The organism is Hyphomonas sp. J20-32, from assembly GCF_055808555.1.
Genome location: NZ_CM147873.1, coordinates 3203845 through 3258347, shown reverse-complemented (window position 1 = coordinate 3258347; position 54503 = coordinate 3203845). Strand labels below are relative to the sequence as shown.

Sequence of the window (54503 nt, the reverse complement as noted above, 5' to 3'; positions counted from 1 at the left end):
CAGGAGCGCGCCGGAATAGAGGCGCACCAGTAGTGCGATCAGGCCCGACACGATCATCGCATCCGATTCAGCGCGCACCATCAGGCGACCGTCTTCGACATGCGTAACCATCCAGACCTGTGACGCGCATCCGCGCACACGCGTTTCCTCGGTTTTCTCGTCGCCTGACAGGGGCGGGTTGGCCTTTCCCAGATCGATGATGTGCGCATAGCGCGCCTCCCAATCGTCAAGCCAGGAAAACTCTTCACGTATGTTGTCAGCTGCCGTTTCGATGCTCATCCGCCTGAAATGGGGCATCGCCGCGCAAAAGAAAACCCCCGGCGCCGCAACCGGCCACCGGGGGTCTGTTTCAGGACGGGGCCATTGGCCTACTGGTAGACGCCGCCAATACACTTGCCGACGTCAGACAGGGCGTGCTCACCGATGCAGAACGGCACTTCATATTGCTGGTTGGCGGCGGCAACGCACTGCTGGAGGTTCAGGTTGGCCATGTTCAGGCAGCCCTTGGTCTCACGTTCGGCCATCGCGGAATTGATCTGGCTTGAGTTCTTCTCGGTGCTGGCACCCAGAACGCGATAGGCGGCCAGCGTCGCAATCTGGTCTGCAATCGGCTCCTTGCCGAACTTCACCCGCTTGCGGTTGCCCGTCAGGCCGGATGTCATGGCGGCCGGGAAACGGATCGCGCTGGCGGCGCCGGAGACATTGTCCCAAAGCGATGGGGCACCGGAACTGCCTGCCTGGACGAGAACGGCGTCGATATCCTTGGCGTTCATGGCGGACAGCAATCCGAGCTTGGCGGGAATGCCGGTCGCCTGGCTGGAATTCAGCTTCTTTGCCTTGTTGCCGGAATTGCCGATCTTGGCTTTTGCCCAGCCGGACGCTTGCAGCGAATAGGCTTGTTCCTTCACATAGGCTGCGGCGCTGTTCAGGCGGCGGCTGTCGGCTTCGGTGGCCGTCAGGGCTGCGCTCACGGCATTGTCGCCGCCGTGCAGGGTGCGGGCGTAACGCACGTCATTGCGCATGCCGTTTTCGAACACTTCGCGTCCATAGAAGCTTTCAATGTCGCGAACGGCGGCGCGGTATTCCGGGTTTTGCGATGCGATAAGCGCGGAATAGGCGATCCAGCCCTTGGACAGCTGGTCCGGATTGTGACCGCCCAGCGAGTTGAGCGCATGGTCGATATCGCCTGCCGAAGTCAGCGGCTTTTCCTTCACGTCGGTCACATCGGACTGGTACGTGGCGTAGACAGCGGCCGTGTCCGAAATCGGATCTGTGCCCTGGGCATTTACTCCAGCAGCCAGCCCGAGCCCGACAATTGCTGCCCCAATCATTCTGATGGATTTCATGGTCTCAATCTCCCTCACGCGACACGCGATAGTCTTGCCCCATCTTCCCCACTTGGGGAACCTCACCTTGCCTGTCGAGAACATTACAAATACAGCAAACGATGGGTACGGGGGCGAGAATGCCTAAGGAATATCTATGGGATGTTAATATGTCCCCCCGCATGATGCAAAAGCGATTACAGTTCGTTAATCTAACGTGGCTGGCCCTGATTGCGGCCGCTGCGCTGATTGCTGCGCTCCGGGGAATCGGAATTGCAGCCCTTGCGAGCGGCGCCGTGATTGCCATTCTGCCTGCCGTCGTCGGCCTGGTGTTCTTTCGTGAAGAGAAGGACTTCTCTTCCTATGCTGCTCCGCTTCTGGTCATCTTCTGGACCCTGTTGGCCGTACTCGGGGTCGCGCTGACCGGCGGGGCGACTTCGCCTTTGACAATCCTTTTCGTGCTGGCGCCGCTAGTGGCTTTGAACCTCGAAGACACGGACATGGCCGCCGAAGCAGCGATCTTCGGCGTTGTCGCCTATTTCGCCGTTCTGGTGATGGGTCGCTTCGAACTCCTCCCTCCGGGAGCGGAAAACTACTTGCCGCTGACGGTCGCTGTCGCCTTTGGCGGTCTCGTGCTCGCCGGCCTGCTGGTCTGGGTGCTTGTGCAAGACCGGTACGGCGCACGCGCACCCATTGTCGAGGAAAGCGTACAGGCCGACGCCGTGCCCGCCACGCCGGCATGCGTCCTGCCTGCATCGTCCGGTCTTCTGTTGCTCGACATTGCGCCGGAAGGCCGCATTCGGAGCCTTTCGGGCGACACGCTCGGGTTGGGTGCCGCCAAAACGGGCGCCCCGCTGGCGGACCTGTTCGAGCCGGACGCAGACCTGTCCGGCCTGCGCCCCGAAACCGGTCTGGTGCAGGGTGAGGTCAAGCTGGCCGATGGGCGTCTGGCTGCCTTTTCCGCCGAAGCCGGTGTCACTGGTACACAGCTCCTGCTGCACGATATCAGCGCGTCGCAGCGCCAGGCAGCGGAAACCTCTGCAGCGCTTGAGGCTGCAGCCGCCCAGTTGCAGGATCGCACGGCCTTCTTTGCATCGCTGGGTCACGACCTGAAAACACCACTCAATGCCATCCTCGGTTATGCCGACATGATGCGGGCCCAGATACGCGGGCCTCTGCCGGAGGCCTATGCCGACTATCCCGGCATCATTCACGAAAGCGGGCAGGACCTGCTCCTGCTCGTCGAAGACATTCTTGACCTTGCCAAGGCGAATGCCGACCGCCAGCGCCTTGAACCGGAACCCGTCGATCTTGTTGCGTCAGCCCAGTCGATTGTCCGCCAGCTCGACAACCAGGCCGAACGCGCCGGCGTGAAGCTCAGGATCAAATCGGACAACGAGGTCTGGGCCGAGGCCGATGCGCGTGCCGTGCGCCAGATATGGCAGAACCTCGTTTCAAACGCGATAAAGTATTCCGACCGCGGCGGCACAGTCACGCTGGACGCATACGAAGCAGGAGGGGCTGCGGTGCTCAGCGTTATCGACAAGGGCGCAGGCATGTCCGAGGAAGACCTCAAGCGCGTGACCGAGCCCTTCGCGCAGGGCGGCAATTCACGCGGGCGCGCTGGCACAGGCCTCGGCCTGGCAGTGGTCAGAAGCTTTGCCGAGCTCCATGGCGGCCAGTTGAACCTGCAGTCCCGGCCCGGCAAGGGTACACGCGCCGAAGTGACCCTGCCGCTCGCAGACATGACCGATGTGACGCCGCTCGAAGACGCTGCTGAATAGCCGGCAAGCGGCTTGCCGCTCCCTCGAAAACAAGCAAGAGTCGCCTTCATGGTTCGCCTGCCGTCCAAATTATGGGTTGAGGCCCTCATTCGCCGCGCCGAGGTCGCAGGCGCGGCAGCGTTCGTGGTTCAGAAGGGCGACGCGTCGCGTGGTGACACATTGATCAAGGTAGCGCGCCTTGATGGCACGGCGGCGGCCTATACGCCCAGTACCAATCTCGAAGGCGAGCGCGTCTTTCGCGACCTGACAATCCAGGGCGTCGGTCCGGATGAGGCAAGCGTCGATGCGTATGTCAAACGCGCGCGCCAGCGTGACAGCGACCTTTGGGTGGTCGAGATCGAAGACAAGCAGGGGCGCCATTTCCTCACGGAAGACATTGAAACCGACTAGGCTGGCCTGAGGCGAATTCAGCCAGAGCGCGAGCGGGTAAACCGCCTGTTAACCCGTCCAAGGCAGCCTTCGGGTGAATCCATTGCCTGGGGACGCTGGCATGCTTTTCTTGCTCAACGATACGATCGCCGAGATAGACATCCCGGAGATTCATCTTTCCAAACGCTGGAAAAGCCTTGGCTGCGGAGATCCATATGGCATGCGAGCGCGTGATGCTTTAGACTTCGTCACCCGTGTTGTCGCTGATCATGTGCGCGAAAACGTACCGATCGACGAGGTCTTGATTCAGGATCTCGGTTCACTGATCATCGCAAAAACCGGTGCGAATGCCGCGCTTTTCCCGGCCCTTGGCGACACTGTCGCTGAACCGCGCCTCACTATTCTGCCCGAAGCCATCCTTCGTTCGCTGAAGAACCGCGCGGAAAAAGACGGCACGCTGCCTGACATTGCCGAGATCTGGCCACTCGCTGCCTGAGGCAGCCTAGTCGACCTGGAGAGGCCTTGTCTTGACGACCTTGCGCCCATCTGGCCCTTGCAACACGTAACGCACCGTATACGTGCCCGGCTTGTCCGGTGCCTTCAGCGACAGAACTTGTCCTTCCTTTGCATATGCAAATGAAAGCTCGCCGCTGGCGCTCGTGTGGCCTTCCGCAACGACGTCGATATAGTCGTTGGCGTAGCCGGGCCCCGTCCAGTTGACGGCGAACGGCTCACCGGCATTGACGCTCTCGGGAGTCTCCAGCGTCACGTCGGCCTTGGTCACGGTGATCGGTTTCACAGCCTTCACGGTCCGCCCGGTCGATGACACGAATACATAGCGCAGGTCGTAGGCGCCTGGCTCGCTTGGCAGCCGGATCGAAAGGGGATTGTCTGTTCGCACGTATGCGTGGGATTTCTCGCCGCTGGTACGGTCGAAGCCACGCCGAACAATGTCGATATAGTCGCCATCATTCCCCGGGCCTGTCCAGTTCACGCTGATCGTCTCGCCGATCACGCCGCTGGTCTTGGCCGGCGCGACGGCAAATATCCTGTCACCCAGCACCAGCGGAACGGATTTCAGCACAGTTCGGCCATCGGATGACTGCAGGACATAGCGCACGTCATATTCGCCCGCCTCGCCTGGCAGGTTCAGGACCAGTGGATTGCCGCCTTTCGTGTAGGCGAAAGATTTTTCGCCGCTCGTACGCTTATAGCCTCTGGGAACGATGTCGATATAATCGCCAGGCGCCCCTGGACCCGACCAGTCGACAGTCAGTATTTCCCCAAGAACGGCCGACGGATTGAATGCCAGGTCGACCTTTGTTTCAGTAACTTCTAGCGGCAGTATACGGATTACATTTTTCCCGTCGCTGGCCAATGCGACATAGCGCAGGTCATACGCGCCTGGCTTTCCCGGTGCGCGCAGGACAAGCGTGTCCTGGCCCTTGACGTAGGCATGGGCTTGTTCGTCGTTCGTCCGTGTATCGCCGCGTGGCACGATGTCGACATAATCGCCGTCATTGCCGGGGCCACGCCACGCAACCCTCAGCTTGTCACCAATACCAACGGCAGGATCGGCGATCAGGGCGACTTGTGCGTCTGTTACTTCAATCGGCCGGGTTGCGAGCACCGTTCGGCCCTGCGGAGCTGCCCAGACATAGCGCAGCAGGTACGCACCGGGCGTCCCGGGTGCACGCAGGGGGACATCGCCTTCCTGCTTTGTGTAGCCAAAAGAGATCTCGCCACTTGTGAGGTCATGACCCGCAGGCACGAGATCGACATAGTCGGACTCGGTACCCGGACCTACCCAGGCCACGTTGAAATCTGACCCGATCTCGACGGAGACGGGTCCGTCGATCGAGGCAGTCGCCGTATCTGTAGCCGCCTCTGGCGGCCCGGACTCGATGGCATCCGAAACCGATTCCAGCGCTTCGGACAATTCCTCCGCATTCGATGCTTCGATGTATTTTCCGCCTGTCTCCTCGGCGATGCAGGCAACCTGCCGCCCCTCGTCAACGCTCAGGCCCAAGCCAACAACGTAAACGGTGAAATCGATGCCGCGCGCTTCCAGCGCCGCAGCGGCCGCACACGGGTCGGCATCGCATGTCTCGATCCCGTCTGTCACAAGGATAACGGTTGCGGGTGTTTCCTGGATATCGAGGGCTTCGGCAGCCGTCTCCACGGCGGCTGTCAGGGGAGTCTTGCCGGTCGGGACCAGTTTTTCCACGGAATCCGCCAGCGGCTCGTTTGCGCCCGGCCTACGTATCAGTTCGATATCATTGCAGTCGGCTTCGCGGCGATGGCCATAAGCAATGAGACCAGCCGCGCTGAGTTCCGCTCCGCTGGTCACCAATGTCTGCATGGCGGTGCTGGCAATGTCACGCTTCGAGCGTCCATCAATCTGGCCCCACATGGAGCCGGACGAGTCCATCACGATCATCACTTGCATCGGACCCTTCAGCATTTCGGCCGAAGCACTCGCCGGATCGGCAGGTGCCGCAGGCTCGTCCGTGTCTTCTGTTATTGTCGGCGGCACTTCCGGTGTCGGCAGTTTGGGCTGGCCGCAGGCGCTGGCCAAAAGGGCGACCGCCGCGCAGCCAGAGGACAGAATGCGTGAATGTAACATGACAAGCGTACCCTTATTCACGCGTGTTTGCCGCCGCATGCAGCATAGCAAGACAATCCTTGGGCGCGAACCCGCTTTCCACCCCTTCAATACCGCCATTAAATCGGCTAGGGGCTGGCGGCTGAAACCAAATTTGTCCGGAATCCCAATGTCTCATGTTCAGGAAGCCGCCCGGCGGCGTACCTTCGCCATTATCTCGCACCCGGATGCCGGTAAGACGACGCTCACCGAGAACATCCTTCTCGCGGGTGGTGCCATCCGTGCGGCGGGGGAGGTCGCGGCGCGCGGCCAGCAGCGGCGTACGCGTTCCGACTGGATGAAGATCGAGCGTGATCGCGGAATCTCGGTCTCGGCTTCGGTGATGACATTTGAATACAGCGACCTGGTCTTCAACCTGCTCGACACGCCGGGCCACGAAGACTTTTCCGAGGACACCTATCGCACGCTGACGGCGGCAGATTGCGCTGTGATGGTGCTTGACGCTGCCAAGGGTATCGAACCGCAGACGCTCAAATTGTTTGAGGTCTGTCGCATGCGAGACATTCCGATCGTCACGTTCATCAACAAGATGGACCGCGAGGCCCTCGAGCCGATCGAACTGCTTGATGAAGTTCAGGACAAGCTCCAGCTCGACACGGCGCCGCTCTATTGGCCTGCCGCATCCGGCCAGCGCTTTGCCGGGATGAAGGATCTCACGACGGGGGAGTTCTGCCAGTTCGACAGGCGCCCCGGAGAGCCGCCTCATATCGGCCCGGCTAGCCGAATTCCCGGCAGCGACGAGGCGCTCATCGGCAAGCTGGATGATCATGTGTATGCGGAACTTGTCGAAGGCGTCGAGATGGTCACAGGCCTTCTCCCGGCATTCGACGAGGAAGCCTTCAAGGCGGGAAACATGACGCCGGTTGTGTTTGGTTCGGCGCTACGTCATTTCGGTGTGGCCGAACTGCTCAACACGCTGCGCGACTATGCACCGCCGCCGCGCGTCCAGAAAGCGGAACGCAAGGGCGCTCCCATAGAGGTCAAACCGTCCGATCCGGATGTTTCCGGCTTCGTGTTCAAGATTCAGGCGAACATGGACCCCAACCACCGCGACCGCGTCGCTTTCCTTCGGCTTTGCTCAGGTGAGTTCAAGCGCGGCATGCGCCTGAAGAGCGCAAGCGGCAAGCAACTGAACATCCACAACCCCCTCATGTTCCTCGCGCAGGATCGGGAGATTGCGGAGACGGCTTATGCGGGCGATGTGATCGGCGTGCCCAACCATGGCCAGCTGCGCGTTGGCGACAGCCTGTCGGAAAGCGGTGAGATCCAGTTCGCGGGCATTCCGAACTTTGCGCCGGAGCTTCTTCGCCGCGCGCGTGTGAAAGACCCGATGAAAGCCAAGCACCTGCGCAAGGCACTCGAAAGCCTTGCCGAAGAAGGCGTCACGCAATTGTTCAAGCCCGCGATCGGTTCCGACATGATCGTTGGTGCGGTTGGCCAGCTGCAGTTCGAAGTGATGACCGAACGCGTCGCGGCGGAATACAATCTTGAGGTTGTTTTCGAGCAGGCGCCGTATAATGTCGCCCGCTGGCTGGCGTGTGACGATCCGGTCAAGCTTGAGGAATTCATGGAACGGAACAAGTCGGCCTCGGGAACCGATCTTGATGGCGCGCCGGTCTATCTGGCCAAGAACGCCTGGGATGTCGGCTACGCGCAGGAAAAGAACCCGGCGATCCGTTTCACGGCAACGAAGGAACGCTCGCTCTAGTTTTCGGGTTCAGTCTTGGTCAGGTCTGTCGGTCCATCGATGTCGACTTTCTCGATCTCGACCGTGATGGCCTTGATGTGGTCTGCGTCAAACTCCGTTTCATCACCGAGAAGCTCTTCGGCGGGATCGGCGGCAACCGGCATGAATATCGCCTCATGGCGCGGCGAGAAACCGGATACGGCCATCGGATTGCGCTCGATCCGGCCGCCGCTGCGCTTAAGCTCGCACCACGCGGCAGCGTCTCCTGCGGCAGACACGAAGCTCCAGGCCAGGCAGGCCGCGTCATCCGCGCAGGCCGTCTGGCAGCCTAGCGCATTTTCGGCGGGCACGACGCTATAGGTCGCCCCGAAACGATACAGGCCCTGTTCAAGGCCAACCGGTGCGGGAGCCGCCACGGCATCGGCCTTGAGCGACATTGGCGCATCGGCAAAAGCAGGCGCCACCAGGCAGGCGGCAATCGCAAGCATCCATGAAGGGCGCATTGGCTGATCTCCCATATATCCAGCATCGGAATCTAGGCGCCGCCGGTTAAGGAAGGGTTGTGGCATCAGCCTGCCAGTGCCTCGCGTTTTTCCTCGATTTCCAGCCATTCCAACTCCGCGGCTTCGGCCTCCGCGCGCGCCGCACCGATGCGCTCGGACTTGGTGTTGAAGGCCTTGGGGTCGCTCGCATAGAGGCCCGGATCCGCGAGCGCCTTTTCCAGTGCTGCCACTTCGGCCCTCAATTTGGGGATCAATGCGTCGATCTCTTTCTGGCGGTGTTCGTCCTTGAAGGAGAGCTTTTTCTGCGGCTTGGCCTTCGGCGTGTCGGCCGGTTTTGTTTTTGCCGTCCGGGCTTCGGCGTCAGCGTCACGGCGGACATGCGCCAGCTGCGCCTGTGCGTCAGTCCAGCCGCCCGCTGTCTGCACCCATTTGCCATCGCCCAGCGGGCAGAGACAGCTCGTCACGGTGCTGTCGAGAAATGCCCGGTCGTGGCTCACCAGCAACAGCGTGCCCTCATATGCCAGCAGCATGTCCTCCAGCAGGTCCAGCGTCTGCAGGTCGAGATCGTTGGTCGGTTCGTCCATCACCAGCAGGGTTGATGGCTTGGCGAGGCCAATCGCCAGGGCCAACCGGTTGCGCTCTCCGCCCGAAAGGGCTCCGACAGGCTGGCGCAGCTGTTCCGGCTTGAACAGGAAGTCCTTCGCATAGGCTGCGATATGCCGTTGCTGGCCCTGAACCATCAGCGAGTCGCCGCCCGCCGGCGCGAGGGCTTCCCAGATCGTATCCTTCGGATCCAGCGTGTCCCGCGTCTGGTCGAGATAGGTCACGTCCAGCGTCTTGCCGTGGCGCACACTGCCTTCGTCGGGTTCGATTTCGCCGAGCAGCAGGCGTACCAGCGTTGTCTTGCCCGCGCCGTTCGGCCCGATAATGCCGATCCGGTCGCCGCGCAGGATCTTCAGAGACAGGTCCTTGGCTATCACCAGCGGCCCGTTCGGCGTGTCGAACGTCTTCGACACGTGCTTTGCCTCGATCACCTTCTTGCTCATCGATTCGCCGACGCCCGCGCTGAATTCGGCCGTGTTCTTGCGATCGTTCAGCGCTGCGCGCATCGCGCCATGCTGGGCGCGCATGTCGTGTAGCTTGGCGAGGCGGCCCTGGTTGCGTTTGCGTCGGCCCGTGACGCCGCGCGCCAGCCAATGCTGCTCGGCTTTCAGCTGCGTTGTCACCCGCTTCAGCTGGCGTTCTTCTTCCACTTCAATGGCTTCGGCCCATTCGTCGAACTTCACATAGCCTTCCGGCGATTTCAGTACGACGCCCTGGCGCAGCCACAGTGTATTGGTTGATATGTTCTCCAGGAACCGGCGGTCGTGGCTGACCACGAGGACAACGCCGCTGAACGCTTTCAGGCGACCTTCGAGGTATTCGATCATCGGAACGTCGAGATGGTTGGTCGGCTCGTCCAGCAGGATCACGTCAGGCTCTGCCGCAAAGGCCTTCGCCAGCGCGGCGCGCCGCTGCTGTCCGCCTGACAGCGTCTTCGGATCAGCGGCCGGGTCGACGCCGAATTCCATCAACTCGGCCTCGGCCATATAAGTGAATTCGAGCCCGTCGCTGGCATAGTCGAGCACGGTGTCGAACCCGTCAAAGCGCGGTTCCTGCACCACGGTCGCAAAGGTCGTTCCGGGCTGGCGCCACACTTGGCCGCTATCGGCTTCTGCCTGTTCGGAGATGATCCGCATGAGTGTCGACTTGCCCGCCCCATTACGTCCTACCAACGCCGCACGCTCACCTTTGGACAGGCTGAGAGTCACCCCTTCGAACAGGGGCTTTGCGCCAAGTGACAGGCGGACGTCGGACAGGGAGATCAGGGGAGGTTGGGCCATGCGCGGCAGATAACCTGCGCAAGCCATCAGCGCTAGGGGCTGCATGCTCTCCCAATTTCGGCGCAAGGTGCTAGTCTCAAAGAAAATGGGAGGAATGACATGCCGTATTCCGAGTTTTCCGGCGACTTTACCCAGTTTGACGCCCGGCCCATGTCGCCTGGCATCGGGGCCGAGCTGATCGGCGCGAACCTCGCCGCGCCGAGCGATGCGCTGATTGACGAAGTCCACGCTGCCCTCTTGCAGTATCAGGTCGTGTTTTTCCGCGATCAGGACATCACCCGGTCCCAGCACATCGAATTTGCCCGTGCTTTCGGCGAACTTGAAATTCACCCGGCCACGCCGAAGGACCAGCCAGACCGTGAAGTGCTCCGCATTGTCCACGGCCCCAAGTCCCGCGGCATGGAGAATGCCTGGCATTCTGATGTCACCTGGCGCGAGAAGCCCTCGCTTGGCTCCATCCTGCGCGCAATAGAGCTTCCCGAAGTCGGCGGCGATACGCTCTTCTCGAACATGGTCATGGCTTATGACGGCCTCGACGACGATCTGAAGGCGCGCCTCTGCAACATGACGGCCGTTCACGATATCGCCCGTGTCTTTGCCAAGCGCCTCGGCAAGGACTCATCCTCCCTGCACGAGAAATTCCCGCTGATGGAGCACCCGGTCGTTCGCACGCACCCGGAAACCGGGCGGCGACTGATCTATGTAAACACAGCGTTCACGGATCATATCAAGGGCATGGACCGGGCCGAGAGCGATGAGCTACTGAAATTCCTATACTCGCGTGCAGCTATCCCCGAATACCAGTGCCGTTTCCGCTGGGCGCCGGGCTCCATCGCCTTCTGGGACAATCGCGCCTGCCAGCACTATGCCGCGAGCGACTATTTTCCCAATACACGCATCATGGAGCGCGTCACGATTGCCGGCGACCGGCCCTTTTTCGACGCTGACGCCTGACTTGCTCGGCAGGACTGTGGGGACTGGTGCAAACGCTCGATATTCTCGTATGACGCGAGTATCGGGGGCGTAAGCCGGTCAATTGCAGTCGATTCCGTTCATATTCATATAGCATTCATTACGGAAGTTTCATGAGGGGCTCATGTTGCTCAGTTGGCGGATGATAGTCCGTCGACCTGGCTGCGCAATGTACTTAGTGGAGGTCGGATCGCACACCAGAATTCGATCACTGAATTGAAATGGGGTGTCCCGGCGTGTGAGCGTCAGGGTGCCAAAGGGGAAAATAAACATGTCCAAGAAAATGCTTTTGATTTCGGCTGCTGCGACGGCGTTCGCCAGCATGGCGTTCGCGCAGGGTTCGGCTGACTATCCGCCGGAATCCGACGCAGGCACCTGCTATGCGCGCGTGCTCATTCCGGAAACCACGAATATCGTGACCGAGCAGGTCGTCGACCGTCCCGAAGGCACGGAAATCAAACTGATTCCGGCAACCTACGAGACCGTGACCGAAGAGATCCTGGTGAAGGAAGAATCCAAGGATGTCCGCGTCATTCCGGCAACGTTCGAAACCGTGACCGAAGAGGTCCTTGTGACGCCAGAGCGCACCGATACGGTCGTCGTTCCTGCGCAGTATGAGACATACTCGGAGCAGGTCATGACGCGCGCAGCCTACACGACTTGGAAGCCGGGCAACGGCCTCTATGGCCGCGCGATCGATGCCTCGGCATCGGCCAATGGCGTGTCGACTGGCGAGCTGCTTTGCCGCGTCGAAGTGCCGGCCCAGTACGAAACCGTCACTCGCACACGTCTCGTGTCGCCTGAGCGCACCGAAACCAACATCGTGCCGGCTACTTACAAGACCGTGACGCGTCAGGTAGTCAGCCAGCCGGCACAAGTGATCGAAGAGATCGTCCCGGCGGTCTACGAGACCATTTCTGTCCAGAAGCTGGTGACGGCTGCGTCGGAAGAAACCATCGTCATCCCGGCCACGTACAAGACGATCGAAAAGCGTGTCGTCAGCGGCGGTGGCAGCCTCGAATGGCGTGAAGTGCTTTGCGACACGAACGCAACGCCTGGCAAGATCTCGGCTGTCCAGAAAGCTCTGACGGATGCCGGCTACACCGCACCGATCGACGGCGAGTTCGGACCGGCGACCCTCGACGCCATGGAATCCTATCAGCGCGCCAATGGCTTGCCGGTCGGTTACCTGACGGTCTCCACGGTTGAATCGCTCGGCCTGACCAAGAACTAAGGCCCAATTCACCTGTAAATTGGCCCCGCGAACCGGACGGTTTGCGGGGCCTTTTTGCCGATTATTGGAAACCTAGGACAAGCCAATGGCGATTGAAGGCCGGTAAGCCAGTCCGGACACCCTGTTCGCAATCCATAAACCATAAGATGGGCATGTATCTTGCTCGGACTCGTCTAGCGGCAGAGGGCCAGGCCCGACTGGCGACAGGAGTTTCACCCGGTGGATTGTCCATGTTGAAAATGATGATCCTGCGCGGAACAGCCTGGCTCCTGCTTGGGCGTTTTGTCAGCCAGGCAATTGGCCTTGTCAGCACATTGGTCGCTGCCCGGCTGCTGGTTCCGGCGGATTTCGGTCTCGTTGCTGTTGCCATGAGCGTATTCACGATTGCTGGCGCCGTCGTCGAATTGCCAGTCGGCGCCGCGCTGGTTCAGCTGAAAACCGTTGCGGACCGGGATTTCAATACGGCCTGGACCCTGAACATTCTCCGGGGCCTCATCGTTACGGTTCTGATGCTGGCCGCGGCCTGGCCGGTTGCTGCCGTGTTTGGAGACCCGCGCCTGCTGGCCGTCATCAGTGCTTTGGCCGTTTACCCGCTCCTCCTGGGATTCCGGAATTCGCGATTCGAAATGTACATCCGCAACATGGATTTCAAATGGGAAGCCATGGTCGAAATCGGAACGAAGATCGCATCCTTTGCGGTCATGTTCTGGGTTGCGTTCGAGACCGGCAGTTATTGGGCCCTGCCTCTCGGCTTGATCGCGTCCGGGGTTGTTGCCTTGGTCATGTCATTTGCGCTCTGCCCGCAAGTGCCGGGATTGTCATTGTCGGAGTTTCGCAAGTTTTTCGGCTTCTCGGTCTGGCTCGGCCTCGCCCATATTGCCGACAGCCTGCGCGAGTCCGCCACCAGCCTGTTCATAGGCAAGCTGCTCGGCAATGCGATGCTGGGCACTTATTCGGTCGGCATTCAGTTTGCTGACCGGATGGAACTGTTCCTCTACGCGCCGATGGAGCGGACCATGTTCGCCGCATTCAGCTCAATCCAGGAAGATATCCACCGCGTTCGCGCCGCCTACCTGTCCAGCCTGCACGCCAGTTTTGCCATCTCGCTGCCAATCTGTGTCGGTATCGGTTTGCTGGCGCAAGAGATTGTCGCCATCACGCTGGGGACGGAATGGACAGCAGCCGCGCTTGTCCTGGCTTTTGCGGCGCCAATTACGGCGATCTACCTGCTCGGCGCAATCAGTGTATCCATCGCCACGGCCCTCGGGCGCACCCGGTCGGTCTTTTTTCTCAAAGCCGTCTCGGCCTGTTTGTACATTCCGGTGATGGTGTTTGGCGCGCTCCAGTTCGGCATGGTTGGCGTCCTCTGGGCAGGGGTGTTCGGTGCCGCCATCTGGTGCGGGCTCAGTTTCCGCCTGATGACGAAAGTGATCCACGTCTCAGTGCTTCAACAAATAGCGGTCGTAGGTCGGTCGCTGGCGGCTGCGCTGGTCATGTCCTGCGCTGTTACATGGGCGCGCGTATCACTGTTCAATGATCCCGCTCAGGGAATTACAGGGCTGCTGGTTCAGGTCGGCACCTTGTCGTCGCTCGGCGCAGTCGTGTATCTTTCCGCGCATGCCGGACTGTGGATCGCCGCTAACCGACCTCAAGGAATTGAGCGTCAGGTTTTGGCGCGCCTTTTTGCGCAGTCACAAGCCTGAACACCTCGTCAGCGAATGCCCGCAGCATGCTCGCCACATCGTCGGCCAGCCACTCTGAATCGCCATACTCGCCAAGCCCAAGGGTCTTGTTGGCGTCGAAGATGAACGGCGCGCCATCGATCAGGGTGTAGTCGATCTTGCCATAATCCAGGCCGAGCTTGCGGCGCGTTGCCAAAAGGTGAGGGTGCGGCTCGAACGGCTTGCACGAGACATGCTCGTCCTCGGTGATGATCAGTTTGTCCGACCGTTCGATGTTTTCGTAATGAAGGTCACCCAGGAATATGTATTCGCGCAGCACGTTCTTTTCGCCATCGCTTTCCGCCATGAATTTCTGCACGACATAATCGTTGCGGAAATAGTGGCGGGGCACATCCGTCAGGGTCGGATAGATGCGGTAGTCCTCTTTCGACTGGATCGCATATTTCGAGTGCCTGCGAAGGCGGTTCGCGATGCGGCTCAGCAGGCGGCGCGCAAGCGGGCCGTGGTGCCGCGCGGCGGTGCGCTCGGGCATCCCGGCATAGTTGAGGTTCGATTTCACGATCACGGGGGCGTCACAGGAATTGCCGCGTCCCAGCAGGCCGTCAATGTACCTGAACTTGCGGATATCCGTCGCATAGGCATTGATCGACGCCGGATAGCGCAGGGCCAGTGCCCGGGCTTCAGGGGAGATGATCGACTGGTCGATATGGACGAAGGCGGCATCGGCCGGGACATAGCCGGTGGCCTTGTTGATGTGCACGATGTCCACACCCATCGCCGCCAGCGCCTCTTCGATCAGCACGATCATGTGCCGCCGGTCGCCCGGCACGTAGGACAGTTCGTGGATAATCGCCAGGCGCGGTTTGGAATTGCTCATGAACGACGCGCTCCTGGACAGCAGGTCTGGCAGACCCGGTAAGTCTCAGACGCCTACACCAATCATGTTGGGAACTGGTTACCGCGTAGCGAAAATTCCCCGGTTCGGGTGGCAAGACACTGTCGCCACACTGCTGTTTCGCCGCCTCAGCGCTGCCGCTGCGTTCCTGCAAATCCACTCAGCAGCAACAGGTCCGGGAACGTGCGTTTCAGGCCCTTGCTGCCTTCCAGCCGAATGTTGCCGCTGGCGAGTTCCGGCTTCAGGTTTCGAATGCCCCGCCACACTTCCGCCAGGGCCCGGACGCTGGTGATGACGCGCAGGTCAATCGCGAATCCGGTTGGTTTCACGCACACTTCGGCGCTCTCCCGGTCGCAGACCAGCCAGAAAAAACGCTGGTCTTTCTCGGCATCGGTGAAAGCAATTTCCAGCACGGTGCGCCCGGCGGGCAGTTCTGAGAGGTTGAGGCGGCGGTGCATGCTCCAGACCAGCCATCCCGGGTCGAGGTCGTTGGGATCGATGTCGCGCGCCCAGCGCTGCCCCCATTCGCCAATGGCCCCTAAAACGGTCTTGAGCTCGCGCCCCGCAGTCGTCAGCACATATTCGTCGACCCCGCCTTCCGCGACTGGGCGACGAAACACAATCTCGGCAAGCTCGAGCTGGTCCAGCCTTTGTTTCAGCAGGGTTGCTGATATCCGGGGCACGCCGCGCCGGATGTCATTGAAGCGCGTGCTTCCGGCATTCATCTCGCGCAGGATGAGCAGCATCCATTTCTGCATCAGCACTTCGGACGCCAGGGCGACCGGGCAAAATTGTCCAAAAACAGATGGCATAGGCGCTCCTCGGTTGTGCTTGGCCCTACCGAACCACTGATCCGGGAACCGAACCAGTCCAGATTATTGACTGGAATGCTTGCCGGCGTTCGCCTCAATTGCCAGGCAGCGCGTCATCGCGCACAATCAAAAGGGAGAAAACAGTGATCCTGAAAAGTGCACCGGCTGTCATATCGCGCCGTAATCTACTGACGCGCGGCGCGGCATTCGCCGCCGTCCCATTGATCGCAACGAAAGGGCACACAAAGATGGAACCCAAGGCGAGACCAGCCAATGTAACACCGTTTGACAGGGACCGGTTCGTGGAAGACTGCATCCGGGCGCACATGGAAACTGACCCTGTCAGCGCCGTGCGCGGCGTGCTGGCCCGTGCGGTGTCGGATCCGTCATCCGTTCTCGCAGGCCTGGGCGAGCCCCGGCAGGCAGGGCTGGACGTGCTGCTCCGCTCACGCACCCTGACGATTTTCGCGGCGACCTGGACCCCGCAAATGAACCTGCTGCCGCATGATCACGCCATGTGGGCCCTGATCGGCATCTATACCGGGCGGGAAGACAATATCCTCTGGCGGCAAGGCGAGCAGGGCCTTGAGGCCTGCGCCGCCAATTGCCTGTTCGAAGGCGACGTTGCGACACTGCAGACTGACGCGATCCACTCGGTGACCAATCCGCTGCTGCGGTTTACGGGCGGCATTCATATCTATGGCGGCGACTTCTTCGCGACGGACCGGCATCAATGGAACCCGGAAACCCTCGCGCCGGAACCGTCAGATGGCGAAACAATCCGCGCCATGTTCGCCCGGGAAAACGAACGCTACAATAAGATATGCCTCTAGTGCGGTTTGCGGGCGACCGTGGCAAAGCGCTTTGGTTCCGACCAGACACGGCAGCAAATCCGGTGTCTTCTGTCGGCGTCAAATCTGCCGTCAGCGGAAGCGAAATCGAGCGTCCCATGTCTCGCTGATGCATTTGCCGGTCAGCGCCAAGCTGCCTTTGATAGGTCGAAATATAGCTTTCACCGGCGGTGCCGCCCCCGCGGAACGGGATCAGGATATTGTGGATCTGGTGAATGCCGCACTCAATGAGGACGCCAGCCAAATTCGAAACTCACTGCAACCCCGCCACTTCCTCCGCCCCCAGCACCCGCCACTCGCCCTCGGCCAGTCCGTCCAGCGTCAGCGAGCCGAATCGGGTGCGATGCAGCGCCTCGACATGGTTGCCCATGGCGGCGAACATGCGGCGGACCTGGTGGTAGCGCCCTTCGGTGAGGGTGACGCGGGCCGTGCGCTCGCCCGTTACCTCCAGCCTTGCCGGCTTCAGTGGCTTGTCCTCGCCGCGAAGCAGAAGCGTGCCGCTGGCGAAGGCCTCCGCCTCATGCCCTTCCAGCGGCCGGGCTAGGACGGCTTCATAAACCTTCTCCGTCTCCGACCGGGGAGAGATCAGCCTGTGCAGCAATTGCCCGTCATCGGTGAACAGGAGGAGGCCCGTCGTCGGCGCGTCGAGCCGCCCGACCGTCGAGAGGGCAGGGGTGCGCTTCAGGAAGCGCGGCGGCAGGAGTTCGTAGACCAGCGATCCGGCGTCCGCGCGCGAGCAGGTGAAGCCTGCCGGCTTGTTCATCAGGACGACCATGCCGGGTGGCGGGTCGAGCGGTTCGCCGTCGAAAGTCACACCGTCGAATGGTCGCGCCACCCCCTTGCCACCCCCATCAAGGCCCCCCAACCGCCCCCGTCGGATGGACGCCTCAACCTCCTTGCGGGACCCATACCCCAGCCCCGACAGGTATTTCACAAGGGCGCGCAGGTCCTTCATTTCTGGCGCTTGGGCCGGTCGGCGCGGATCACCTTGTAGCCGCCAGAATCCTCAATGATTTCAAATTGTTTGAAGCAGGCCTTGACGGTCGCCTCATAGGGAAGGTGGCGGTTGGCCACCATGTACAGGCTGCCGCCCGGCTTGAGCGCCCGCGCGGCGGCCTGGATGAAGGCCTGGCCAAGGCCGGCCGCGTCGGCCCGTCCGACATGGAAGGGCGGGTTCATCAGGATGAAATCGTACTGGTTTTCCGCCACGTCGCGCGTCGCGTCGGCCCAGGTGATCGTGACGTTGTCGATGCCTTCCAGCGTCTTCGTCGCGCAGGCTATGGCGCGGTGCTCGGCCTCATAAAGGTCGATGTGCGTGATGCGGGGGCAATGGGTGAGCACCTCTTTCGTGAGGTAGCCCTGGCCCGCGCCAAAGTCGGCGCCCTTGCCCTTGATGTCCTCGGGAATGCATTCGGCCAGCAGTTCCGATCCGGCATCGATCCGGTCCCACGAGAACAGGCCCGGCCGGCTCCACATCGCTCCGTCTGCGACAGGTTGCGGCTGGTCGGCGGCGACCCAGGCCTCAGCCAGCGCGGTGTTGAACGCGGCGCTGTCTTTCTTCGCCCAGAAGGCCCGGCACTTGTGCTTGCTGAGGCTCTCGGTTGCGCCGGCAATCTCGCCCAGCGTCTTCTCGGCGGTCTTGCCGCCCAGCGTGTTCGGCAGGCAGGCCAGCACCACGCCGCCGTCGGGCGCCGACAGCATGGCGCGGGCATAGAGGCCCCTGGCCTCGGCCTTCTGGCGGGGCGGCAGGATAAGCGTGAGTGCGGCGGGTTCGAACGTCTCTGTCCCGGGAGAGAGCAGTTTGTATCCTGCCCCCTTGAGGGCATCATGCGGCGGCTTGAACGTCTGTTGGCACGTCAGCCGGTCCTTCGGAAGGAGCGGCAGCACCGGCCCCGGTTCCGCCCTCAGGAACAGCACTTCTCCCGTTTCCGGCACGGCGACACCGCCGCCATCGAGGGCGAGTTTCAGGGTTTCGAGAACATCAGTATCCATGCGAACGCCTGTTAGGCGGAATGCGCCTTGCTGAAAAGCCCGGTTCTACTGCGGGGCGGCGCCGCTGGCCTTGCGATTTGCTGCAGCGACGCTGAAGGCCTGGCTGAGGCCGCGATAGAAGGAGATGCGCTGCTCCGCCATTTCGCTGATCATGACACCGCCTTCGGCGCCGATCAGGCTTTCCGAGGGCTTTCCGGCGTGGACCACTTCCATCATGTCCGACCACAAGTCAGCTGGCAGGCCGCCACCGGTGACGCGTTTCATCGGGCTGTCATCGTCATTGCCGACCCAGACAGCGCCGACATAGGCGGCAGTGAATCCGACGAACCAGGCGTCGCGCCAATCCTGCGATGTGCCCGTCTTGCCTGCAACGGTCCAGTTCTTGACCCGCGCCCGCCCGCCCGTGCCGATGGGCGCGTTCACGACGCGGGTCATCATGGCGTTCATGTCTTCGGCCAGCTCGTAGGGATAGACGCGCTCACGCTCGTATTCGGGGCGCTGGTAGAGGACCATGCCGCGCGAGTCTTCGATCTTGTCGATGAGATAGGGGTCCATGCGCAGGCCGCCGGACTGGAAGGCGCCATAGGCCCGCACGAGCTCCCACATGGTGACTTCCTGGCTGCCAAGGGCGAGTGACGGGAAAGGCTGCATCGGGCTTGTCATGCCAAACCGCTTGGCCAGCGAGATGATGCGTTCCTCGCTTGCCTCCTGTCCGAGCTGAGCAGCGATCGTGTTGGTCGAGCGGGTCAGGGCCTCGCTGAGCGTCATTGGTCCGAGGAAACCGCCTCCATAATTCTCCGGTTTCCATTTCTCGATCGTGAGGGGCGCATCGATCATCACGTCATAGGGCGAGAAGCCATCTTCCAGCGCGGCGGCATAGACAAAGGGCTTGAAGCTCGACCCGGGCTGACGTTTGGCCTGTGTCACCCGATTGAATTCTGACGCCGAATAGTCCGCACCGCCTACCATCGCAACGACGCGGCCATCCTTGGCTATGACCAGTGCGCCAACCTGGCTTGCGCCCTGTGCCTTGCCGTCCTTGGCCATGCGTTCGACGAGCACGGTCTCAATGTGTTTCTGTATCTTGGGATCGATTGAAATAGTGACGACAAGATCACCCGGAAGGCGCGGCAGCATCGCTTTTACGCGCTCGGCTGAGGCGTCGAGCACGTAGCCGAGCTGGGCGTCGTAGACCGGCGCGTCGATGATTTTCACGTCGGTCGCACGCGCAGTGTCGGACTGGTCTTTCGTGATAAACCCCTGGTCCACCATTTCAGCGAGGACATAGAGCTGGCGGTCCCTGGCGCCAGCCAGGTTATCGCGCAGGTTCAGCTTGGACGGTGCCTTGGGCAGGGCGGCGAGCAGGGCCGCTTCCTGGATTTCGAGTTTCTCCGGCGGCTTGCCGAAATAATAGCGCGCCGCCGCATCGATGCCGTATAGGCCGGCGCCGAAATAGACGCGGTTCAGGTAAAGCGAGAGGACTTCGTCCTTGCTGATCCGCTTTTCGAGTTCGCGGGCGAGCTTCATTTCCTGCGCCTTGCGCTTCAGTGTCTGGCGATTGTCGAGCACGAGGTTCTTGATCAATTGCTGCGTGATGGTCGACGCACCAGAGACCGTCTCGCCTGCGCGCAGGTTCGACAGGGCCGCGCGGGCAATGGCGGCATCGTCGGCGCCGTCATGTTCATAGAAGCGCTTGTCTTCGGCGGCGATGAAGGCCTGGGGCACAAAGGCGGGCAGGGTGGAAATGTCCGTGGCACGTCCATAGCGAGGGCCCCGGACAAATAGCGTGTTGCCGTCCCGGTCGACGAATTCCATGGCCGGATCACGATGGGATTCCCAGAGTTCGGCCGTGTCCGGCAGTTTCGGCATGCCGAAATAGAGCGAGCGCCATTTGTAGAGGGCGTACCCGCCGACCGTAAACATGGCGGCCAGCACAACCAGGATCAGCCACCCGCGGACGGTTACAGGCCACCGGAAAACCGGTTCGCGCGGCACCTTGATGGTGCGCGGCGTGGGCTTGGGTGGTGAAGTTTTGGCCATATCAGCCTGTACAATGAATCATGAAGGATTTTGTAGATGCGATTTGATTACGGCAGGGTGAAGGCGCTGTTCATGTATCAGGCAGCGGCAAAAATTCCGTTCGATAGGGTTAATGCGTATATTTGCGAGTGTTCCAAAAAGTGTATCCTTGCTGGGACGCATGATCGTCAATCGCCAGATATCAGCCGCGTTTCGAGCGAGACAGCGCGTGGCGCAATTCAGGAGTACCATATCCGATGACCGGCCCTTTCATTCGCCCAGCCGCCCTAGCCTTGATCCTGTCCATGGGCGCTGCCGCCTGTGACAGTACGCAAAATGGCGTCGTGCCATTCGATGCCATCAAGACAGACGCCCAGTCGATTGCCGACGGGCGCGTGATCGCGGAAGCGCAGTGCGCCAACTGCCATGCGCTCGACAATGACCCTAAAATCCGTCCGGAAGACCCGCCACCACTGCGCTACCTGATGGCGCAGTATAATCCGGAAACACTGTCTGAGGATTTCCAGGCCGGGCTTCATGTCGGGCACGAGATGATGCCGGACTTTGTGTTTGGCCCGTTGGGTGCCGAAGTGCTGCTGGCCTATGTCGTGTCGATCCAGCAGGAGCCGCCTGCGCCGGAATAGGCGGTTATGCCAATCCCGGGCGCCAGGCGTCACGAACGTGTGCAGGAAGGCGCCAGTGCTGGATGGCGATGAGATCATAGCGCCAACCAAAGTCAGCGTAGCGTGGCCGCCGCGCCATCCAGAAGTCCGCCGCGCGGGCGATGCGCTGCCAGCTGGCTGGCGTGACGGCGCCGAGCGCATAGTCGCGCCTGACGCGAGCTTTCACTTCCACGAACGCAATGATCCGGCCCTTTGAGGCGATGAGGTCGATCTCGCCAACTGGTGTGCGCAGCCGGGTCGCGAGAATTCTGTAGCCTTTGAGGCGCAGCCAGAGCGCGGCCAGCGTTTCGCCTGTCCGGCCGCGCCGTTCGGCCCGCTGGCGGGCGGCCTCAGCCATTGGCTTTCAATTGCAGGGCGCGCTGATAGACATCGCGCTTGGGCAGGCCGAGGGCCTCGGCCACTGCACTGGCGGCGGCCTTGGTCGGCTGATCCTTGAGGGCGTCGCGCAGCGCTGCATCAAGGGACGCCTGCGTGATCTCGGTCTCGAGGGGCGGGCCGACCAGCAGCACGATCTCGCCGCGTGGCGGGCCGGCTTCGGCATAGTGGGCTGCCAGCTCTGCCAGTGTACCCCTGCGGGTTTCCTCAAACAATTTGGTCAGTTCCCGGGCGACGGCGGCCTGCCGGTTGCCTCCGAGCGCGACGGCGAGGTCTTCGAGCGAAGCGGCAAGGCGCGGGCCGCTTTCATAGAAAATCAGCGTACCGGGCACGGCTTTAAGGGCCTCAGCGGCGGCGCGGCGGGCCCCGCTTTTCGGCGGCAGGAAGCCCGCAAACATGAAGTGATCGCTCGGCAGGCCGCTGGCAACCAGCCCGGCCAGCATCGCCGACGCACCGGGGATGGGGAACACTTTGACGCCAGCCTCGAGCGCCTCGTGAGCGAGTTTCCAGCCTGGATCTGACACAAGCGGGGTACCGGCATCGGAGATGAGGGCGATTTTCGCGCCGGCCTGCATGCGGGAAATCAGGTCAGGCCGCCGTTCCGCCCCATTGTGGTCATGGTAGGGGCTCAGCCGGACCTTAAGGCCATAGGTAGACATCAGTTTCCCGGCGACGCGGGTGTCTTCTGCCAGAACTTCCTCGACGGACTTCAGGACATCCAGCGCTCGCAGTGTGATGTCCCGCAGGTTGCCTATCGGGGTGGAGACGACATAAAGCCCGGGGCCAAGTGCCTGCGCCGGTTGCCCGGCAAGGCGGGTGCCCGTAGAGTCGCCCAAGGCGTGAATCGCTTCGGGCTCAGAAGGATCAGGAGATGACATTGCTTCAACCATTGCTCAGGAAGCTCAAAGCGCCAAGCCTTGTTCTGGCGTCCCTCCTCCTGGCCACGGCCTGTGCCACAGCGCCCGCCCGCCCGCCAGTCCAGATCGGCACCGGTGAACCGCGTGTCGACCCTGTGACCGGTGAAGTGATGCAACCCGGCGAAGTGGACGAAACCCGGCTCGGCGAACTGGAGCACCAGAAACCGGTTCGCGGCGATGGCGGGCTGATACCGCCATTCATGGAAGGGCGCGACGTGAAACGCGCCGCCGTGCTGCTGCCGTTTTCGCACCCGAATGCGCAGGTGCGCGCTGAAGCCGAGAGCATGCTGGCTGGCATAGAGCTCGCCTTGTTTGAATATGCTGGGGACAATTTCCTGATCATGCCGAAGGATACGGCCGGCAAGCAATCAGTGACCGAAGCGCGCGTGGACGAGTCGCTGAAAGAAGGCGCCGATATCATTCTTGGTCCGCTGTTTGGTGCCAACGTCAAGGCGATCAAACCGACAGCGAGCCACGCCCGCGTGCCGATTATCGCTTTTTCAAATGATCGTAGCGCGGCTGGCGGCGGGGCCTATCTCGCATCGGTTTCGCCTGAAGAGGAAGTGACCCGCGTGATGCAATATGCCGGAGCCCGCGGCGTTCGCTCATTCGTGTTCCTTGGGCCCAGCACGCCATATGGCCACCAGGTCGAAGCGGCGATGCGCTACCAGGCTTCGCAGCAGGGCGGCGTGGTTGTTGCGTCGGCCTTTTATGATCCCGCGTCAGGGGCGACAGCGGAATCCCGCCAGATTGCCACTGTCCTGCAGGCCGAAATTGCACGCGGAAAGGTGGCCGTGATGATCCCGGAGCGCGGCGTGAAGCTGCTCTCGGTGGCACCTTTGCTGCCCTATAATGGGGTCGACATGCGTCAGGTCATGCTGATGGGCACCAGCCTGTGGGATGATTCCAGCATCTGGCGCGAGCCGACCCTGGCAGGCGGGGTCTATGCTGCACCGGACCCGGCGAACCTCACGGGATTCAAACAGACCTATAACCGTATCTATGGCCGCAACCCGACGGACCTGGCTGCGGTCGCCTATGACGCCGCCGCGCTTTCGGTGCGGCTCGCGGCAGACGACAACATGCGGTACAACGGCGTCACCGATCCGGATGGATTCATGGGCGTCAACGGCCTGTTCCGGTTCCGCATCGACGGCACATCGCAGCGCGGCCTTGCCGTGATGCAGATCCAGTCGTCTGGCGCGTCGGTCGTGGAAAAAGGCATCACCGCCTTCGGTCCCGGACCCAGCTGACCACCGTGCTTTCTGCAGCTATCCCTTGCGGGCAGGGACAGTTCGCCCCACATGTCTGCGCACATCAGGGAATTCGGGAAGACGGCAATAAATCATGAGCAAACGCGACTATTATGAGGTGCTCGGCGTCGCTCGAGATGTGGACGACAAGCAGCTGAAATCAGCCTATCGCAAGCTCGCCATGAAGTTTCATCCGGATCAGAATGCCGGAAACGGTGAGGCCGAAGAGCAGTTCAAGGAAGTCGGCGAGGCCTATGCCATCTTGAGCGACGCCGACAAGCGCGCTGCCTATGACCGCTATGGCCATGCTGCATTCGAAAACGGCGGCGGCGGTGGCAGCCCGTTCGGTGCAGGCGTCAATCCGGAAGACATATTCCAGGACCTGTTCAGCCAGGTTTTCGGTGCAGGTGGCTTTGGTGGTCGCCGCCGGGGCGGTCCTCAGCGCGGATCAGACCTGCGCTACGACCTGGAAATCACCCTGGCAGAAGCCTTTTTCGGCAAAGACGAAGAAATCCACGTACCTCAGGCCGTACCGTGCCAGCCCTGTTCCGGCAGCGGCGCCGCGCAGGGCAGCACGCCCGAGAAATGCGACATGTGCGACGGCCACGGGCGTGTGCGCGCCCAGCAGGGCTTTTTCACCATGGAGCGCACCTGCCCGCGTTGTTCGGGCAAGGGCAAGGTCATCCGCAAGCCCTGCAAGGAATGCGGCGGTGCAGGCCAGGTTCGCGAAGAACGCAAGCTGTCCGTGAAAATCCCGGCAGGCGTTGAGAGCGGCATGCGCATCCGCCTGTCTGGCGAAGGCGAAAGCGGCACGGCGGGCGGCGCCAAGGGCGACCTCTATATATTTGTCGATGTGGTCGAGCACGACATTTTCGAACGCGACGGGCCAAACCTTTATTGCCGTGCGCCCGTGCCCATGGCGACGGCAGCGCTTGGTGGTGAAATCGAGATTCCGACGATCGATGGCGGCCGCGCCAAAGTCGCCATTCCGGAAGGCGCCCAGACCGGCCGCAAGCTGCGCCTGCGCGGCAAGGGCATGCCAAGTGTGCGCTCATCCGGCCAGACCGGCGACCTCTATGTCGAAATGTTCGTCGAGACGCCGCAGAACCTGTCTGCCCGGCAGAAGGAAATCCTGCGCGAATTCTGCGAATGCTCTGGTGCCGATTGCCACCCGGAAAGCGAAGGTTTCCTCGGCCGCATAAAGCGCTTCTGGAACGGCCATGAGGACGAGAAGCGGGCGAACTAACTGCCCGTCCAGCTACTGTGCCCAGCGCGGGCATTGATACAACCAACCAATTCTGTTGTCCTGTCAGGGCGTACCCTACGCTGAAACAAGGACGACCAATATGAAATTGACCGCAACCATTGTTGCTGCAGGTCTCTTCGCTATGACGATGTTGCCTGCCCATGCTCAATTGCAGGTCATGTTCCGTCTGGCTCCACTTGCTACAGAACAGTTTCATTCAGATGCCGGCGTTGACCAGGTCTGGAGTGATGAAAACTACGACGCGCTGCTGACCGGCATCAGCAACATGAATGCGCACGGGCTGAATCCGAAACACTACGACCTGGAGCGTCTCATGGCGTTGCGGGATGATCCCGAAGCCCGCGACCGTGTTGCAACGGCTGCTTGGCTCACGGCAGCCGCGCATCTCCTGTACGGCAAGCTCGATGCGATTTCGATTGAGCCCACCTGGACGGTCGCATCGCGAAATGCCGATTTTGCAGCGGTTCTTCAATACGCGCTGGAATATGGGACGATAGCTGAAAGCCTTGAGGAATTCGCGCCGCGCCAGCCGTTTTACAAGGCGATGAAGGATGAACTCGTCGCCATTCAGGCGAATATAGCCGAATCCATCACAATCGTGCCTGGCGGTCCGGCGCTTAAAGCCGGACAATCCGGTGAACGGGTTACCGCGCTGCAGGCCCGGCTGGCTGAGCTCGATTTCATCGAAGCTGGTTCGACGACTGGAACAATGGACGATTCCACGATTGAGGCGGTCAAGACTTTCCAGACCTCGGAAAACCTGGACCCCGATGGCGTTGTCGGCGCTTCAACGGTTCGCGCCCTGAACAGGGGGGCGGAAGACCGTGCCGATCAATTACGGGTCAACATGGAGCGCTGGCGCTGGTTGCCCGAAGATCTCGGGCGTCGACACCTGCGCGCGAATATTGCCTCGTTCGAGGTGACAGCGTTTGCCAATGGAGTGGCTGAACAGACTCACCTGACCATTGTCGGCAAGACCTACCGGAAAACACCTGTATTCTCGGACCAGATCGAATATATCGTGTTCAATCCCTGGTGGGAAACGCCATCCAGCCTGGCCAAGGCCGACAAATTGCCAATGTTCCGAAACGATCCGGGTGCGGTCGAACGGCTCGGATTCCAGGTCCTGGACCGTTCTGGCGACCTGGTTGCCCCGGCGACGATCGACTGGAACGCCGTAAGCGGCGCAAATTTCCCGTATCGATTGCGACAGGCGCCAGGCCCCATGAATGCGTTGGGGCAGGTGAAGATAATGTTCCCGAACCCGCACAATGTTTATCTTCACGATACGCCGACACGCGGCTTGTTCAGCCAGCGTCAGCGGGCCTTCTCGTCCGGATGCCTGCGAACGCAGGATCCGGTTGGCTTGTCGAAATGGTTGCTGAATGAAACTGCGGCATGGACGCCGGATGCAGTAGACAAGGCGGTTTCGTCCGGCCTGGAAACGCGGGCAGTGTTGTCGCGTACGATACCCGTTCACATTCTCTACTCGACCATCATGAGCGATGGCTTCGGTGGTGTGCGTTATCTCGACGATATCTACGAGCGCGACGACGTCGTGTTGCGGGCCTTGCGTCACAGACCGCCGCAAACCTGACGCACTTATGCTTGATCCCGACCGGCACGTCGGGACTCGGTGAGTTTCTGTTGCAGCAAGCCTTGCCGATTGCCACATGGAAAGCGAAGGCTTCCTTGGGTACATCGAACGCTTCTGGAACGACCACGAGGATGAATAGCGGGCGAACCAGACCTGCCGCCTAGACGAGCTGTCCCTCGAATTCGCCAGCCTCGTAGGCTTCGCGCAGCTTGAATTTCTGGATCTTGCCGGATCCCGTCAGGGGCCATTCCTCCACCCATATCCAGTAGGCTGGCGTCTTCTGGGGTGACAGGCGTTCGCGGATGAACTTCTTCAGCGCTTCGCCGTCAGGTTTCGGTTTGCCATTGCTGCGCAGGAAGCAGGCGACCTGCTCGCCCCATTTTTCGTCGGGTATGCCGACGACTGCGACTTCGGCGACCGCGTCATGCTCAAGCAGGGCATTCTCGATTTCCACCGGGAACAGGTTTTCACCGCCACGAATGATCATTTCCTTCACGCGGCCCGTGATCCTGACATAGCCGCGCTTGTCCATCCGCCCTAGATCGCCGGTATGGAGCCAGCCTTCGGAATCGATGGCGGCAGCGGTCGCTTCGGGATTGTCATTGTACCCGGTCATGACGAGGTAGCCCCGGCAGCAGATTTCGCCCTGCTCTTCGACAGGAACGACAGTGTTCGTTTGCGGATTTCGGATCGATACTTCCGTATGCGGAGTGGGCTGACCGATTGTCTGCGTCAGGTCTTCAAGCGAATCCTCGAACCATGCCTGTGTGATGACGGGCGATGTTTCGGTTTGCCCATAGACGATCTGGATGGGCGCTCCAAGCACGGCGCGGGCCTGCTTGCAGAGTTCAGGCGCGACCATGGCGCCGCCCGACATGATGCGCGAGATCGACGAGACATCGCGGCCTGTTTTCCGGACGTCGTCGATGAGGGTCACGAGCATGGTAGGCACACCGAGGATAAAGTCCGTCTTTTCCCGTTCAATGACTTTCACGATCATTTCCGGATCGAACATGGGGGCCAGCAGCATGGTTGCGCCGACGCCGAGTCCGCCGAGCACGAGGATTGCGCAACCGGTCGTGTGGAAAAGCGGCATGTTGTGGACGAAGGATTTGCCTGCCGACATGCCCGCCCGCGTCATGGCATCAACGCCGTTTCGCACCAGGCCGTTATGATGCAGTAGCGCGCCCTTGGGAAAGCCCGTCGTGCCGGACGTGTACTGGATCTGCACCGGATCGGACGGCTTCGGATTGCGCAAGCTTCCTTCATTCTCTCCGGCAAACAGTGCGTCATGGTCGGTGAGCAGGATGCGGTGCCGGATCGCCGGGATTTCGTCGCAGACGGAATCGGCGATGTCCTGCATCGGGTTCCCGCGGAAATCCTCCACATAATAGATCGCTTCAGCGCGGGACTGTTCGAGCACGAATTTGAGTTCGCGCTTCTGGTAGGCCGGATTGACCGTGACGAGAGTGACGCCCGCAAGGCCGCAGGCGAGTTCCAGCAGGACCCATTCCGGCACGTTGTTGGCATAGACCGCAATCCGCGCCCCTTCGGCGTGGCGGCTGGCCAGGGCCCGGGCAAGGCGTTCGCTGTCATGCAGAAGCTGGGCATAGGTCCATGTGCGCAGGATGGCGCCGTCATAGTCGAGCGCCTTCAGCGCCGGAAAATCAGGTGCGCGAGCCACAGATGCACGTAGCATCGCACCAATTGTCAGCGGCGCAGGTTCAGGCCCACCGTGTGCCGGGAAATAGGATTCCGTGAGATCGACTTTGTACATCCTGCCCTCAATGTCAGTTTTTATTCTGTTTGAAACAGAGATTAGTTCCAATGTGGGTGCATGGCCAGTTGCACAGTGTCAGCGGCAACGCTCGGCCCAGCCGAGGACTTCATCGATCAATCCCTGGCGGGACCAGGAGAAGGAATGGTCGCCTGACAGGACCTTGGCTGTCAGGTCGATGCCCGGTTCGGCCTCATAGGCAGCGACCAGCGGGAAATGAACCTGGTCTGGCGGGACCGATGTGTCCTTGTCTCCAGCGATGAGCAGGACGGACTTGCCCGAAAGTTTCGGCGCCAGCGCCCCGACGTCGAAAGCTCCGCGATTGGCCATGATTTCCGCGATGGCCGTCTCACCGGTCAGGCCGGACAGCATCTGCATTGTATCGCTGTAGGCGGCAAAGCCTTTGGCGGCGTCGGGATCAGCCTCGAACGCGGCTGCGATGCTGCCGAGGTTTGCTGGCGCAATGCCTGCCACGCAATTGATCCGCTCGTCACGGGCCGCAGCTTGCAGTGCTGCAAAGCCGCCCATGGAGTGGCCGATCAGGATCAGCTTGTCGGGATTTGTGCGATACGTTTCGGCTTTGGCACGCAACATGTCGGTGGCTGCGGCCACGTCTTCGATGACGTGAGTGAAGCTGTAGGTGCCTTCGCTGCCCCATGCGCCGCGATAGTGGAAGAACAGGACGTTGAATCCGTCGCTGCGCAGGTCCTGGGCGAGATCGAGATTGCGCTCATTGCCCGGAAAGCCGTGCAGCAGCACCACGGTCGGGTGCGGGCCTGCACCCTCGGCGAGATAGGCATGGCCGTTCAGGCGGTCGCCGTGGCTTTCGAAACTCAGCTCCTCCAGCGACGGCGGAAAGTCCGGGTCAACCGCTGTGGGGGCAACGGCGATCTCCGGCGCCGTGGCGCAGGCCGAGATGAACATCAACGCGCTGATCGATGCGGCGCTAAAGATTGCGGTTTTCATGCGTTTCCCCTTTTGGCAATTCAGCACCCTAATGCGGTCCATGCAGCGGTGCCACGAAAAAGCCCGCCCCCGGATACCGGGAGCGGGCTGATTATCCGGCTGTTGCCGTGTCGAGACTAGATGCGCTCGATGATGATCGCCGGAGCCATGCCGCCTGCAGCGCACATGGTGATCAGGCCGTATCGGCCGCCGGAACGCTCGAGTTCGTCGAGGGCCGTGCCGATCAGGATCGACCCGGTGGCGCCGATCGGATGGCCAAGGGCCATGGCGCCGCCATTGATGTTGACCTTTTCACGGTCGAGATCGAGGTCACGGATGAACTTCTCGGCGACGACCGAGAAGGCCTCGTTGATTTCATAGACGTCGATATCGTCCTTGGTGAGGCCAGCCTTTTCGAGCACTTTCTTGGCGGCCGGAACCGGCGCATTCAGCATCAGCGTCGGACAGTCGCCCATGTTTGCCGTGGCGACGATACGGGCGCGCGGCTTGAGGCCGTGCTTGTCGGCATATTCTTTCGACGTCAGCAGGAGGCAGGCTGCGCCGTCGACAACGCCCGACGAGTTGCCAGCGTGGTGAACGTGATTCACCTTGCCTTCGATCTGCGGGTACTTCGACGTGACCAGGCTGCCATACGTGGTGCCCTTGTCGTCGACCGGGATGTCCATGTACATGTTGAACACGGTTTTGAGCCCTGCCAGCGTGTCCATCGTCGTCTGCGGGCGCGGGAATTCCTCGTGGTCGAGGGCAAGCGAGCCATCTTCATTGTAGACGGGCACGACGGACTTGTCGAAACGACCTTCCTCGATGGCGCGAGCAGCGCGCTGCTGGCTCGTATAGGCGAGGCGGTCAACGGCTTCGCGGTCAATGCCTTCCAGCGTGGCGATCGCATCTGCGCAGACGCCCTGTTGCGATTGCGGATGGCGGGCGCGCAGGCGCAGGTTGCCTGCGTCCATCATGGGTGGGTTTTTCGGGTCGGCGGTGGACGCGGTGTAGCTCATCATTTCCGTGCCGCCTGCGATGACGCAGTCTTCCATGCCGGACATGACCTGAGCCGCGGCGAGCGCGACGGATGTGATGCCTGAACCGCAGAAACGGTCGAGCGTGACGCCGGAGGCCTTGATGTCATAACCGGCATCGAGCGCGGCCATGCGGCCAAGGTCGGCGCCCTGCGCGCCGCGCTGGCTGCTGGTGCCCCAGATAATGTCGTCGACCGTGGCCGTGTCGAGCTTGTTGCGCTCGGCCAGGGCTTTCAGCACGGTGGCGGCAAGTTGCTGGGGGTGGATGTGGGCAAGGGCGCCCTTGCCAACTTTGCCAATACCGCGCGGTGTGCGGCAGGCGTCGATGATATAGGCTTCAGCCATGAGGGTTTCTCCCGGTTCGCATCATAGGGGTTGATGGAAGAGGTTTACGCGCACGTAAGCGTCATAGGAAGGCATGACGTTGGGAGAGGCCGGACAACCGATGTCTCGCTCCCTCGGGGAGACCGGGAGGCCACTGACGCATTCCTAACCGAACGCGCCATAGGCGTGGGTGATGGCCAGACTGATGCCATGGAGGGCGCGGTCGATTTCGTCCAGCGGTCCGATTATGTCGCGGTGGATGCTGTCATAGCCATAGCTGGCTGCAGATTTGGTCTCGCTGCCCGGTTCGGTAAGCGCCTTGAACGGCGTGTCCTCGTCGCTTGCGCGGGGGAAGATTTGGACAAGCAGGGCGACGGTCTCGGCGATCCGCATTTCGAGCACCATGCGCTGGAGGTCGCGGGCATCGGTATCGTGGCGCTGGGAAATGCGGGGCAGCTGGCCGACAAGGGTAAAGGCTCGCATCATCAATGCCTGACGGATGGCGTGCAGGGCGTGCAGGTCGAGCCGGCCTTCGTGGCGTTCTTCGGCAGATGGCGCATCATCAAGCCGGGCGAGGAGGCGGTCGAAACGGGCAAGGTCGATCGACAGGAAATTGGCGATCCGGTTGATCGAGATGGCGGTTTCGTCGTCACGCAGGCCATAATAGACACTGCGATAGGCCGCGGCCTTGTCGGGCTCGGCGAGGCGGGAATGTGCGATCCATATGCTTGGGTCGAACACGTTGGCATAGGCGCGCAAGGCGGGCAGGCTGGTGACGATGCGGGCCTTGAGTGCCAGCAGGATGAGACCGTGCATGCGTGGGCTGGCATTGATCAATTCGATCAGGCGGTCGTTCTCGCGCTGTAGCGATGAGCCGATTCCGGAAGCCGTGTTGGCGGGGATGCCGAGCTGTTGCAGCGTTGCGTTGTGAGAGATCGCGCGCAGGGCGCGGGGACCCGTCGGGCCGCCGGTACGGCGCTTCTGGCGCGAGCCTGCCTTGACAACAAGACCAGCGGAAAAGTCGCCCAGCAGGCGGCCATAGTCGGCATTGACGAACAGGCGTTCGTGCCACGCCCGCAGCGAACGATAGAAGTCCCAGACAAGGTCCGTACGCGTATAGAAGGGGTCTTTCGATGTGTCCGGTGGCGCGGACAGGGCCCGGTGGCACCACGCAGCATAAGTCGTCTCGGCGATCGGCAGGCTGGCGAAGTGAAGGAAGCCGTCGCCGCCCTGGAAGCTGACCTCGTGCATGAGCCGCAGGTTGCGCGTACGGGCGCCATTTCGGGTCCAGGGGGTCAGTGCATGGTCGAGCCGCTGTCCGAAACTGCCAGGCCAGGCGCCGCGCCCCATTGACTCGCCATGCGTGTTGAAAATCAGCAGGGCCACATCGTCGGTCTTCGCAGCCAGGGCGCGCGCGATGAGATTGTGGATGCGCTCGATCGCCATGTCTGCGGCAACCTGGCCGATGAATCGTCCCGCATCGGAGAAACCGAGCTGGATCGAGAGATAGCCGCGCTCCTTGATGTAGCGCAGGAATTCAGGTTCTTCGAGCAGGCGTTCGATGAAGCGGCCGCCGGTTTCGAGGGCTTCGGGCGTCTCGAACAGGGGCGAGATGTCGAGCTTGTCGGCGACACCGTACTGGCGGGCAAGGTAGAGCGCGCCCATCACGGTGGCGGGGTTCTCGCTCTCGGCGATGAGGAAACGGATGACCGAGCCGGAGTCGATGTGCTTGAGGATTTGCGCGCACATCATGAACTGGCGGCGAGCGGTAGACTGTTCGAGGAAGAGGTCGGCGAAATTGACCTGGATCGGTTTCGACACACGTGCCTTGCGCGAGAGTTCGGCGAGGGCAAGGCGGCCGAGTTCGCGGTCTTCGGTTTCAAGGCCGAGATCCCGATTGATAACGGTACGCACCTGCGCGGCGTTGACCCGCAGATGGATGCGCGCCGTACCGAGCTGCAGCGACTCCACTTCGGCGCGGAACGCGATCAACGAAGCAGCCAGGCTATCATCAGCGTTCGGGATTGCGTCGTCCAAAACGGTGGTGATCTCAGTCGCGTCGAGGATCATGCGCTTGCTTGGGGTTGTGAGCGCATTGGCCGCCCGAACCAGGCGTTCCGGATCGGTGAGGTCTTCGGCGAAGCGCGCCGCGTCGGCTTCGGCATCCACGGCCGCGCCGCGCAGGCGTACTGTCAGGCGGGCAAGTGCGCCAATCTTGCTGGCGCCGGACGTGGCTTCGAGCCGGTCGGCGTAGCGGGCAAGTTGGGCAGCTTTTTCGCGCAGGCGGAAAGTCAGCGACTGGGACCAGTGAATGTCGGTCCGCCCGTCAAGGTCGTAGCCGACCCAGCTGGCAAGCGTCGGCAAGTAGGGCCGCAGGTCACGCCAGTCATCGGGGAAAGCCCCGCGGGCAACCTCGAGGACGAGGGCGGCATAGGCCTGTTGGGCCCCGGCAGCATTCAGTAGCGCATCCTGGACCTCTTCGTGCTCGCCAACCAGGTTGATGGACCTGTTCCAGGGGCGGCTGTCTTCGCGGATGTGCTTGAGCAGGGCGGCGCGGCTGGATTTGTTGGGCCGGGTGACATGCGCGGTGAATGCCTGCCGGAGCGCGCGTGAGAGCGCAAAAGTCGGGTGGGCCGTGAAGACAATGCCGCCCGTGTTTTGCTCGATGCCGTTCCTGAAGGCATCCAGCCCCTTTTCCGCGAGGGCGTCGAGCGCGGCGCGCACCAGAGACCAGCCTGCCTTGGGGGCGGCGTCATAATGCTGTTCGCGGAAACGGTCGGCACGCTCCTCGATCAGGGTGAGGTGCAGGTCGCCCGCAAATTTGGCCAGTTCGGAGACTTTGGTCTTGCCGGCCTCGACATCCCGGAACAGGGACTGGGCCAGCGCGAAAACAGAATTCGTCATCGGATCGACGGCGATTCGTTTCGATTGGGCTCGCAGGAAGTCCTGAACGGCAGCGAGCGTCAGCGGGGTCGGGTTGGCATTTGTCATCTGTTCACCACAAAGACGCCTTTGATTGCGAAGTCAAAGCAGTCGACGCGCGCATTTCAGCAAGGCAGACTGCAGGTTTCACTGCAAGGTTACCCGTCATATGTGGCATATGCCATCGATATGTCGTATCAATACCGGGCCGGTAGAGGGGCACTTGTAGATGCAGATTGGCGCGATTGATACGCTCATGGCGATGGCGGCCAGCGTTGTTGTGGCCATCGCCCCCGTAACTACGCAGCCTGCTGCCAGCACCATTGAGCAGGTACTTGAAGCCGACAAACCGGGTGCCTCCGTGGTCGAGCCGGCACCTGCGCCGGTTACGGCTCATGGCTCGGCGCCCAGCCACAATGTGATTTCCCAGCCTCCCGTCTGTCGCATCCGGTCTGATGAGGAATGCCATCATGCCGCGGCCGCATGCCTGAAGGCGCGCAGCGTTGGCGGGCTCTACGCCGTCGCCTGGGGCCGTGAAGGAAAGCCGGTTGTTGTGCGGGCGCGCGATGACATGACGGATGCGCAGGAGCGCCAGGCCCGAGCCTGTGCAACAGACCTGCAGCAATGCCTGAGCGGAAATTGCTGAACTGCCCGGGACGCTGCTCAGCGCCGTCCGAAGAATTTCACCGCGCCCAGCAGACCGGCAATGGCAGACCCGAGCCCGCCCAGCAGGACGAATAGCGGATTGGCCTGATCAGCAAAGGCGATGGCGCGGTTGATGCCGGAGACCTGGACCGTGACCGTGTCACGGAAGGTACGCAGTGGAACAACCGAGTCCTGGTCGATGGCGTAAATCTCGAACACGAGGTCATGATCGCCAGCCGACAGCGGCATGACCGACCAGCGCCAGACATTTTCAGTCAGCGGGGACAGCAACTGGATGCTGGGCGAAAGTTCCACGATCTCGAAATTGGCGCCGCTGACGCGGGCTTCGACGCGGTCGGAGACCTGGGCTTCGCCGGTCACGACATTGCCGCGGCCAGGCAGGGCGTCGACGGCTGTATCGTCGCCAGTCGCGTCAATGGCGAGCGTGACGTCAAAGGCGCGCTTGTATTCAGCCGACTTCGGGGTCTCGTGCGCGACGGGAACCGTTTGCAGGGTCTCCAGGAACGCTTCGGCGTGCGATCGTCTCGGCTCGGCGGCGGCCACGCCTGTGGTTTCGGCAAGCGCGTCCGTGAGGGCGTCAAATTCGCCAGCCGCCTCGATCGAGAAGTTTTCAGCGGTATCCAGCGAGTCCTCGGCAGTGGCCATGTCGTTGGCAGCCGAACCAGAAGCGAGCGAGCGGGTTTTCGTCATTGACCGGGCTTCGGGAGCTGGAGCCGATTCCATCGCTGCCGGTTTCGGCGGCGTCTCCATTGCCACTTCGGGAGCGGGCATGGCCTCTACCGGTGCCGGCATGGATTCCATGGCCATGGTCTGATGAGGACGGTATTCTTCGAGCAGGGCGGCACCGCCGATACCGGCAACGGCCAAGCCGGCCAGCACGAGAAGAATGGAGATAAATCTTAGCATCGCTGGTGCTCCCGTCTGGCGATTCCTCACGTTTAACCCTAGCAGAGGTTCAGCGCGGTGGGAAACCTTCCCGACTGGCTTCGTAGAACGCAATTGCGGCAGCATTGGACACGTTCAGGCTTTCCATGACGTCGGTCATCGGGATGCGCGCCAACTCGGCGCAGGCCTTGGCGACGGCGGGGCGCAGGCCCGAGCCTTCGGCGCCCATCACGATGGCGATTTTCGGAGCGCCGGCAACAGCATCGGCCAGGTTGCGGCGGCCTCCACCGTCCAGGCCAACGGTGTGAAAGCCCGCGTCAGCGAGCTGTTCGAGGGCGCGGGCAATGTTGACGACGCGGGCCTCGCTCACCATTTCAACAGCACCGGCCGCGCTTTTCGCCACGACGCCTGTGATGGGCGGAGCGTGGCGTGTTTGCAGCACAAGGCCGTTGAATCCGAAGGCGGCGGCGGACCGGTAAATGGCGCCGAGATTGTGGGGATCCGACACCTGGTCGAGCACGCAGATGCGGGACACGCCCCGGTCTATCAGGTCTTCCAGGCTCACGGGATTGAGCGGGGCAACCTTCAGGGCGAGGCCCTGGTGCACAGCGCCGGCGGGGAGCAGGTGGTCCAGATCCTTGCCGTGCATGATTTCCGGCGTGATCCGGGCCGGGCCGAGCCGAGCGGCGGCATTTTCGGTGGCCAGCAGCTTGTGGCAGGTGCGCGACGGGTTGGCGAGCGCGGCCATGACGGCATGCGTGCCCCAGAGCCAGCCTTCGCCGCTGCTGCCGCTGCTGCGTTCGCGCGGGCGATCCTGCCGTGGGCGCGGCGATCCGTCCTGTCCTGCAGGGCCGGGTGCGTTTCGGCGTTTTGTATGGTTGCGCGCCATTTCTTTCGTCCCTATAAGGCCGTCTCCCGAAGCGGTGGAGGACACGGATTGCCGTGCCCTTTAGGCGGTTCGGGGCGACGGCGTCAATTATCGTAAGTCGCAGGCAGCCCTTGGAGGGGTGGCCGAGTGGTTAAAGGCAGCAGACTGTAAATCTGCCCGCATAGCGTACACAGGTTCGAATCCTGTCCCCTCCACCACTGTTTGTGCTAAGGATAAGCAACGCGCCGGTTGCGGGTATAGCATAATGGTAATGCACCAGCCTTCCAAGCTGAGTATCTCGGTTCGATCCCGTGTACCCGCTCCAATTTTTTTCCATTAATTCAAGTTGTTGATCTGCTCACCAGCGTCGCGAGGGTGACGAAGCGCTGTGGGGTGGGTGTGAGGGCGTCGAAGGGGTAGCACGTGGTCAGGGCGAGGGTGGCCGGTCCGTTACCGCCGGGGGTGAGGCTGCTGGCGTCAGCGTCGACGATCCGCGTTTCAATCAGCCGGTAGGTGTGGGCCACGCCGTCCGGGCCGGTAAACTGTATTTCATCGCCGATGACCACGCGCTGCAGGAAAGCAAAATGGCTGTCGCGGTGGCCAGCAAGCAGGGCGAGGCCGGGCTGGCCGGGGGCCGCTGAGCCGGCCATCAGGCCGGGACCGAAGGCGAGGGCCTGTCCGCTGGTGCCGGTGAGCACGATGGCGGCGGCGTGGAGACGGGGGAGTTCGAGCCGTGCGGCGGGGGTGATGTCGGCCCAGGGCCATGGCCGAACGCCTGTGTCGCCAGCCAGCGTCCTTTCCCAGGCATGGGCGAGGAGGACCTGGGAAAACTGGGCCTTGGCCTTCATGTACGCGCCGTTCCCGAACAGGAGGAGGCCGGCGAGGATGAGGGCGGTTGCGAGAAAAACGCCCCCCCGCCCCTTTGAAGGGGGAGGATAAGCAGCAAGCGCGTCAAGCCGCATGATAGCGCATCCTCCGGAAGACGAGCTTCACCATGAAGCCCATGAGGACGAGGATTATACCCGCAAGCAGTTTCAGGTCGGAAAGCGTGCCGGTATTCGGCAGGGGTACGCCGCGTTCGACTTGTTTCGGGGCGTTGGCGTCCTGCGCGCCGGGCTTGCGGAGGGCCAGCGCGTCAGCCGGGATCATCGGAGCGTCCGAGCGGATGCCGTCATGGCCGAAGACCTTGCCGAAATCCCAGCCTGCCGGGAGGTTCAGCGGCACGTTTGCGCTGTCGAGTGCTGCGCCGTCCGGCCGGGTGGGGGTGACGTCCACGGCGACGAGGCTGGTGAGGCGCGAGACGAGATGGTGAGCGAGGGCGACGCTCAGGATCTGGTCGTCGATCAGGTCCGGCAGCGTGTCGGTGCGGGCCCGGTCCAATTCAAGCGAGGCAATCTTCTTGCGGGCCCAGAGTTTGGAGATGCCGTTCCGTTCGGCCGCCTGTTTCAGGGGGAGACCCACCTTCCATGGCTGGTCGCCATTGAGGCCCGAGATCCAGACAAGTCCATCCTTCGTGGCGGCGTGGGCAGCGATGACCAGCGTCTCGCCGGCATAGACATCCGGCAGGGGCGATGGCCATGCTTCGACTGTCGAGCCGTCCGGCCATGTGGCGGCGAGGTTGGTGATGGCCGGGCTTTCGAGCCTGTTGAAGAGCGCGCTCATGCGGGTGGCGACTTCGTCGACATTGCCGATATGGGTGAAAGTGCCTTGCCCCAGCTCGGCCGCGCGGGACATGAAGAAGCTGTTTGGGGCCGAGCCGATGCCGACGGTGAAGATGCGGGCGTCCTTGCGGTGCTGGCTGATGGTTTCGAACAGTTGCTGCTCGTTGCCGATGGCGCCGTCGGTGAGGAAGATGACCTGGCGCAGGCGGCCGTCGGCATTGCCGTGATCGGCAAGGGCCTCGCGCAGGGCCGGGAGCATTTCAGTGCCGCCGGTGGCTTCGAGGCCTTCGACCCAGCGCGTGGCACGGGCGAGGTTTGACGGCGTGGCATCGACTGGGTGGTCGAACAGGGCGTTGGTGACGGAATTGAACTCGATCACATTGAAACGGTCACCGGGTGCGAGCCGCTGGACGGCCATGGCGAGGCTCTGGCGGGCCTGACGGATGGATTCTCCGCCCATGGAGCCGGACGTATCGATGATGAAGGTGATCTCGCGCGGGGGCGGCGGCGCGGCATGGGAGGCGACCGGCGGCGTGACCATCAGCAGGTAGTAGGGTTCGCCTTCGACCGTTTCCCGGAACAGGGCTGCCGATGGGGCACGTGAGGCCTTGGGGCGCCAGGTGAGTTCAAAGTCGCGATTGGCCGGGACGCTGCCTGCCGACAGGGTAAGGTTGGCGGCGCTTGTGCCGGACCAGTCCACGTCCATTGGGTGATAGGTGGATTCCAGTTCTCCGACGGGGAAACCGGCATTCAGGGAAACACTCAGCGTAAGCGGGTTCGTGTTCCCCAGTTTCGGGTTGAGGACCGGCGGCGAGATGCGGTCCCGGTCTGGCACGGGGTCGATCACGGCCCAGCCGTCATCGCCGAGCGAGGCCGTGAGGATTCGCGGGGCGGGGTTGTAGCGCGGGCCAACCACCATCGGGAACCGGAGGGAGAACTGGTCGTCTGCCAGCCGGACCGTTTCCTGGTATTCGATCTGGACAATGACCGTTTCGCCAGGGCCGATATTCGCGACGGAATTGGTGAACAGGTTGGGACGTTCCTGTTCTAGCAGGGCGGTCTTCCGGCCTTCTGCCTTGGCCTGTTCGTAGATGGCCTTCGCCTTCTGGCGCTCTTCGATCATGCCTTCGATGAAGCGGTCGCCGATCTGCATACGCAGCGTATCGACGGCGCTTTCGTCCGGAAGGGGGAAGACGTAGACGCCTTCGATCCAGCCATCGGTCGTGTTCTCGAAACGCTGGGTGACGCGGGTGCGGGCGATGGGGCCGGATATGTCGATCTGCACATCGGTGAGCAGGGATGGGGCTTCGATATATTTCCCGGGCGTGGAGGACTTGAGCAGAAGGGCGCCGGTGGTGGCGTCATTCGGGGTGACGAGGCGCGGCTCCTGATCGGCCCAGGCGGCGCCGGCCGCGAAAGCCGCCGCCGTCAGGATCGATCCGAGCCACTGACCCGAGCGGGACAAGAGGGGGGCGTGGGCACGTATCCTGACGGCGGCGAGCATGGCGTTTTCCTTTCATTGCTGAATTGCAATGATTGGAAGCTGCGCCCCGAATGCGGCAGGAAAGGTCTGGCTTTCAGGCAGGGGCGGTACTTGTTTTGGGCGGTTTGGTGCGGGGATTAGGGCGGTCGTGTCCGACCGGACTCCCTTTTGCCGTATACTCCGCCCCATGATTGAAGCGGGAAAACGATTGCAGGTGAGTGAGCGAGAGGCGCGGGAGATGCGTCTTTTCTGGCTGCTGGGATTTACGGGCGACGCGATTGCCGGGCGGATGGGGCGGGACCGGAAAACGGTGAACGCAGCGATCCGCGCGCGCGGCCTCGACGGGCCCGAGGTGCCGTTCGAGATGGCATGGTTGAGCCTGCGCCGGGAGTTCGACGTGCTGGCCGAGGCGATGGCGAATGGCGGCGACGTGGAGCGCCCGCAGATGCTGCGGCTGGCAGCTGAGGTGCGCCACACCGAAGCGGCGATGCGTGCTGCGAGCCGCAGTGCGTCGGACGACACGGACCCTGAAATTGATGAGGCGGAGGACGAGGATGACGTTTGGGAGCGCCTTGAAGCGGTTGAGCAACAACGACGCCTGGACGCCGCAAGACTACGTGCTGAGACAGATTGCGCTGAAGGGGCTCGACTATCTCGATGCGGCAATGCGGGCCTACCTGAAACAAAATCCATTCCTGTTCGAGGCGTTGGATTCGCAGGTTCCGCCGCAGGGCGATTGGCGGACATGGTTGTTCATGGGCGGACGCGGCGCTGGCAAGACAAGGGCGGGGGCTGAATGGGTGCGCATGGCGGTGAATGCCGGATGCCAGCGGGTGGCGCTGGTGGGGCCGGCGCTGTCCGACGTGCGCGAAGTGATGATTGAAGGGCCGAGCGGCCTGCGGCATCTCGAAGGTGCGGGCGGCGTGCCGGTTTATGAAGTATCGCGGCGGCGGCTGGTCTGGCCGAACGGAGCGGAGGGATTCGCCTTTTCGGCAGAAGACCCGGACAGCTTGCGCGGGCCGCAATTCGATGCCGCCTGGTGCGACGAGCTGGGCGCCTGGGCGAAGGGCGAGGCCGTGTGGGACAATCTGCAGATGGCGTTGCGTCTGGGGCCGAGCCCGCGCTGTGTGGCGACGACCACGCCGAGGCCGGTGGACCTGGTGAGGCGACTGGTGGGCGCGCCCGACAGCGTGATGACCCGCGGTGCAACGCGGCAGAATGCGGTCAACCTGTCGCCCGGTTTCGTGGCGGCCATGGAAGCTGCCTATGGCCAGTCGTCGCTGGCGCGGCAGGAATTGATGGGCGAGCTGATCGCAGACCCGGAAGGTGCGCTCTTCGTGCGGAGCAGTATCGATCAGTTGCGCGTGTTCGCCGCGCCCGCGATGGCAGACATTGTCGTGGCGGTGGACCCGCCGGCAACGAGCGGGCCGAAGGCGGATGCGTGCGGGATCGTGGCGGCGGGTGTGGCTGAAGCGCCCGGTTTCGGGAGGCGCTGTTTCGTGCTGGGCGATGCGTCGGCGCCGGGACTGCGGCCAGCCGACTGGGCGGGCCGGGCCGTGACCCTTGCTGAGGCCGTGGGCGCATCAATGATCATTGCCGAAGCGAACCAGGGCGGCGAAATGGTGCGCCAGACGCTGGTGAGTGCGGGCTGCCGGTTGCCCGTGAGGCTGGTGCATGCGCGGCTCGGCAAGCGGGCGCGGGCCCTGCCTGTGGCATTGCTCTACGAGCAGGGCAAGGTGGCGCATGTCGGCCTGATGGCAACGCTGGAGGACCAGATGTGCCGGTTCGGGGCGGACGGCTTTACCGGATCGCCGGACCGTGTGGACGCGCTGGTCTGGGCTGTGTGGGCGCTGATGCTGGAACGCGGCGAGGGACCGCGTGTTCGCCCGCTCTAGTTTCCGGCGCGGAAGGACTTGCGGCCGAAATAGCTGTTCTTGGGCGTGTCGTCATCGGTAGGCGGCGTGTCGTCTGGCGTGTCGCCCGCAGGGGCGGCTTCGGTGACGGTTGGCTCGCCGGACATGACCTTGCGAATGTGCGCAGCGGCGGCGCCAGCGGTGGACACTTCGAAATCATCGACCGTCTTGTCGAGGCGCCGGGCAAGCAGCCGCGCCTGGTGAGCGGACAGTTTCTTGAGTTCCGTCTCGAATATCTCGGCGCCGACCGCGTCGCGCAGGGCGATCATGTCGTCGCGGGTCTGGCCACCGGCATTCATGAGCTTGCGGACGAGGAGGCCGGTCGCGGCGGCAAAGTCCTTGTCGAGCAGCTTGTCGAAACGCTCGCGATTGTCGAGCAGGGCTGCCAGCGCGGCGGCGCCCCCGGTCGCCGTCAGTCCGCTCATTTCAGGCGCTCCTGAACTTCCTTGAGAAGCTTGTCGATGATGCCGAGCGCTTCGCCGGGCCATTTGGCGGCGAGGGTCGGATCCGGGCCGAGTTCGATCGGGTTGGAGGCAAAGCCGGTCCTGAGCGGAATGACCGTGTCGAACATTTCGAATTCGGCTTCCTTGGCGTTTGCGGCATCGCGCATGGCCTGGAGGACAACTTTCTGGTGCGGCGAGTCATCGAACCGTGTCGCCAGCACGACCGGCAGGCTTTCGATGTCGCGGTCACGCAGGTTTTTCATGATGTCGCCGGTGAACAGGTCGAGGCCGAGCGTGGACATGAAATCCGGGATCGTGGGCACAATGATCAGATGGCTGGCCGCAAGGACGCTCTCGGTCATCACCGAGATGCCGGGCGGGCAGTCGCAGATGATGACGTCGTAGTCGGCCTTGAGAAGGTTGAAATCGTCGCGCAGTCGGCGGCCGACCTGGCCCTGCAGCGCTTCCATCGAATATTGCTTGGCCGTGAGCTCGTAGATCAGCTCGCGCTCTGTCTTGCGCAGGCGCGGCGAGGACGGGATCAGGTCCAGCGGCAGCGACTTGCCCTGATGCGTGACATCGCTGGCATTGGTGACGACAAATTCGGACAGTCGCTTTTGCTCGCCGGCGAAGAAGTTTTCCAGCAGCCAGTCGGAAATGGTCGCGTACTCGTTGATTGCCTTGAACAGGTGTTCGTCGCCCTCGTGGCCATAGACGAGCAGGGACGCGTTGGCCTGGGTGTCGAGATCGACGACGAGTGTGCGACGGCCGGAAGCGGCAAAGGCTTCGGCGAGACTGACGCAGGTGGTTGTCTTGCCGACACCGCCCTTCGAGTTCGCGATCGAGATGACGCGTGCCGACATGCTGCTAGCTCCTCTTCCCCTGTCACAAGCGCGGCACAAAGCAGATTTGGGCCGGTATGGCTATTGCCCGCAGGTGGAAAAATGCAGGAGCCGGAGGCCGTTTTCCCTCAACTTTCCAATGTAGGACCCGAGGATTCCTTGGAAAATCGGCCTTCTTCTCCGACCGCAGGCCTGGCCGGGTTAAATTCGCGACATCGGACGAGGTTCCAATGAAAGCGAGGCGCGACATGAACCTGAGCTGGCCCTTTGCAAGGACGCGGCGTGAATCCAAGGCCGCCGTGCCGCTGGTTGCGCTGTCACAGCTCGGGTCTGCGGCCTGGGGCGGACGCGACGCGGCGGCGCTGACGCAGGACGGCTATTTGCGCAATGCCGTGGCCTATCGCTGTATCCGCATGGTGGCCGAAGCGGCCGCCAGCGTGCCGCTGGTGACGCGGCATGAAGGCGCGGAGAAACTGCTGCGCCAGCCGGCGCCCGACATGGCGGGGGCGGGCTTCCTGGAAGGCGTCTACACGCAGATGCAGCTGGCCGGGAACGCCTTTGTCGAGGCGGTGCAGATCGACGGACGGACGGGCATTGCGGCTCTGTTCGCGCTCAGGCCCGACAGTGTGCGGCCGGTGACGGATGCGCGCGGTTGGGTCGAGGCGTGGGCGGTGCGCGAGCGGCGCGGCGAGCGGATGATCAGGCGTGAGGAGACGGGCTGGAGCCCGGTGCTGCACCTGAAACTGTTCAATCCGCTCGACGATGTGATGGGTCTGCCGCCGCTGGGCGCGGCGCGCCGGGCGCTGGACCTGCACAATGCGAGTGCGGACTGGGCCAAGGCGCTGATCGACAATTCGGCTAAACCGTCGGGCGCACTGGTCTATGGCGCGGGCGGGCGGTTGCCGGACGACCAGTACGAGACCCTCAAGGCCGAACTGGAAGCGCACTATGCCGGCGCCGCCAATGCCGGGCGGCCCCTGTTGCTTGAAGGCGGGCTGGAATGGCAGCCGATGTCGCTGTCACCGGCGGAGATGGATTTCCAGGAAGCGCGCCACGCGGCGGCGCGCGAGATTGCGCTGGCGCTGGGCGTGCCGCCGATGCTGCTGGGCATACCAGGGGACAATACGTATTCGAACTATCGCGAGGCCAATCTCGCCTTCTGGCGGATGACCGTGTTGCCGCTGGCCGAGAAGACGGCGGCGGCCCTGTCGCTGTGGCTGGACGTGCCCTTTGGCGGCGATGTGGACGTGCGCTGCGACGTGGACCGGGTGCCTGCCCTGTCGGTGGAGCGCGATGCGCTGTGGGCGCGGCTGGAGGCGGCCAGCTTTGCGACGCTGGACGAGAAGCGCGCCATCGCGGGGCTGAGCACATGAATTTCGAGAAGAAGATCACGCTGGCCTTCGCAATGGCGGTGCTGGTGCAGACGGGCGGCGCGCTGGTCTGGGCCGGCTCGGCGGCAGAGCGCATCACCGTGCTGGAACGGACAGTGGCGGCAAGGCAGCCCGTGGGCGAACGGCTGGCGCGGGTGGAGGCGGGGCTGGACGCCGTGCGCCTGCAGCTCGACCGGATCGAACGGACCCTGGAGGGGCGGGATGAGTAGCGCCCTGCTGATCGAAGGCTATGCCAGCCTGTTCGGGGTGGCAGATGCGGCCGGGGATGTCGTGCGGGCGGGGGCGTTTGCGCGGAGCCTGCGGGAAATGCGCGCCCTGCCGATGTTGTTGCAGCACCGCAGCGGCGCAGTGGCCGGGCGTTGGACACGGATGATCGAGGACGGACGCGGCCTGTATGTGCGCGGCCTGGTGGAGGCCGAGGGTGCGCAGGCAATGGCGCGGCAGGGGCTGGACGGCTTGTCGATCGGGTTCCGGCCACGGCTGTGGCGGGTGCGCAGGGCAGGTGGCCGCGAACTGGTCGAGGTGGACCTGGTGGAAGTGTCGCTGGTGGCAGCGCCGATGCTGGCCCGGGCGCGGTTTGCGCTGCTCGGCGGTGAGCGGAAAGCGGCGTGAGCCGTGGGATTGGTGAAGGAGAAAGCATGACCAAGGAAACGAAAATGGCGGGGCCGAAACCGGAAGTGGCCGAAATGATGGCTGCGTTCGAGGCGTTCCGGCAGGCGAATGATGAACGCCTGAGCGAGATCGAGGCGAAGGGCGCGAGCGACCCGCTGACCGACGAGCGGCTGGCGCGGATTGACCAGAAGCTGGAGGCGCTGAGCCTGAAAATGGCCCGGCCCGAGATCGGCGCGGCGCCGGCGACGCCGGACGAAGATGCGCGCAGCCAAGCGTGGGCGCATTACCTGCGCACGGGGGATGACAGCGGCATGGCGCGGCTGGACGTGAAGGCGCTGAACACGGGAACGGACGCGCAAGGCGGCTATGTTGCCCCGCCGGAACTCGACCGGCTGATCGAGGCGCGCCTGCTGGCGGCGAGCCCGATGCGTGCGATTGCGACCGTGCGGCAGACCTCTGCTGGCGTGTTCAAGAAACCTGTGGGCCTTGGCGCGGCGGCCAGCTGGGTGGGCGAGACCGATGCGCGGACGGAGACGAGCGTGACCGGCCTGTCGCTGCTCGAATTCCCGGCGGGGGAACTCTATGCGATGCCGGCGGCCACGCAGGCCCTGCTGGAGGATTCTTATGCCGATATCGACGCCTGGCTGGCCGACGAGGTGGAGAGCGCCTTTGCGGCGCAGGAATCGGCTGCCTTTGTAAGCGGCGATGGATCGGCGAAGCCGCGCGGCTTCCTCGATTATGAGATCGTCGCCGAGGCGAGCCATGTCTGGGGCAAGATCGGATCGGTGGCCGGGGACTTTACCGCGACCGATGCAGCCGACCAGATTATCGACCTGATCTATACGCCGAAAAGCCAGTTCCGGGCCGGAGCCCGTTTCGTGATGAACCGGCGCACGGTGTCTGCCGTCCGCAAGCTGAAGGATGTCGACGGGCGCTACCTGTGGCAGCCCGGCAGCGGCGGCGAACCGGCGACGATCATGGGTTATGCCGTGACCGAGATGGAAGACATGCCGGATATCGGCACGGGCAATGCGGCGATCGCGTTTGGCGATTTCCGGCGCGGTTACCTGATTGCCGACCGGCAGGGCGCCCGCGTGCTGCGCGACCCGTATTCGGCCAAGCCCTATGTGCTGTTCTACACGACGAAACGTGTGGGCGGGGGCGTTCAGAATTTTGATGCCATTAAAGCGATGGTTTTCTGATTTTCCATTCCGTTTTCCCGGCGAAAGCCGGGATCTCGTGCAGCATGAGACCCCGGCTTCCGCCGGGGAGGCGGACCCTCTTTTTCTTTTTCAAACCAAGGAGAAAACCATGATTGAATCCGTGATTATTGCCCTGATCCGCCAGGCCGCGCTGCTGACCAAGCCGCAGCAGGAAGAGTTCACGACAAGGGCCGCCGAGGCGCTGGCGACGCTGATCAAGTCGACCGAGACTGGCATTGACGACGAACTCGTGCGCCAGGTCGGCCTGCCGGTGGGCGGCATGATCATCAGCAAGCTGACGGCACTGGTCTAGGCGCGTCGCGTCTCACTCAAAGGTGAGGTGGCAGGCGCCGAGGATGCGGAACATGTGGTAGCGGACGCGGGCATCGGAACTGGTCATCAGGTTGGAATAGGACTGGATGGCCTGCGGGGTGGCGACACCGACCTCCTGTTCAAACAGGGCGGTGTCGCCGGTCTCGGTCTTGTAGCGGTCGCTTGCCATCGTGGCCCAGTAACCGGCGGCAAGTTCGCTTTCGGCGGGGCGCAGGTCGGGATCGAGATCGGCGATGAAGTCGGCATCCCAGTCCGTAGCGGCGCTTTGCGACCAGACGGCCCAGTGAGAGGCGCAGGCGACCATCTCGGATGCGGTTTGCGGCACGGCGCCGGATTCCACGCCATGCTGGTAGTTGCCGTTCATATAGTCCGTTCGCTGCGCGGTGGCAGGCGGGGCAGCGAGGGCCAGAGCGGCGGCAAAGACAAGAGAACGAGGCAAGGGCGGCTCCGGGAGTAGGGGCGGGAATTGGCTTTCATACTGCCTCACAAGTGCTGAACCAAAAGGAAACGGCCTGCTGAAGGGCTGAAAGACTATGGGAATTTGACATGACACTGACGGTGATCACACCGCCGGACGGGGAAGCTTTGTCCCTGAGTGCGGCGAAGGACTACCTGCGTATCGGCACGGATGGTGAAGATGCGCTGGTGACGGCGCTGATCGCGTCGGCGCGGGCGCGGCTGGAGGCGGCGAGCGGGCTGGCGCTGGTGACGCGCACGCTGAAGCAGACCTGGGAAGGCTGGCCGAGCGGGGTGACACGAGGCGGTGCGTGGCTGGGAGCCGGGCCGGTTTCGGCCTTGGTGTCTGTGAACGTGGTGGACGCCGAAGACGTGGCCGAACTGGTGACCGGGCGGTTCCGGGTGCGGTGCGGGCGGCTGGAGCTGCGGCCATGGAACGCGCTGCCACTGGTGCCCGAAGGCGGGCGGATCGAGGCCGTTTTTGAGGCGGGCTATGGTGTGGCGGGGCAAGTGCCGGAGGATCTGGTGCTGGCGCTGAAACTGCTGGTGCTGGAAGCCTATCGACGCGAGGCCGCAGGCAACGACCTGCCGGACGAGGTGAGCGCGATCGTGTCGGCGCGGCGCGGGGTGAAGCTGTGAGCGGGCGGGCGGAAGCAGCGGTGCAGGCGGCGCTGATGGCGGGCCTGCGTGCGGATGCGGGTGTGGTGGCGGCGTTCGGGGACCCCGCGCGCGTGTATGATGACGAGACGCGGGCGCCTGCGTTCCCTTTTGCACGAATCGAGCGGCACGAGAGCGTTCCGACAGGCGCTGGCGACACGGAGCACAAGATTTCCATCGCGGTGACAAGCCGCGAGGGCGGGCTGATAGAGGCGAAGGATGCGCTCTCGGCCATCCGCGCTGCGCTCGAGGGCATGGCCTGGGATGTGGCGGGCCATCATGTGGTGATGGCGCATGTCATTTATGCCGACACGATGCGGGCCAGTGGCGGCGATTCCTTTCGCGGACTCATACGAATGCGGATCATTTCAGAGGAGGCGTCCTGATGGCGGGGCAAAGGGGCAGGGACCTGCTGTTGAAGATTTCAGACGGCGCGGGCGGGTTCGTGACATTGGCGGGCGTGCGGGCGAGCCGGATCCAGCTTTCGGCGGGCGCGGTGGACGGCACTAGCGCCGACAGCCCGGAAGCGTGGCGCGAACTGGTGGCCGGGGCGGGCGTGAAGGCGGCGAAAGTGACCGGGCGCGGCGTGTTCAAGGATGCGGCCAGCGACGCGCGGATGCGGGCTGTGTTCTTCGCAGGTGAGGCGCCGGACTGGCAATTGGTCGTACCCGGCTTTGGCACGCTGGAGGGCGCGTTCCAGATTACCGATCTGAGCTGGAGTGGCGAGCATGATGGCGAGGCAGGCTTTGCCGTGACTCTGGAGAGCGCGGGCCTCGTGACGTTCGCGGCGTTGCCATGAACGCGGCCCGGGGCGAGGTGGCGCTGGTGATCGGCGAGCGCGAGCGGCGGCTATGCCTGACGCTGGGTGCGCTGGCGGAGATCGAGGCGGCTTTCGGGTGCGATCGGATCAGCGAGTTGGACGCGCGGATGCGCGCGCTGCGGGCGGCCGACATGGTGGTGGTGCTGGGCGCGCTGCTGCGCGGCGGCGAGGGACCGAAGGCTGTCCTGGAGCCGGGCGACGTGAGCCCCGGCGCCGCGGCGGCAGCAGTGGCCGAGGCGTTCCGTCTGGGACTGGCAGGATGATGTTGCCCTGGGCGGCGATGTGGCGCGCGGCGCTGAAGGCGGGCGTGGGACCGGGGGAATTCTGGCGGCTTAGCATGCGGGAGTGGCGGTGGCTGGCAGGGACTGGCGAGGGCGGGATGAGCCCGGGTGAGCTAGAGGGGCTGATGTTGCGATATCCGGATGAGGCCCCTGCCTGCGCCGGGGACACAGAAGCATTTGGAGCAGGTGATGGCGGAGTTTGAAGACCAGATGGCATCGGCCGCAGAGGCGCTGACGGCGCTGGCAGAAGGACCGGGCGTGGCGGCGGCCGAGGCGCTGGAGGCCGCGTTCGGGCGCGCCGGAGACGGAATCGCGGCAGCGCTGGGGCAGGCGGCGCACAGCGGCGAGCTGGATTTCGAGCGGATGGCGGAGGCGATCCTGCGGGACCTGGCGCGGGTGGCAGCGGAAGCTGTGCTGGCGCTGGGACAGGGAGGCGGCCAGGGGCAGGCGGTGAACCTGAACATGAATTTCGCGCCGGGGACGGATGAACGCGGCGCGATGCAGAGCCGGGGCGCGATAGCGGCGACGCTGGCGCGGCTGGTGTCGAGCGGAGGGCGATTCCTGTGAGGTGTTTCCAATGAGTTTGGCGAATTTCCATGAGGTGAGCTTCCCGCTGCCGCTGGCGCTGGCCGCGAGTGGCGGGCCGGAGCGTCGCACGGAGGTCGTGCCTTTGGCGAGCGGCGGCGAGGCGAGGAATGCCGTGTGGGCAGGATCGCGCCGGCGCTGGGATGTGGGCAGTGCGGTGACGCGGCTGGAGGCGCTGCAGGCGCTGGTGAGCTTTTTCGAGGCGAGGGGCGGGCGGCTGCATGGCTTCCGGTTCCGCGATGCGCTGGACGACCGGTCCGGCGCACCGGACGGCGTGGTGAGCGGGACGGACCAGATGCTGGGCACGGGAGATGGCGTGACGCGGGTGTTCGCACTGCGCAAGGCCTATGGCGCCTATTGGCGCCCGATCCTGAAACCTGTTGCGGGGACCGTGATCGTGGCGGTGGATGGTGTTGTGGCAGGGGCGGACGTGGATGCGACGACCGGCATGGTGATGCTGGACGTGGCGCCGGGTGAAGGCGCATTGGTGAGTGCCGGGTTCCGGTTTGACTGCCCGGTACGGTTCGATACCGACCGGCTGGATGTGAGCCTGGAGGCGTTCGGCGCAGGGCGCGTTTTGGGCGTGCCGCTGGTGGAGCTGGTCGGCTGATGCGCATCCTGGAGGCGGAATTTTCGGCGCGGCTGGCAAGCGGGGCAATGACGACATGCCTGTGCTGGCGGCTGACCCGGGCGGACGGGTTCGTGCTGGCAGTGACGGAGCATGACCGTGCGCTGGTGGTGGATGGCGTGACCTACCAGCCTGGCGAGGCGCTGGTGGCGGGGGCGTTCACAAGCTCTGCCGGGCTGAAGCCGGGACAGGCAGCGGCGGGCGGGGCACTGTCGCATGACGCGATCACGGAAGCCGATCTTGCGGCGGGCCTGTGGGATGGCGCAGCCGTCAATGTGCAGCGCGTGGATTGGCAGCGGCCGGACCTGTTCGTGTGCGTGTGGAGCGGGCGCCTCAGCGAAGTGACGCGCGGGGAGACGGCGTTCCAGGCTGAACTCGTGTCGGCCAAGGCTGACCTGGAGCGGCCCGTGGGGCGCGTCTATGCGCGGCGCTGCGATGCGGCGCTGGGGGATGCGCGGTGCGGCGTGGATGTCGGCGCGTTCCCGGGCATTGCTTGCGACCAGCGCTGGGAGACGTGCCGGGACACGTTTGCGAACACGGAGAACTTCCGCGGCTTCCCGCACATGCCGGGATCGGACTTCGTGCTGGCGGGGCCAGCGGCGGGACGCAATGATGGGAGCAAGAGATGAGGCGGGCGGAGATCGTCGCGGCGGCGCGGGACTGGATCGGCACGCCCTACCGGCACCAGGCAAGCCTGAAGGGGGCAGGCTGCGATTGCCTCGGCCTGGTGCGCGGCGTGTGGCGGGAACTGGTGGGGGCCGAACCGGAAGCCGTGCCGGCCTATACGCCGGACTGGGCCGAGGCGCTGGGACAGGAAACACTGCTGGCAGCGGCGCGGCGGCATTTGCGTGAGGTGCCGGTAGGCGCTGCGCGGGATGGGGACGTTCTTGTTTTCCGCATGGGGATGGGCGTGCCGGCCAAGCATTGCGGAATCCTCGCGGGCGATAGCGTGGTGCATGCCTATTGGGGACGGGCAGTTGTGGAGACGCGGCTGGTGAACTGGTGGCGGCGGCGGATCGTAGCGGCGTTTGAATTTCCGGGCATGGAGGACTGACGGCATGGCGCAGGTTGTTTTATCCGAACTCGGCGCAGCGGTGGGCCGTTGGGCGTTGCCGCAGGGCTTGCAGGTTCTGGGGCAGACCGTGGCAGGGGCGACGCTGGGCCGGGCAATCGGGTCGGCGGCCGGGCGCGCGCTGGATGCGGCGTTTGCCGGGCCACTGGAAGGCCCGCGTGTGAAAGGCCTGCACGTGATGGAGGCACGCGAGGGGGCGGGTATTCCCGGCGTCTATGGCAAGATGCGCGTCGGCGGGCAGGTGATCTGGGCGGCGCGGTTCAGGGAAGAGAAGGCAACCCGCAGCACAGGCGGAAAGGGCGGGCCGAAGGTTTCCGAATTTTCCTATTCGGTGAGCTTTGCGGTGGCGCTGGGCGAGGGGCCGATCCTTGGGGTGCAGCGGGCATGGGCGAATGGCGAGGCATTTGACCTGTCGGGCGTGATGCATCGGATTTATACGGGGACGGAGGAGCAGGCGCCGGACCCGTTGATCGCGATGATCGAAGACGAAGCGCCGGCCTATCGGGGCGTCGCATACATCGTGTTCGAGGATTTGCCGCTGGACGATTTCGGCAATCGGCTGCCGCAGCTGTCGTTCGAGGTGGCGCGGGTGCCCGAGGGCGGGAGCGAGGCCGGACTGGGCGATAGCGTGACGGGGGTGAACGTAATCCCGGCCTCGGGCGAGTTTGCCTATGCGACGCAAATCGTGCGCGAGCGGCTGGCACCGGGACACGAACGGGCGCTGAATGCGAATTCAGGCGAGGCGCGGGCGGATTTCCTCGTATCGCTGGACCAGCTGGAGCGTGACCTGCCGCGTGTGACCCACGCGGCGCTGACGGTCGGCTGGTTCGGGGATTCGGTGGCGGCGGGCACGTGCCAGATACGGCCCGGCGTGGAAGTGGCCGAGCGCGTGACCACGCCGATGAGCTGGAGTGTTGACGGCGTGGGGCGCGGGAGTGCGTACCTGATCTCGCGCGATGAAGACGGCAATGCCAGCTATGGCGGGACGCCGGCGGATGCGTCTGTGGTGCAGGCCATTCAGGAAATGCAGGCGCGGGGGATTGCGGTGACGCTGTCGCCCTTCCTGTTCATGGATTCGGACGGGCTGCCGTGGCGCGGACGCGTGACTGTAGGCGCGGACGGGACCGCAGCGGCGCGGGCAGAGATCGAGGATTTTGTCGAGGGAGTGTGGGGCTTCCGGCGGTTCATCCTGCACCATGCCGACCTGGCATTGGCAGCGGGAGGCGTGGAGGCCTTCCTGATTGGCAGCGAGATGGTGGGCCTGACGCGCGTGCGGGACGAAACGGGAGCGTTTCCGTTCGTTGAGAAGCTGGTGAGCATTGCGGCGGATGTGAAGGCGCTGCTGCCGGGGACGAAGGTGTCCTATGCCGCGGACTGGACAGAATATGGCGCCTATGTGCCGGTGGATGGGAGCGGGGATGTGTTATTCCCGCTGGATGCGCTGTGGGCGGATGAAAATGTGGATTATGTGGCGATCGACTGGTATCCGCCGATGGGAGACTGGCGTGCGGGAGATGTGCATCTCGATGCGATGGCGGGATACAAGGCGGCGGACGACCCGGACTACCTGGCCATGCAGCTGGCCGGCGGCGAGGCGTACGACTGGTATTATGCCAGCGAGGCCGACCGAGACGCGCAAATTCGCGCGTCCATACAGGATGCGACGCATGGCGAGCATTGGGTGTTCCGCGCGAAGGACCTGACTGGCTGGGCCGGGGCGCAGCATTATCCGCGGCCCGGCGGCGTGCGGGCGGCGGTGCCGACGGGATGGGTTCCGGGATCAAAGCCTGTGCGGTTGAGCGAGGTGGGCTTTGCGGCCGTGGACAAGGGTGGCAATGCGCCGAACCTGTTCTTCGATCCCAAGAGTAGCGAGAGTGCGCTGCCGCCGTACTCGACCGGGGCGCGGGACGATGTGTTCCAGAAGCGGGCGTTGGCGGTGACGCTCGCGCATTTCGAGGCGGGCCCGCTGGTGGAGGCGAGTTTCGTCTGGGCGTGGGACGGGCGGCCTTTCCCGGCCTGGCCGGTGCGCACGGAGGTGTGGGGCGATGGCGGCAATTGGGCGCGCGGGCACTGGCTGAACGGACGGGCGGGCCTTGCTCCGCTGGCGGATGTGGTGGCGGATATCTGTGGGCGGGGCGGCGTGGCCGATGTGGACACGCGCGAGTTGGATGGCGTGGTGGAGGGATATGGCCTTGATGGCGTGCACTCGGTGCGGGCGGCGCTGGAGCCGCTAAAGGCTGCGTTCGGGTTTGAGTGCGTGGAGCGGGACGGGATGCTCGTGTTCCAGATGCAGGGCGAAGGCCCGGTGCTGGATGTGGCGTCAGCGGATCTCGTCGAAGGCGGCCTGCAACGCACGCGGAAGCTGGTGGACAAGACGCCCGAGCGGTTGCGGCTGACTTATGTGGACCTCGAAAACGACTACCAGCCCGGCGTGGCTGAGGCCCGGTTGGAAGGCGGCGACCCGCGTCTCAGCGTGGATGTGAGCCTGCCGCTGGTGTTGGGTGCAGGGCGGGCCGAGGCGGTGGCGCGGTTCCTGTTGGCGTCCTCGACCAATGCCAAGACGGCCGAGGCGGGCCTGCCACTGAACGGACTGGCGCTGGAGGCGGGAGACGGGCTGCGGGTGGATGGCGGCGCAGTTTGGCGGGTGAGCGATGTGACTGATGTAGGCGCGGTGCGTGGTCTGTCTCTGTTGGGGAGTGTGGATGTGCTGGCACGGGTGCGCGAGTTGGCGCCGGGGCCAATAGCTCCGCCCGCACCCGCATTTGGCGCCGTCGATCTGGTCGTGGTGGACGCACCGCGCCTGCCGGACGCGAGTGGCACGGCGGGTCCGCTAGTGGCGGCCTGGGCAGACCCATGGCCCGGCGAGGTGCGCGTTCTGGCCGGGCTTGCGGCAGATGCGATGCGCGAGCGGGCGACGCTGACACGGCCGGCCGTGATTGGACGGTTGACGGAGTCGGTCGGGACCGGGCCAGTCGGGCGGTGGGACTGGGCGAATGTCCTGCGTGTTTATTCGCCGGGCGGCGCGTTTGCGAGCCTGCCGGAGGCGCTTGTGCTGGGCGGCGGCAACGCGGTGCTGCTGGAGACCGAGGCAGGATGGGAACTGGTCCAATTCACCAGCGCCGAACTGATGGATGCGGACACGTGGGCGCTGAGCGGCCTGTTGCGAGGCCAGCAAGGCAGCGTGAGTGCGGCGTCGGAGGCTGGGGCACGGATCGTGTTGCTGGACGGGGCATTGGCTCGCGCATCAGTCAGGCCGGGCGAGATTGGGCTGGACATGGACTGGCGTGCCGCGGAGCAAGAAGTTGCGGCCACTTTGGCCTTCGAGAACAGGGCAGGCCTGCCATGGAGTGTGGCGCACTTGCGGCGGTCGGGCGACCAGTTGCAGTGGACGCGGCGCGGCGAAGACGTAGCCGAAAGCTGGACGTTTCCCGAGGCGGCGAACCAGGGTCGGTTCGCAATAGAAGTGGATACCGGTAGCGGGTTTGGAGGCCGGTTTGATGTCGACGTGCCGCAGGCAACGCTTCCCGGCAGTGCAATTGCCGCGCGGGTGGCCGAAATAAGCACTGATGGTCGCACCGGGCCATGGGTTTCAATCGGCACCGGAACATCCTAACTCTGTGCGGAACTGATTTCTTCACAACGATAAGGAAGACCCGCCCTTGGCCCTCGATCCCTACACCGTGCTTGGCGTTCCCCGCACCGCAAGTGAGGGGGAGATCAAAAAAGCCTATCGCAACAAGGCGAAGGCCCTGCACCCGGACCTTCATCCCGATGACGCGAAGAAGATGGAAGAGTTCAAGCGCGTGTCGCAGGCCTGGGATATTCTTGGCGACAAGGAAAAGAAGGGCAAGTTCGACCGCGGCGAGATCGATGGCGATGGAAACCCAATGGGCTTTGCGGGCGGAGGGCGAGGCGGCTTTCCGGGTGGAGGCGGT

54 protein-coding genes and 2 tRNA genes (2 of these 56 only partly in view) are annotated in these 54503 nt (G+C 63.4%); 33 read left to right on the top strand and 23 right to left on the bottom strand.

Annotation, left to right across the window (positions count from 1 at the left end; all coding sequences use genetic code 11):
- On the bottom strand, positions 1-279 hold the 5' portion of the coding sequence (locus tag AC0L7I_RS15815) for a SufE family protein (protein ID WP_473397387.1). Its footprint begins 141 nt before the window's first position; the window shows 279 of its 420 coding nt (coding positions 1-279); it begins with the start codon at positions 277-279; its stop codon lies off the left edge, out of view.
- Positions 280-368: 89 nt separating this feature from the next.
- The gene (locus AC0L7I_RS15810; RefSeq protein ID WP_473397386.1) at positions 369-1346 is read right to left on the bottom strand and encodes a hypothetical protein; all 978 of its coding nucleotides are present in this window, start codon (positions 1344-1346) and stop codon (positions 369-371) included.
- 149 nt (positions 1347-1495) lie between these two features.
- On the opposite strand from AC0L7I_RS15810, the gene AC0L7I_RS15805 reads away from it, so the two are divergent.
- The 3 genes from AC0L7I_RS15805 (at position 1496) to AC0L7I_RS15795 (ending at position 3974) form a co-directional block, all read left to right on the top strand.
- Positions 1496-3109, top strand: a complete 1614-nt coding sequence (locus tag AC0L7I_RS15805) for a sensor histidine kinase (RefSeq protein WP_473397385.1) — start codon at positions 1496-1498, stop codon at positions 3107-3109.
- A 48-nt stretch (positions 3110-3157) separates the two neighbouring features.
- A complete protein-coding gene (locus AC0L7I_RS15800) occupies positions 3158-3499 on the top strand; it encodes a DUF1491 family protein (protein WP_473397384.1) in 342 nt (113 codons plus the stop codon).
- Positions 3500-3599: 100 nt separating this feature from the next.
- Positions 3600-3974 (top strand): hypothetical protein, encoded by a 375-nt coding sequence (locus tag AC0L7I_RS15795; protein WP_473397383.1) that lies wholly within the window; start codon positions 3600-3602, stop codon positions 3972-3974.
- Between the two features lie 6 nt (positions 3975-3980).
- On the opposite strand, the gene AC0L7I_RS15790 is transcribed toward AC0L7I_RS15795, so the two are convergent.
- A complete protein-coding gene (locus AC0L7I_RS15790; protein WP_473397382.1) occupies positions 3981-6104 on the bottom strand; it encodes a vWA domain-containing protein in 2124 nt (707 codons plus the stop codon).
- A 148-nt stretch (positions 6105-6252) separates the two neighbouring features.
- Between AC0L7I_RS15790 and AC0L7I_RS15785 the strand changes: the two genes are divergently transcribed.
- Positions 6253-7851 (top strand): peptide chain release factor 3, encoded by a 1599-nt coding sequence (locus tag AC0L7I_RS15785; RefSeq protein ID WP_473397381.1) that lies wholly within the window; start codon positions 6253-6255, stop codon positions 7849-7851.
- Here the strand turns inward: AC0L7I_RS15785 and AC0L7I_RS15780 are convergent.
- Both AC0L7I_RS15780 and AC0L7I_RS15775 read right to left on the bottom strand, forming a co-directional pair.
- Positions 7848-8333, bottom strand: a complete 486-nt coding sequence (locus tag AC0L7I_RS15780; protein WP_473397380.1) for a PAN domain-containing protein — start codon at positions 8331-8333, stop codon at positions 7848-7850. The two genes, AC0L7I_RS15785 and AC0L7I_RS15780, sit on opposite strands and share 4 nt — an antisense overlap.
- Positions 8334-8398: 65 nt before the next feature.
- Positions 8399-10216, bottom strand: coding sequence for an ABC-F family ATP-binding cassette domain-containing protein (locus tag AC0L7I_RS15775; protein ID WP_473397379.1), 1818 nt, complete (start codon positions 10214-10216; stop codon positions 8399-8401).
- Between the two features lie 99 nt (positions 10217-10315).
- On the opposite strand from AC0L7I_RS15775, the gene AC0L7I_RS15770 reads away from it, so the two are divergent.
- The 3 genes from AC0L7I_RS15770 (at position 10316) to AC0L7I_RS15760 (ending at position 14125) form a co-directional block, all read left to right on the top strand.
- Positions 10316-11170 carry a TauD/TfdA dioxygenase family protein gene (locus AC0L7I_RS15770; protein ID WP_473397378.1) on the top strand — a complete coding sequence of 285 codons (855 nt, stop codon included), beginning with the start codon at positions 10316-10318 and terminating at the stop codon, positions 11168-11170.
- A gap of 289 nt (positions 11171-11459) precedes the next feature.
- Entirely contained in the window at positions 11460-12422 is a 963-nt protein-coding gene (locus tag AC0L7I_RS15765; protein ID WP_473397377.1) for a peptidoglycan-binding domain-containing protein, read from the top strand.
- 230 nt (positions 12423-12652) lie between these two features.
- Entirely contained in the window at positions 12653-14125 is a 1473-nt protein-coding gene (locus AC0L7I_RS15760) for a lipopolysaccharide biosynthesis protein (protein ID WP_473397376.1), read from the top strand.
- Here the strand turns inward: AC0L7I_RS15760 and AC0L7I_RS15755 are convergent.
- Together AC0L7I_RS15755 and AC0L7I_RS15750 are read right to left on the bottom strand one after the other, a co-directional pair.
- Positions 14061-14981 carry a hypothetical protein gene (locus tag AC0L7I_RS15755; protein ID WP_473397375.1) on the bottom strand — a complete coding sequence of 307 codons (921 nt, stop codon included), beginning with the start codon at positions 14979-14981 and terminating at the stop codon, positions 14061-14063. The genes AC0L7I_RS15760 and AC0L7I_RS15755 overlap by 65 nt on opposite strands.
- A gap of 146 nt (positions 14982-15127) precedes the next feature.
- On the bottom strand, positions 15128-15811 hold the full coding sequence (locus AC0L7I_RS15750; RefSeq protein WP_473397374.1) for a winged helix-turn-helix transcriptional regulator: 684 nt from the start codon (positions 15809-15811) through the stop codon (positions 15128-15130).
- 143 nt (positions 15812-15954) lie between these two features.
- On the opposite strand from AC0L7I_RS15750, the gene AC0L7I_RS15745 reads away from it, so the two are divergent.
- The gene (locus tag AC0L7I_RS15745) at positions 15955-16644 is read left to right on the top strand and encodes a hypothetical protein (RefSeq protein WP_473397373.1); all 690 of its coding nucleotides are present in this window, start codon (positions 15955-15957) and stop codon (positions 16642-16644) included.
- Between the two features lie 271 nt (positions 16645-16915).
- Here the strand turns inward: AC0L7I_RS15745 and AC0L7I_RS15740 are convergent, their stop codons facing one another.
- The 3 genes from AC0L7I_RS15740 to AC0L7I_RS15730 are packed head-to-tail and all read right to left on the bottom strand — an operon-like array spanning position 16916 to position 20694.
- Positions 16916-17617 carry a pseudouridine synthase gene (locus AC0L7I_RS15740; RefSeq protein WP_473397372.1) on the bottom strand — a complete coding sequence of 234 codons (702 nt, stop codon included), beginning with the start codon at positions 17615-17617 and terminating at the stop codon, positions 16916-16918.
- A complete protein-coding gene (locus AC0L7I_RS15735; protein WP_473397371.1) occupies positions 17614-18654 on the bottom strand; it encodes a class I SAM-dependent methyltransferase in 1041 nt (346 codons plus the stop codon). Before AC0L7I_RS15735 ends, AC0L7I_RS15740 begins: the two co-directional genes overlap by 4 nt.
- A gap of 45 nt (positions 18655-18699) precedes the next feature.
- The gene (locus tag AC0L7I_RS15730; protein WP_473397370.1) at positions 18700-20694 is read right to left on the bottom strand and encodes a transglycosylase domain-containing protein; all 1995 of its coding nucleotides are present in this window, start codon (positions 20692-20694) and stop codon (positions 18700-18702) included.
- A 236-nt stretch (positions 20695-20930) separates the two neighbouring features.
- Between AC0L7I_RS15730 and AC0L7I_RS15725 the strand changes: the two genes are divergently transcribed.
- The gene (locus AC0L7I_RS15725; protein WP_473397369.1) at positions 20931-21317 is read left to right on the top strand and encodes a c-type cytochrome; all 387 of its coding nucleotides are present in this window, start codon (positions 20931-20933) and stop codon (positions 21315-21317) included.
- 4 nt (positions 21318-21321) lie between these two features.
- Here AC0L7I_RS15725 and AC0L7I_RS15720 read toward each other — a convergent pair whose 3' ends face one another.
- Together AC0L7I_RS15720 and rsmI are read right to left on the bottom strand one after the other, a co-directional pair.
- The gene (locus AC0L7I_RS15720) at positions 21322-21693 is read right to left on the bottom strand and encodes a YraN family protein (RefSeq protein ID WP_473397368.1); all 372 of its coding nucleotides are present in this window, start codon (positions 21691-21693) and stop codon (positions 21322-21324) included.
- On the bottom strand, positions 21686-22567 hold the full coding sequence (gene rsmI / locus AC0L7I_RS15715) for a 16S rRNA (cytidine(1402)-2'-O)-methyltransferase (protein WP_473397367.1): 882 nt from the start codon (positions 22565-22567) through the stop codon (positions 21686-21688). Before rsmI ends, AC0L7I_RS15720 begins: the two co-directional genes overlap by 8 nt.
- Positions 22568-22602: 35 nt before the next feature.
- Between rsmI and AC0L7I_RS15710 the strand changes: the two genes are divergently transcribed.
- From AC0L7I_RS15710 to AC0L7I_RS15700, 3 genes are all read left to right on the top strand, one after another.
- Positions 22603-23901 (top strand): penicillin-binding protein activator, encoded by a 1299-nt coding sequence (locus AC0L7I_RS15710; RefSeq protein WP_473397366.1) that lies wholly within the window; start codon positions 22603-22605, stop codon positions 23899-23901.
- 94 nt (positions 23902-23995) lie between these two features.
- Complete coding sequence (gene dnaJ, locus AC0L7I_RS15705) at positions 23996-25147, top strand: molecular chaperone DnaJ (protein ID WP_473397365.1); 1152 nt, start codon at positions 23996-23998, stop codon at positions 25145-25147.
- 100 nt (positions 25148-25247) lie between these two features.
- The gene (locus AC0L7I_RS15700) at positions 25248-26765 is read left to right on the top strand and encodes a L,D-transpeptidase family protein (RefSeq protein WP_473397364.1); all 1518 of its coding nucleotides are present in this window, start codon (positions 25248-25250) and stop codon (positions 26763-26765) included.
- Between the two features lie 160 nt (positions 26766-26925).
- Here AC0L7I_RS15700 and AC0L7I_RS15695 read toward each other — a convergent pair whose 3' ends face one another.
- The 4 genes from AC0L7I_RS15695 to AC0L7I_RS15680 form a co-directional block, all read right to left on the bottom strand.
- Positions 26926-28542: a class I adenylate-forming enzyme family protein gene (locus tag AC0L7I_RS15695; protein WP_473397363.1), complete on the bottom strand. Its 1617-nt coding sequence runs from the start codon at positions 28540-28542 to the stop codon at positions 26926-26928.
- Between the two features lie 78 nt (positions 28543-28620).
- Positions 28621-29508, bottom strand: a complete 888-nt coding sequence (locus AC0L7I_RS15690; RefSeq protein WP_473397362.1) for an alpha/beta hydrolase family protein — start codon at positions 29506-29508, stop codon at positions 28621-28623.
- A 116-nt stretch (positions 29509-29624) separates the two neighbouring features.
- Entirely contained in the window at positions 29625-30869 is a 1245-nt protein-coding gene (locus AC0L7I_RS15685) for an acetyl-CoA C-acetyltransferase (RefSeq protein ID WP_473397361.1), read from the bottom strand.
- Positions 30870-31013: 144 nt separating this feature from the next.
- Positions 31014-33839 (bottom strand): phosphoenolpyruvate carboxylase, encoded by a 2826-nt coding sequence (locus tag AC0L7I_RS15680; protein ID WP_473397360.1) that lies wholly within the window; start codon positions 33837-33839, stop codon positions 31014-31016.
- 160 nt (positions 33840-33999) lie between these two features.
- Here AC0L7I_RS15680 and AC0L7I_RS15675 point away from each other — a divergent pair, with 160 nt between their 5' ends.
- Positions 34000-34416, top strand: a complete 417-nt coding sequence (locus AC0L7I_RS15675) for a hypothetical protein (RefSeq protein WP_473397359.1) — start codon at positions 34000-34002, stop codon at positions 34414-34416.
- 17 nt (positions 34417-34433) lie between these two features.
- Here the strand turns inward: AC0L7I_RS15675 and AC0L7I_RS15670 are convergent, their stop codons facing one another.
- Both AC0L7I_RS15670 and rlmB read right to left on the bottom strand, forming a co-directional pair.
- A complete protein-coding gene (locus AC0L7I_RS15670; protein WP_473397358.1) occupies positions 34434-35342 on the bottom strand; it encodes a hypothetical protein in 909 nt (302 codons plus the stop codon).
- Positions 35343-35391: 49 nt separating this feature from the next.
- Complete coding sequence (gene rlmB / locus AC0L7I_RS15665) at positions 35392-36210, bottom strand: 23S rRNA (guanosine(2251)-2'-O)-methyltransferase RlmB (RefSeq protein WP_473397357.1); 819 nt, start codon at positions 36208-36210, stop codon at positions 35392-35394.
- 112 nt (positions 36211-36322) lie between these two features.
- Between rlmB and AC0L7I_RS15660 the strand changes: the two genes are divergently transcribed.
- Together AC0L7I_RS15660 and AC0L7I_RS15655 are read left to right on the top strand one after the other, a co-directional pair.
- A tRNA-Tyr gene (locus tag AC0L7I_RS15660) sits at positions 36323-36407 on the top strand.
- Positions 36408-36440: 33 nt separating this feature from the next.
- Positions 36441-36514 (top strand) — tRNA-Gly (locus AC0L7I_RS15655).
- Between the two features lie 16 nt (positions 36515-36530).
- Here the strand turns inward: AC0L7I_RS15655 and AC0L7I_RS15650 are convergent.
- Together AC0L7I_RS15650 and AC0L7I_RS15645 are read right to left on the bottom strand one after the other, a co-directional pair.
- Positions 36531-37151: a class GN sortase gene (locus tag AC0L7I_RS15650; protein ID WP_473397356.1), complete on the bottom strand. Its 621-nt coding sequence runs from the start codon at positions 37149-37151 to the stop codon at positions 36531-36533.
- Complete coding sequence (locus AC0L7I_RS15645; protein ID WP_473397355.1) at positions 37141-39354, bottom strand: marine proteobacterial sortase target protein; 2214 nt, start codon at positions 39352-39354, stop codon at positions 37141-37143. Before AC0L7I_RS15645 ends, AC0L7I_RS15650 begins: the two co-directional genes overlap by 11 nt.
- A 166-nt stretch (positions 39355-39520) precedes the next feature.
- Between AC0L7I_RS15645 and AC0L7I_RS15640 the strand changes: the two genes are divergently transcribed.
- Complete coding sequence (locus tag AC0L7I_RS15640) at positions 39521-40129, top strand: hypothetical protein (protein ID WP_473397354.1); 609 nt, start codon at positions 39521-39523, stop codon at positions 40127-40129.
- A complete protein-coding gene (locus tag AC0L7I_RS15635; RefSeq protein WP_473399167.1) occupies positions 40089-41228 on the top strand; it encodes a DNA-packaging protein in 1140 nt (379 codons plus the stop codon). Before AC0L7I_RS15640 ends, AC0L7I_RS15635 begins: the two co-directional genes overlap by 41 nt.
- On the opposite strand, the gene AC0L7I_RS15630 is transcribed toward AC0L7I_RS15635, so the two are convergent.
- Both AC0L7I_RS15630 and AC0L7I_RS15625 read right to left on the bottom strand, forming a co-directional pair.
- Complete coding sequence (locus tag AC0L7I_RS15630) at positions 41225-41671, bottom strand: hypothetical protein (protein ID WP_473397353.1); 447 nt, start codon at positions 41669-41671, stop codon at positions 41225-41227. The genes AC0L7I_RS15635 and AC0L7I_RS15630 overlap by 4 nt on opposite strands.
- Positions 41668-42552: a ParA family protein gene (locus tag AC0L7I_RS15625; RefSeq protein WP_473397352.1), complete on the bottom strand. Its 885-nt coding sequence runs from the start codon at positions 42550-42552 to the stop codon at positions 41668-41670. Before AC0L7I_RS15625 ends, AC0L7I_RS15630 begins: the two co-directional genes overlap by 4 nt.
- A 227-nt stretch (positions 42553-42779) precedes the next feature.
- Between AC0L7I_RS15625 and AC0L7I_RS15620 the strand changes: the two genes are divergently transcribed.
- The 5 genes from AC0L7I_RS15620 to AC0L7I_RS15600 all read left to right on the top strand — a co-directional run bounded on the left by AC0L7I_RS15620 (position 42780) and on the right by AC0L7I_RS15600 (position 46049).
- Positions 42780-43904 carry a phage portal protein gene (locus AC0L7I_RS15620; RefSeq protein WP_473397351.1) on the top strand — a complete coding sequence of 375 codons (1125 nt, stop codon included), beginning with the start codon at positions 42780-42782 and terminating at the stop codon, positions 43902-43904.
- Positions 43901-44131, top strand: coding sequence for a hypothetical protein (locus AC0L7I_RS15615; protein WP_473397350.1), 231 nt, complete (start codon positions 43901-43903; stop codon positions 44129-44131). Before AC0L7I_RS15620 ends, AC0L7I_RS15615 begins: the two co-directional genes overlap by 4 nt.
- Entirely contained in the window at positions 44124-44534 is a 411-nt protein-coding gene (locus tag AC0L7I_RS15610; RefSeq protein WP_473397349.1) for an HK97 family phage prohead protease, read from the top strand. The genes AC0L7I_RS15615 and AC0L7I_RS15610 overlap by 8 nt, the downstream gene beginning before the upstream one ends.
- Before the next feature lie 26 nt (positions 44535-44560).
- On the top strand, positions 44561-45736 hold the full coding sequence (locus AC0L7I_RS15605; RefSeq protein ID WP_473397348.1) for a phage major capsid protein: 1176 nt from the start codon (positions 44561-44563) through the stop codon (positions 45734-45736).
- Positions 45737-45845: 109 nt separating this feature from the next.
- Positions 45846-46049 carry a hypothetical protein gene (locus AC0L7I_RS15600; protein ID WP_473397347.1) on the top strand — a complete coding sequence of 68 codons (204 nt, stop codon included), beginning with the start codon at positions 45846-45848 and terminating at the stop codon, positions 46047-46049.
- A 12-nt stretch (positions 46050-46061) separates the two neighbouring features.
- Here the strand turns inward: AC0L7I_RS15600 and AC0L7I_RS15595 are convergent, their stop codons facing one another.
- Positions 46062-46508: a hypothetical protein gene (locus tag AC0L7I_RS15595; RefSeq protein WP_473397346.1), complete on the bottom strand. Its 447-nt coding sequence runs from the start codon at positions 46506-46508 to the stop codon at positions 46062-46064.
- Positions 46509-46615: 107 nt separating this feature from the next.
- On the opposite strand from AC0L7I_RS15595, the gene AC0L7I_RS15590 reads away from it, so the two are divergent.
- The 11 genes in view from AC0L7I_RS15590 to AC0L7I_RS15540 are tightly spaced (at most 46 nt apart) and all read left to right on the top strand, a layout consistent with a single transcriptional unit that may run on beyond the window.
- Positions 46616-47164, top strand: coding sequence for a head-tail connector protein (locus AC0L7I_RS15590; protein ID WP_473397345.1), 549 nt, complete (start codon positions 46616-46618; stop codon positions 47162-47164).
- Positions 47161-47568 (top strand): DUF3168 domain-containing protein, encoded by a 408-nt coding sequence (locus AC0L7I_RS15585; RefSeq protein WP_473397344.1) that lies wholly within the window; start codon positions 47161-47163, stop codon positions 47566-47568. Before AC0L7I_RS15590 ends, AC0L7I_RS15585 begins: the two co-directional genes overlap by 4 nt.
- Entirely contained in the window at positions 47568-47981 is a 414-nt protein-coding gene (locus AC0L7I_RS15580; RefSeq protein WP_473397343.1) for a phage major tail protein, TP901-1 family, read from the top strand. Before AC0L7I_RS15585 ends, AC0L7I_RS15580 begins: the two co-directional genes overlap by 1 nt.
- Positions 47978-48265 carry a GTA-gp10 family protein gene (locus AC0L7I_RS15575; protein WP_473397342.1) on the top strand — a complete coding sequence of 96 codons (288 nt, stop codon included), beginning with the start codon at positions 47978-47980 and terminating at the stop codon, positions 48263-48265. Before AC0L7I_RS15580 ends, AC0L7I_RS15575 begins: the two co-directional genes overlap by 4 nt.
- The gene (locus tag AC0L7I_RS15570; protein WP_473397341.1) at positions 48262-48486 is read left to right on the top strand and encodes a phage tail assembly chaperone; all 225 of its coding nucleotides are present in this window, start codon (positions 48262-48264) and stop codon (positions 48484-48486) included. Before AC0L7I_RS15575 ends, AC0L7I_RS15570 begins: the two co-directional genes overlap by 4 nt.
- Positions 48425-48850, top strand: coding sequence for a phage tail tape measure C-terminal domain-containing protein (locus tag AC0L7I_RS15565; RefSeq protein ID WP_473397340.1), 426 nt, complete (start codon positions 48425-48427; stop codon positions 48848-48850). Before AC0L7I_RS15570 ends, AC0L7I_RS15565 begins: the two co-directional genes overlap by 62 nt.
- Before the next feature lie 10 nt (positions 48851-48860).
- A complete protein-coding gene (locus AC0L7I_RS15560; protein ID WP_473397339.1) occupies positions 48861-49478 on the top strand; it encodes a phage distal tail protein, Rcc01695 family in 618 nt (205 codons plus the stop codon).
- Positions 49478-50125, top strand: coding sequence for a DUF2163 domain-containing protein (locus AC0L7I_RS15555; RefSeq protein WP_473397338.1), 648 nt, complete (start codon positions 49478-49480; stop codon positions 50123-50125). The genes AC0L7I_RS15560 and AC0L7I_RS15555 overlap by 1 nt, the downstream gene beginning before the upstream one ends.
- Complete coding sequence (locus tag AC0L7I_RS15550; RefSeq protein ID WP_473397337.1) at positions 50122-50550, top strand: NlpC/P60 family protein; 429 nt, start codon at positions 50122-50124, stop codon at positions 50548-50550. Before AC0L7I_RS15555 ends, AC0L7I_RS15550 begins: the two co-directional genes overlap by 4 nt.
- 4 nt (positions 50551-50554) lie before the next feature.
- Complete coding sequence (locus AC0L7I_RS15545) at positions 50555-54181, top strand: baseplate multidomain protein megatron (RefSeq protein WP_473397336.1); 3627 nt, start codon at positions 50555-50557, stop codon at positions 54179-54181.
- A 46-nt stretch (positions 54182-54227) separates the two neighbouring features.
- A protein-coding gene (locus tag AC0L7I_RS15540; RefSeq protein WP_473397335.1) for a DnaJ C-terminal domain-containing protein crosses the window boundary here: on the top strand, positions 54228-54503 show its start. Its footprint extends 606 nt past the window's final position; only the first 276 of its 882 coding nucleotides appear in the window; it begins with the start codon at positions 54228-54230; its stop codon lies off the right edge, out of view.

What these genes read in the sequence shown, in the direction of transcription:
- AC0L7I_RS15810 (WP_473397386.1), bottom strand. Translation starts at nt 1,346, where the DNA reads ATGAAATCCATCAGAATGATTGGGGCAGCAATTGTCGGGCTCGGGCTG.
- AC0L7I_RS15805 (WP_473397385.1), top strand. Translation starts at nt 1,496, where the DNA reads ATGTCCCCCCGCATGATGCAAAAGCGATTACAGTTCGTTAATCTAACG.
- AC0L7I_RS15800 (WP_473397384.1), top strand. Translation starts at nt 3,158, where the DNA reads ATGGTTCGCCTGCCGTCCAAATTATGGGTTGAGGCCCTCATTCGCCGC.
- AC0L7I_RS15795 (WP_473397383.1), top strand. Translation starts at nt 3,600, where the DNA reads ATGCTTTTCTTGCTCAACGATACGATCGCCGAGATAGACATCCCGGAG.
- AC0L7I_RS15790 (WP_473397382.1), bottom strand. Translation starts at nt 6,104, where the DNA reads ATGTTACATTCACGCATTCTGTCCTCTGGCTGCGCGGCGGTCGCCCTT.
- AC0L7I_RS15785 (WP_473397381.1), top strand. Translation starts at nt 6,253, where the DNA reads ATGTCTCATGTTCAGGAAGCCGCCCGGCGGCGTACCTTCGCCATTATC.
- AC0L7I_RS15780 (WP_473397380.1), bottom strand. Translation starts at nt 8,333, where the DNA reads ATGCGCCCTTCATGGATGCTTGCGATTGCCGCCTGCCTGGTGGCGCCT.
- AC0L7I_RS15775 (WP_473397379.1), bottom strand. Translation starts at nt 10,216, where the DNA reads ATGGCCCAACCTCCCCTGATCTCCCTGTCCGACGTCCGCCTGTCACTT.
- AC0L7I_RS15770 (WP_473397378.1), top strand. Translation starts at nt 10,316, where the DNA reads ATGCCGTATTCCGAGTTTTCCGGCGACTTTACCCAGTTTGACGCCCGG.
- AC0L7I_RS15765 (WP_473397377.1), top strand. Translation starts at nt 11,460, where the DNA reads ATGTCCAAGAAAATGCTTTTGATTTCGGCTGCTGCGACGGCGTTCGCC.
- AC0L7I_RS15760 (WP_473397376.1), top strand. Translation starts at nt 12,653, where the DNA reads ATGTTGAAAATGATGATCCTGCGCGGAACAGCCTGGCTCCTGCTTGGG.
- AC0L7I_RS15755 (WP_473397375.1), bottom strand. Translation starts at nt 14,981, where the DNA reads ATGAGCAATTCCAAACCGCGCCTGGCGATTATCCACGAACTGTCCTAC.
- AC0L7I_RS15750 (WP_473397374.1), bottom strand. Translation starts at nt 15,811, where the DNA reads ATGCCATCTGTTTTTGGACAATTTTGCCCGGTCGCCCTGGCGTCCGAA.
- AC0L7I_RS15740 (WP_473397372.1), bottom strand. Translation starts at nt 17,617, where the DNA reads ATGAAGGACCTGCGCGCCCTTGTGAAATACCTGTCGGGGCTGGGGTAT.
- AC0L7I_RS15735 (WP_473397371.1), bottom strand. Translation starts at nt 18,654, where the DNA reads ATGGATACTGATGTTCTCGAAACCCTGAAACTCGCCCTCGATGGCGGC.
- AC0L7I_RS15730 (WP_473397370.1), bottom strand. Translation starts at nt 20,694, where the DNA reads ATGGCCAAAACTTCACCACCCAAGCCCACGCCGCGCACCATCAAGGTG.
- AC0L7I_RS15725 (WP_473397369.1), top strand. Translation starts at nt 20,931, where the DNA reads ATGACCGGCCCTTTCATTCGCCCAGCCGCCCTAGCCTTGATCCTGTCC.
- AC0L7I_RS15720 (WP_473397368.1), bottom strand. Translation starts at nt 21,693, where the DNA reads ATGGCTGAGGCCGCCCGCCAGCGGGCCGAACGGCGCGGCCGGACAGGC.
- AC0L7I_RS15710 (WP_473397366.1), top strand. Translation starts at nt 22,603, where the DNA reads ATGACATTGCTTCAACCATTGCTCAGGAAGCTCAAAGCGCCAAGCCTT.
- dnaJ (WP_473397365.1), top strand. Translation starts at nt 23,996, where the DNA reads ATGAGCAAACGCGACTATTATGAGGTGCTCGGCGTCGCTCGAGATGTG.
- AC0L7I_RS15700 (WP_473397364.1), top strand. Translation starts at nt 25,248, where the DNA reads ATGAAATTGACCGCAACCATTGTTGCTGCAGGTCTCTTCGCTATGACG.
- AC0L7I_RS15695 (WP_473397363.1), bottom strand. Translation starts at nt 28,542, where the DNA reads ATGTACAAAGTCGATCTCACGGAATCCTATTTCCCGGCACACGGTGGG.
- AC0L7I_RS15690 (WP_473397362.1), bottom strand. Translation starts at nt 29,508, where the DNA reads ATGAAAACCGCAATCTTTAGCGCCGCATCGATCAGCGCGTTGATGTTC.
- AC0L7I_RS15685 (WP_473397361.1), bottom strand. Translation starts at nt 30,869, where the DNA reads ATGGCTGAAGCCTATATCATCGACGCCTGCCGCACACCGCGCGGTATT.
- AC0L7I_RS15680 (WP_473397360.1), bottom strand. Translation starts at nt 33,839, where the DNA reads ATGACAAATGCCAACCCGACCCCGCTGACGCTCGCTGCCGTTCAGGAC.
- AC0L7I_RS15675 (WP_473397359.1), top strand. Translation starts at nt 34,000, where the DNA reads ATGCAGATTGGCGCGATTGATACGCTCATGGCGATGGCGGCCAGCGTT.
- AC0L7I_RS15670 (WP_473397358.1), bottom strand. Translation starts at nt 35,342, where the DNA reads ATGCTAAGATTTATCTCCATTCTTCTCGTGCTGGCCGGCTTGGCCGTT.
- rlmB (WP_473397357.1), bottom strand. Translation starts at nt 36,210, where the DNA reads ATGGCGCGCAACCATACAAAACGCCGAAACGCACCCGGCCCTGCAGGA.
- AC0L7I_RS15650 (WP_473397356.1), bottom strand. Translation starts at nt 37,151, where the DNA reads ATGCGGCTTGACGCGCTTGCTGCTTATCCTCCCCCTTCAAAGGGGCGG.
- AC0L7I_RS15645 (WP_473397355.1), bottom strand. Translation starts at nt 39,354, where the DNA reads ATGCTCGCCGCCGTCAGGATACGTGCCCACGCCCCCCTCTTGTCCCGC.
- AC0L7I_RS15640 (WP_473397354.1), top strand. Translation starts at nt 39,521, where the DNA reads ATGATTGAAGCGGGAAAACGATTGCAGGTGAGTGAGCGAGAGGCGCGG.
- AC0L7I_RS15635 (WP_473399167.1), top strand. Translation starts at nt 40,089, where the DNA reads ATGGGCGGACGCGGCGCTGGCAAGACAAGGGCGGGGGCTGAATGGGTG.
- AC0L7I_RS15630 (WP_473397353.1), bottom strand. Translation starts at nt 41,671, where the DNA reads ATGAGCGGACTGACGGCGACCGGGGGCGCCGCCGCGCTGGCAGCCCTG.
- AC0L7I_RS15625 (WP_473397352.1), bottom strand. Translation starts at nt 42,552, where the DNA reads ATGTCGGCACGCGTCATCTCGATCGCGAACTCGAAGGGCGGTGTCGGC.
- AC0L7I_RS15620 (WP_473397351.1), top strand. Translation starts at nt 42,780, where the DNA reads ATGAACCTGAGCTGGCCCTTTGCAAGGACGCGGCGTGAATCCAAGGCC.
- AC0L7I_RS15615 (WP_473397350.1), top strand. Translation starts at nt 43,901, where the DNA reads ATGAATTTCGAGAAGAAGATCACGCTGGCCTTCGCAATGGCGGTGCTG.
- AC0L7I_RS15610 (WP_473397349.1), top strand. Translation starts at nt 44,124, where the DNA reads ATGAGTAGCGCCCTGCTGATCGAAGGCTATGCCAGCCTGTTCGGGGTG.
- AC0L7I_RS15605 (WP_473397348.1), top strand. Translation starts at nt 44,561, where the DNA reads ATGACCAAGGAAACGAAAATGGCGGGGCCGAAACCGGAAGTGGCCGAA.
- AC0L7I_RS15600 (WP_473397347.1), top strand. Translation starts at nt 45,846, where the DNA reads ATGATTGAATCCGTGATTATTGCCCTGATCCGCCAGGCCGCGCTGCTG.
- AC0L7I_RS15590 (WP_473397345.1), top strand. Translation starts at nt 46,616, where the DNA reads ATGACACTGACGGTGATCACACCGCCGGACGGGGAAGCTTTGTCCCTG.
- AC0L7I_RS15580 (WP_473397343.1), top strand. Translation starts at nt 47,568, where the DNA reads ATGGCGGGGCAAAGGGGCAGGGACCTGCTGTTGAAGATTTCAGACGGC.
- AC0L7I_RS15575 (WP_473397342.1), top strand. Translation starts at nt 47,978, where the DNA reads ATGAACGCGGCCCGGGGCGAGGTGGCGCTGGTGATCGGCGAGCGCGAG.
- AC0L7I_RS15570 (WP_473397341.1), top strand. Translation starts at nt 48,262, where the DNA reads ATGATGTTGCCCTGGGCGGCGATGTGGCGCGCGGCGCTGAAGGCGGGC.
- AC0L7I_RS15565 (WP_473397340.1), top strand. Translation starts at nt 48,425, where the DNA reads ATGAGGCCCCTGCCTGCGCCGGGGACACAGAAGCATTTGGAGCAGGTG.
- AC0L7I_RS15560 (WP_473397339.1), top strand. Translation starts at nt 48,861, where the DNA reads ATGAGTTTGGCGAATTTCCATGAGGTGAGCTTCCCGCTGCCGCTGGCG.
- AC0L7I_RS15555 (WP_473397338.1), top strand. Translation starts at nt 49,478, where the DNA reads ATGCGCATCCTGGAGGCGGAATTTTCGGCGCGGCTGGCAAGCGGGGCA.
- AC0L7I_RS15550 (WP_473397337.1), top strand. Translation starts at nt 50,122, where the DNA reads ATGAGGCGGGCGGAGATCGTCGCGGCGGCGCGGGACTGGATCGGCACG.
- AC0L7I_RS15545 (WP_473397336.1), top strand. Translation starts at nt 50,555, where the DNA reads ATGGCGCAGGTTGTTTTATCCGAACTCGGCGCAGCGGTGGGCCGTTGG.